We start from the raw sequence: 56586 nt of genomic DNA, 5'->3' as shown, positions 1-56586 counted from the left end.
GTGCGCAGGGCGTCGGCGTCGCGTTCGCAGGACAGCTCGAGCCGTTCCAGGTTCGCGGCGATCCGGTCCAGGTCGTCGCCGTCCTCGGCGGCGACCGTCATCGCCAGCAGGCGCCGGACGGGGGAATGTTCGAGGAGGAACTGTTCACCGCCTTCGACGGTGGCGAACCGTCCGGGTGCCACCTGTTCGAGTCCGAAGTCGACGTAGTAGTCGGCAGCCTCGGGCACGTTCGGCACGCCGACGGTGAGTGACTGCAGTCGGTGCAAGGCCATGGTGGTGCCCTTCTCTCAGGCGGCGACGCAGGTCTGCCGGAGCTGTCCTATGCCCTCGATGCGGGTGATGACCTCGTCTCCTGGCCTCAGATAGCGCTGGGGGGTGCGGGCGTGTCCGACTCCCGCGGGAGTGCCGGTGAAGATCAGGTCGCCCGGCAGCAACGGGCAGACCGCCGACAGCCTTTCGATCAACTCGGCGACCGGGAAGATCATCGACGAGGTGCGGGACTTCTGGACGCTCTCCCCGTTGACGAGGCATTCGATCGCCAGGTCGTCCGGATCCGCGAACTCGTCGGCCGTGACCAGTACCGGCCCGGTCGGCGCGAAGCCGGGGAAGGACTTGCCCAGGGAGAACTGCGGGACGGGGCCGACGGACTGCACCTCGCGCTCGGAGTAGTCCTGCCCCGCGGTCAGCCCGGCCACGTAGGACCAGGCGTCCCCGGCGGCCACGTGCTCCGCCCGGCGCCCCATCACCACCACAAGTTCGGCTTCCCAGTCGACGCGGCCGCTGGGCAGCCTCAGCTGCGTGTCCGGGCCGGTGAGGGCCGTGGCGAACTTGGTGAAGACCGACGGGGACTCAGGCGCCGCGAGGCCGGCCTCTTCGGCGTGGCAACGGTAGTTCAATCCGATCGCGAACACCTGCCGCGGCGTCGGCGAAACACCGCCGTCCGGCCCGGTCGCTCCGTGGGCGCCTGCAGGCTCCATCTTTGCAGCCCACGACCGGAACGCGTCCCACTCCTCGAACACCGCCAGCGGATCAGCCGAAAACCGACCAGCACTGGCCTGCTCGACATCGATCACCGCCGCTCCGGTCACCAGACACATCCGTCCGGATCGGGTCGTCGTCCTCATGGTGCGCTGCCTCCGGTGCTCTTGGTGCTGGACGTCTGGAGTCAACGCCCTCTCCGTCGATACGTCAATGAAATCTCGAGATTTTTATAAAATAACCAGGTGGGTTAGTATCTTCGACATGACCACGACCCGCCCCATGACCCGCGCCGAGGAGATCTACAAGCGGCTGCGCGCGGACATCCTCAACGGACGGCACGAGCCCGGTTCACGTCTGCGCGTGGAGGCCCTGAAGGACACCTACGGCGCCAGCAGCGGGGTACTACGGGAGGCGCTGCCCCGGCTGGTCGGCCAGGGACTGGCGACCTTCGCGCCGCAGCAAGGGTTCCGGGTCGTCACCGTCTCCCCGGAGCGCCTGCAGGAGCTGACCGAGGCCCGCGTATTCATCGAGACCCACGTGGTCCAGGAGTCCGTCGCCGCCGGCACCATCGAGTGGGAGTCCGATCTGCTGGCGGCACACCACCATCTCGCCCGCACTCCGTACTTCAGCGACGACGGAGCCCTCAGCGACCGCTGGCTGAACGCCCACGCCCGCTTCCACCGCGTCCTGCTGGAGGGATGTCCCAACCGGCAGCTGCGGGACATCGCCGCACAGCTGCGCGATGCCGCCGAGGTCTACCGCTGCTGGGCCCGCACACCGGCCGAGCACAGCCACCGCGATGTCGCCGCAGAACACAAGATGATCTGCGATCGCGCCATCGCCCGGGATGCACCAGGCGTCGTCGAGGCACTCAGCCAGCACATCAACATCACCTCGCAACTACTGCTCGACGATTACGAACAGCACGAGGAAAAGGGCAAGCAGGACCCCGGCCCCCCGTCTGGTTGGTGAAAGAAACACGCTGGTCAGCGAGCCTGCCTCGCGCCGTGGCCTCTGCGGCGGTCGTTCACCGCGCCCAGGCAGTCGGTGTCGTCCAAGAGGTCGCGCAGACAGGCTGCGCCGGGGGCCCTGGCAGCAAGGCACCGCCCGTCACGAGATCCCGCCCGCGACCAGGTAACGGACCGCGTTCGGCAGCTGCCGGTGACAGTAACCCTCGGCCGTCCGCCCCGCCCCTGAAACCAGGCCGACACCGGCAACAACGGCCGGACCTCCGCCCACTCCGCGTCCGTCATGTCCGACGGATACCAGCGAACCCGATCAGGACGATCGGCCACGTTGCCGTACACGTCCGCGCGGCAATCGCACGACACGGCGGGCGAGTTGAAGTCAACGGGCTCGAGCCGTACAACAACGACAACAGGGCCTCCGGAAACCGCTCGGAATGGGGTCGCGCCGGTGTTCGCCGGCACCGGCAACCCGAACCAGGTCCAGATCTGTTGCACCGGATGCCGGACCTGCGAGAGGCCGCAAGGCGGCGTGGCCGCCGATGCCGGCGCCAAGGTCGCCGACCTCGCCCGCTTCCTCGCCGTCGACCCGACGGCGGGGTACGCGACACCGGTCATGTGGCGTCCTGCTGCGCTCACTGCCCGATGACTGCGGAAGGTGCGGTGCCCGATGGTGGTCTCGTATCGGGTTCTGTGGAGGTGGTGAGGGGCCACCGCCGCCAGAAGACCGGGCTCTACTGCGATCGATGAGGTGGGCGGGCCATGGCGGCCGGGTTGACGATGCGGTCGAAGTCCTCGGCGCTGATGGAGCCGGAGTCCAGTGCGGCCTCACGCAGGGTGGTGCCCTCCTCGTCGGCCTTGTGCGCGATGGCCGATGCCTTGTCGTAGCCGATGACCGGGGAGAGGGCGGTGACCAGCATGAGGGACCGGTCGACATAGGAGTCGATCTGGTCGCGGTGGAGCTCGGCACCCTCGATGCAGTACTGGCGCAGGTTGGCGCAGGCGTCGGTGAGGATGGTGGCCGCGTGCAGGAAGTTGTTGATGATGACCGGGCGCATGGCGTTGAGCTCGAAGTTGCCCTGTGAGGCGGCGAAGGCGACGGCGGCGTCCTCGGAGAGGACCTGGAGGCAGACCATGACCATCGCCTCGCACTGGGTCGGATTGACCTTGCCCGGCATGATCGAGGATCCCGGCTCGTTGGCGGGAAGGATCAGTTCGCCCAGTCCGCAGCGGGGCCCTGAGGCCAGCCACCGGATGTCATTGGCGATCTTCATCAGCGGCACGGCGAGGGCACGCAGGCCGGAGGAGGCGCCGGCCATGGCATCCAGGCCGCCCTGGGCGGCGAACTTGTTCTCCGCGGTGCGGAAGGGATAGCCGGTCGCGGCGGCGATCTCGCCGGCGATCTGCTCGCCGAAGCCGGGTGGGGCGTTCAGCCCGGTGCCGACTGCGGTGCCGCCCGCGGCGAGCTCGTACAGGCCCTCGGCGGAGGCGGTGGTCCGGTCGACGGCTTGTGCCAGTTGGTGGGCGTAGCCGGACCACTCCTGTCCGACGGTGAGCGGGACCGCATCCTCCAGATGGGTGCGGCCGATCTTCACCACGTCGCGCCACTGCTCCGCCTTGTCCTCGATCGCCCGCTGAAGCGCCTGCACGCTGGGCAACAGATGCTCGTGGACCGCCTTGACCGCGGCGACGTGCATGGCGGTGGGGAAGGTGTCGTTGGAGGACTGCCCCATGTTGACGTGGTCGTTGGGGTGGATCGGGGACTTGCTGCCCAGCTCGCCGCCGACCAGCTGGATCGCTCGGTTGCTGATCACCTCGTTGGTGTTCATGTTGGACTGCGTCCCGGACCCGGTCTGCCACACATACAGCGGGAAGTGATCGTCGAGCTTGCCCGCGATGACCTCGTCAGCGACCTTTTCGATCAGGTCGGCCTTCCAGGCGGGCAGCCGCCCGGCCCGCCCGTTGAGGATCGCGGCCGCCTTCTTGACGTGGCCGTAGGCGTGGTAGACCGCCTTGGGCATCCGGTCGTCCCCGATGGAGAAGTGGATCAGGGACCGCTGTGTCTGGGCACCCCAGTACCGGTCCGCCGGTACGTCGATCGCGCCCATCGAGTCCGTCTCCCGCCGGGTTCCGGTCGCGTCCAGCCCCATGGGCACGTCGAGAACCTCCGGCGTGTCCTCGTGCTTGCCGGCGCCCGACTGCCGCGCGGTCATGCCGTCGCTCCCTTCCCGTAGCCGGGCTCCCACATGGCCTGGCGGACGGCCTGGCCGGGATCGGCCGGCGCGCTGGTGGCGACGCTGTCGCTGACCGCCGCTTCGACCACCGCCGCCGCGGTGATCGCGGAGGACTTGCGCAGGTTCTCCACAGGGGGCAGCAGAGAGGCGCCGGGTGCGCTGACGTCGACCTGGTCGGCCACCGCCCGGGCAGCTGCGAGCAACATCCCATCGGTCACCTTCGATGCGCCGGAAACGACCGTACCCAGGCCCAGACCGGGATACAGCAGCGCGTTGTTGGCCTGCGCGATCTCGTAGGTCACCCCGTCGTGCTCGACGGGCGGGACGGGGATTCCGACGGCGACCAGGGCCTTGCCCTTCGACCAGGCGATGACGTCGGCCGGCATGGCCTCGATGCGCGAGGTCGGGTTGGACAGCGGGAGGATGACCGGACGCTCGGTGCCCTCGGCCATGGCCTCGACGACCTCGCGGGTGAACGCCCCGTGCACGGTGGAGGTGCCCAGCAGGATCGTCGGCTTGACCTGCTTGACGGTTTCCAGCAGGGAGATCCCGCCGTCCTCCTCCGGCCAGTCGGCGACCTCCGACGGATCGCGTGCGTAGGGCTGCTGGAAGTCACGCAGGTCACTTGTGTCGCGGGTGAGCAGGCCCGGCTTGTCGATCAGCCAGACCTGGGCCTTGGCCTCCCGGCGGCTCGCACCGTCACGAACCATGGCATCGCGCAGCTGGTCGGCGATGCCCACCCCGGCGGTACCCGCGCCGAAGACCGCCACCCTCTGCTCTCGCATCGGCACGTCGCTGACCTTGATGGCCGACAGGACTGCGGCCAGGGTGATCGCACCGGTGCCCTGCATGTCGTCGTTGAAGATCCGGTAGCCGCCGTAGGTCTCCAGGATCCGCCGGGCGTTGCTGGGGCCGAAGTCCTCGAAGTGCAGCAGCGCACGCGGGAACATCGCCGAGACCGTCCGCAGGTACGTCTCGATGAACGCGTCGTAGTCGGCGCCCCGGACCCTGGGGTGCCGGTTGCCCAGGTACAGCGGGTCCTTCAGCAGCTCCTCGCGGTCCGTTCCCACATCCAGTGACACGGGGATGACGCGGGCCGGGTCGATGCCGGCTGCCGCGGAGTAGACCGCCAGCTTGCCGGCCGCGATCTGAATGCCGCCCACGCCCCAGTCGCCGATGCCCAGGATCTGCTCCGCGTCGCTGCACACGATCAGGTCCAGGTCCTCGGGTCCGAGTTGGAGCGTGGCGAAGGCCTTCTCGATGTCCTCGGGCCGGTCGATGGACAAGAAGACGCCACGCGGGCGGCGGTACTCATGGGAGTACTTCTCGATCGCCTCGCCCACCGTGGGGTCGTACACGACCGGCAACAACTCCACCAGGTGATCGGTGAGCACCTTGTAGTACAGAGTCTCGTTGCGGTCGTGCAGCTGCTCCAGATACACGTTCTTGGCCAGGTCACCGTCCTGGGCCTGTAGCTGCTGGTACGCGCGCTGCGCCTGCTGCTCCAGCGTCAGTACCGCGGACGGCAGGCGCCCGGTCAGGCCCAGCTCGTCCCGGTCCGCTTGCGTGAACCCCACGCCCCGGTTGCGGAGTGGATCAGTCAGGACGCCTGGAATGGCCGGAGTCCGCGCGGTGTGCTTGGTCATCATGCCCTCCCTGGGGGCGCGTGCATTCTGATTACCGCCCCGCGGGCCTGGACCGGGAGCGTCACCCAGGTCCGTCACTGCCGTACGCGAGGCACCTGTCCCCGCCGCTCGTCGCTGTCGAGCCGGTTCGCCGGATCACCCGGGACTGCCCACGGCCGGGACAATTGCGCGGGTAACCCCGCCGAGTCTGCTGACACACGCTTGACCTCAGGACCGTCGGGGATCCTTCAATGCCCACCACAAGGATCGCAGGGAGAGTTACCTGCACCGTGCCGTCCGAGCAGGGACGACGTCTACGGGCAGCTCAGGTCGCCATCGCGACGAACTGGGTGAAGGCGCACTGCGAAAGCCAAGCTCGGGGAATGTCCGGCTCGCGGCACCACGTGCGGAGGGTTGTGCTCGGCAGCCGGCCTCGTCCAGCCACTCAGTGTCCGCGGCGAGAAGAGCCTCGGCGTGGCCCATGAGCCAGTGTCCGATGTCACGGGGATCGGTTTCCAGGTGGAATCGGAGCCCGAGGATATGGGCTCCGACGGCGAACGCCTGGTGCGGGCATCGCGAGGTGGCGGGCGCCGACGGCCAGTGCGAAGCAGTCGTTGTACCAGTGCAGGAGGCGAACATCGCAGCATGTCGCACTCCTGGAAGACTGCTCCCTGCCTGCTTTGTGCAGGTCAGGGGCGGTCTGCACGCTACTTGGCGCGCGTCGGACCCGAAGACGCTCGTGGACGATGCCCGGTCCTCTGCAGCCGGCCGCCTTCGTACTCATCGCGCCCTGCGGGGTGGCGTGAAGACGTAGAGGTCGAGGATGTCGGGGCACGGGGCGACTCCAGGGCCACCCGCCCGTACCCAGCCGGCGACGTCCTCGGTGGCGGCCGCGTCGTTGACGAGTCCGAGCCAGACCGGGCGCGCACCGGCGGCACGTGCGGCCGCGGAAGGCTGGACGACGATCACATTCGCGTGCTCGCAGACGTCGAGGCAGTCGGAGACCCGTACCGGTACCTCCTCGGCAAGGCGCGCGAGTTGCCGGTCGTGATCCACACCTGTGACTTTCGGGGTTCCGCAGCAGCAGTCCCGGCACACGACGACGCGGCACGGTGCCGGCTCGGCGGACGTGAGCTCCGTGCCCATTGCTTCAGGGCGCTGTCGAGGCATCGCTCGTCACACTCCTCTTCGGGGGATCTTCGTCCCGGACGGCCGGGCGCAGAAAGCGGATCACGGGGTGGCCGGGGTCGTGGCCGACCTCGGCACGGACGCCGTAGACCTGCTCGATGAGGGTGGGCGTCAGGACCTCGGCCGGAGTGCCCTCCGCGACGGCGCGGCCCTCGCGCAGGACGAGCAGGCGGTCGCAGTACATCGCGGCGAGGTTGAGGTCGTGCAGGGCGATGACGGCGGTGACCCGCAGGCTCGCGACGAGTGCCAGCAGGTCGAGCTGGTGCTGGATGTCGAGGTGGTTGGTGGGTTCGTCGAGGAGGAGCTCGCGGGGTTCCTGGGCGAGCGCGCGGGCGATCTGGGTGCGCTGGCGTTCGCCGCCGGACAGGGTGTGCCAGGACTGGCCGGCCCGCTCGGTCAGTCCGGTGCGGGCCAGGGCTTCGGCGACGGCATCGGCGTCGGCTGCCGAGGCCGGCGCCCAGGCGCGGCGGTGCGGGATGCGGCCGAGGGCGACGACGTCGTGAACGGTCAGTTCGGTCTGGGTGTCGGCATGCTGCTCGACCGTGGCGATCCGGCGGGCGGTGGCGCGGCGGCCGAGATCGGCCAGGGGACGTCCGTCCAAGGTGACGACGCCGACGGTGGGGGCGAGGACTCCGGCCAACAGTCTCAACAGCGTCGACTTTCCTGAGCCGTTGGGGCCGAGGAGGCCGACGGTCTCGCCATGGCTCAGAGTGAGGGTGACGCCGTCGACGACGATATTGTCGCCGAGGCGTCGTACGACGCGGTCCGCGTGCAGGCTGGTCATGTCCTTCTCCGTCCGCGGTAGAGCACGGCCAGGAACGCCGGCACGCCGATGAGGGACGTCACCACGCCCACCGGGACCTCCTGGGGGTCGAGGACCGTACGGGCGAGGGTGTCCACCCACACCAGGAAGACGGCCCCGGTCAGCGCGGTGACCGGCAGCAGCCGGGCGTGTCCGGAGCCGGTGAGGACGCGGGTGGCGTGGGGCAGGACCAGGCCGACGAAGCCGATCGCGCCGGCGCAGCCGACCAGGACGGCCGTGAGCAGTGCGGTCACGGAGAGGAGGGCCAGGCGGGTACGGGCGACGTGGACTCCGAGTCCGGCGGCGGCCTCCTCACCGAAGGCGAACGCGTCGAGCGTACGGGCGTACCCGAGGCAGGCGACGAGGACCACGGCCAGGACGGCCGTGCAGAGCAGCACCTGTCCCCAGTCGGCCGCGGTGAGCGAGCCGAGCAGCCAGAACAGGACGCCCCGGGTGGTCTCGGCGTCCGCTGAGGTCAGGACGGTGAACGAGGTCAGCGCGGAGAACAGCTGCATGACCGCCACTCCTGACAGCACGACCCGGTCGGTGCCGCCGCCGAGGGTGTGGCTGAGCAGCAGCACCAGGGCGAAGGAGAGCAGCGCGCCGAGGAAGGCGCCTGCCGACAGGGAGATCACTCCGCCGCCGACGCCCAGCACGACCACGGCGACCGCTCCCGTGGACGCGCCGGAGGACACGCCGAGCACGAAGGGGTCGGCGAGCGGATTGCGCAGCAGGGACTGCATCACCGCCCCGCACACGGCGAGCCCGGCACCGCACACGGCGGCGAGCAGCGTGCGCGGCATCCGCAGGTTCCACACGATGCCGTCCCGCAGCGGCGCCAACGTGCTCTCGCCGAGGCCGAGATGGGCCGCGACGGACGCCCAGACGTCTGCCGTGGAGATGTCGGCGGGACCGATCGTCACAGCCACGGCGATCGACGCGAGCAGCGCGGCCAGTCCGCCACCGGTCACCAGCAGGGCACGCACGCTCACTTGGCGAGCCCGAAGTCGCGCAGACCGGCTGCGACCTTCTCGATCCCCTCGATGGTGCGGATGGACGGGTTCATCGCCTGTCCGCTCAGCAGGACGTACCACTTCTTCTTGACGGCGGTCAGGTTGCGGGTGGCGGCGTTGGTCTCCAGGAAGCGGATCTTGGCGGCGGCGGTCTCCGCGGTCTGCTGCCTGCGGGTCAGGTCGCCGATCACGATCACATCGGGGTCGCGGTCGGCGACCGTCTCCCAGCTGCTCTGGGGCCATTCGTCGTGGGTGTCGGCGAAGGCGTTCTTCGCGCCGACCGCACGGGTGATGGCGCCCGGTGCGCCGCAGCAGCCGGCGAGGTAGGGCGACCGGGAGTTGGCGAACCAGTACATGAGCGAGACGTCGGAGCCGTTGAGCCCGGCGGTGGCCGTGCCGACCCGCTTCTTCAGGGATGCGACCAGCTTCTCGCCCCGCGCCTCCACGCCGAACGCCCGTGCCAGGTCACGTATCTCGCCGTACACGACATCGAGCGTGAGCGGCTCGCTGCGTGATCCGTCGCCGCCGCTGTCGTTGTCCTTGCCCGAGCAGTCGGACGGCGAGACATACGTGGGCACGCCCAGCTTCTCGAACTGCGCGCGGGTGGCGACCCCGCCCTTGCCCAGGGTGGAGACGAACGAGGCGGTGACGAGGTCGGGTTCGGCGTCCAGGACCTTCTCGAAGGAGGGCGCGTTGTCGGCGAGGCGCGGCACGGAAGCGTTCGCCTTCTCCAGGCCCTTCATCACCGGGTCGGTCCACGTGGCCGTACCGGCAATGCGGTCGGCGAGGCCGAGGGAGAGCAGGATCTCGGTGCTGCCCTGGTTGAGGGACACGGCCCGCTTCGGCGCCGCTGTCAGGGTGACCTTCTGGCCGCAGTCGTCGAGGGTCACCGGGTACCCGGCGGCCGCGGTCTTCGCCGACTTCGCGCTGTCGGCACCGGAGGAGCCGCAGGCGGTGAGCAGCAGGGAGGACGTGAGGAGAAACACCGGAGTGCGGATGAGGGCGGGGGCGCGGAGCACGGGCATGCCTCTGGGGTCGGGGCTCGTACGCGGAGCCTGGCCTACGGACGTCCCTCCACGCCGAAGCGCGGAGGTGCCAGCAGGTCTTCGGACTCGGGTTCGTCCGGACGGGACGCCTTCCCGGTCTCCCAGTGGCGTTGCGTGCCCCGCCCGTCCCCCTCACCGCTGCGCGTCAGTTCCGGGTTCGCACCGGATTCCCTGGCCTCGGATGTGGCTCGACTGGCCCGCTGAGGCTATCAAGTCCGTCGTACGGTCACGTCGTGCGTGCGGTCATGCGAGCCATGCGGACTCCTTGTGACGGAGGCGCGGGGAGGCGTCCGAGTGGCCCGTGGCAGCCGGTGTGCCCGTGGTGCCGGGTACGGCCGAGTGCCCCAGGTGCCGGTGCACGAAGTGGATGGCCATCGCGCCCTCACCGGCCGCGGAGGCCACCCGCTTCACCGAGCCGCTGCGGACGTCCCCCACCGCGAAGACCCCGGGCAGGCTGGTCTCGAGGGTCATGCACGGGCGCCCGCGGCCGTGCCACACCTCGGGAGAGGTGCAGGCTTCCTGGGCCTCCGGCCCGGTGAGGACGAAGCCGCGGGAGTCGACGGCGACGGTGCCGGCGAGCCACTCGGTGTGAGGTTCGGCGCCGGTGAAGACGAACAGGCTCCGCGCCGCGAGGCGGCGGTGCACGCCCGTGCGGTTGTCGACCACGTCGAGCTCCTCCAGCACCTCCTGGCCGATGACCTCGGTGACCTCGGTGTGCAGCATGACCTCCACCCGCGGATGGCGCTCGACCTGGTCGATGAGGTAGCGGGACATGTTGGCCTCCAGGCTCGCTCCTCGGACCAGCAGGTGCACCTTCGGCGCGTACCCGGCGAGGAACAGCACCGCCTGGCCCGCCGAGTTGCCTCCGCCGACGACGGCCACCGGGTCGGCGCGGCACTGCTGGGCCTCGTAGACGGTCGCCGAGTAGTGCACGCTCGTTCCCTCCAGGCGTTCGATGCCGGGCACCCGGAGCCGGCGGTAACGGGCACCCATGGCCAGGACGACGGCGCGGGCGGCGATCTCGCTGCCGTCGGCGAACGCCACGACGTAGTGGTCGTCGTCCTTGCGGTGCAGACCGGTCGCCTCCAGTGGAAGGCTGATCCCGGCGCCGAATTTCTCGGCCTGGAGCACTGCGCGTTCGGTGAGTTCGGCGCCGGAGATGCCGGACGGGAAGCCGAGCAGGTTCTCGATGCGGGACGACGTGCCGGCCTGGCCTCCGGTGGCCATCGCCTCCGCCACCGTGGTGCTCAGACCTTCGGAGGCGGCGTACACCGCGGCAGCGAGGCCGGCAGGTCCGGAGCCCACGATGAGGACGTCGCCGTGTCGGCTTCCGGCGGGCAGGGACGGCAGGCCGATGAGCCGGGCCAGTTCCGCGTTGCTCGGGTTGCGCAACAAGGTGGTGTCCCGCCAGATGACGAGTGGTGTCTCCGCCGGACCGACGCCGAAGCGGCGCAGCAGTTCCTCGGCCTCCTCGTCGGTCTCCAGGTCGATCCAGCGGTGCGGCAGCCGGTTGCGGACGGCGAACTCGCGCAGCCGTCTGGTGTCGGGCGAGTAGCGAGAGCCGATGATGCGGAAGCCGGCGCCCTGTCCGACGAGCAGCGCGCGACGGCACAGACAGGCGCGCAGCACGAGGTCCCCGATGGTGGGGTCCTGGGACACCAGGTGGCGCAACTGGTCCAGGGAGAGGACGAGGACCTCGCCCGGCTCCCTGGCGACAGCGGTGTAGAAGGCCACTTGTCCGTGCAGCAGGCCGAGTTCGCCGATGAAGCGACCGGGGCCGTGCACGCGCAGCACGTGCTCCTCGGGAGTGCCGTAGTCCTCGAGGACGGCGACGGTACCGCTGAGGACGACGTAGAACGTCTCGCAGCGCTCCCCCTCCCGGATCAGCACGTCGTTCGCAGCCATGGTCCGGCGTTGCCCGTGCTCCGCCAGACGTGCTGTCTGGTCCTCCGTGAGGCGCGGATACGCGCCGTAGATGTCCGGGGTCTCCCAGAAGGCGGCCTCGTCCGCGTTCTCCGGCACCGGTTCTTCGCCCGGCGGCGACTGGTCGCCGGACATCAGACGAACGCCTCGTGGACGAAGCACCAGCGCCAGTCCACGCCGGGCTGGAAGGACTGCACGATCGGGTGGGCGACGGCGGCCGCGTGCTTGCGGGCGTGCTTGTTCGGCGAGGAGTCGCAACAGCCGACGTGCCCGCAGGTCAGGCAGAGCCTCAGGTGGACCCACGGGGAGCCGAGCCTCAGGCACTCCTGACACCCTTCCGGGGTCAGTGGCTGGACCGGCCGGACGAGCGCGAGGTGGGGGTCTGTGTGCAGGGTCATCGGGATCACCCTTTCCGGGCGGTGAGCGACTGTTCCACCCACTGACGCAGAGCGGGGGCGGGTGCCGCCCCCGCCTGCCGGGCGACCGTCTCGCCCCGGTCGAGGATCAGCAGTGTCGGTACGGCCTGGACCTCGAAACGCCGCGCCAGTCGCGGGCTCTTGTCGATGTCGACCTTGACGAGTTTGATGCGGCCGGCGAGATCGGTGGCGACCTTCTCGAGTGCGGGGCTGACCATGCGGCAGGGGCCGCACCAGGTGGCCCACAGGTCGACCACGACGGGGACGTCGGCCCGCTCGGCGACCTCGGTGAAGTCGTCGTCGCCCGCGTCCACCAGCCACGGCAGGGGCTGCTTGCAGTGACCGCACCTGGGGCGGCCCTCCGCGGCCACGGGCACCCGGTTGGTGCGCCCGCAGTGGGGACACCTGACGGTCGTCGCTTGCATCGTGCTCATGCCGCCCGCGCTCCCTTCGCGTCCTCGGGCTGGTCGTAGGTCACGACCAGTTCTCCGTGTTCGGCGTCGACGCGGACCGTCGCGCCGTCCTGGACGTCACCGCGCAGCAGGGCGCGGCCGATCATCGTCTCGACCTCGTGGGAGATGTAGCGGCGCAGCGGCCGGGCCCCGTACACCGGGTCGTAACCCTGATGGGCAATCACCTCGCGTGCGGCATCGGTGAGTTCGACGGTGATGCGGCGTTCGGCGAGGCGGCGGCGCAGCTCGTCGAACTGAAGCTCCACGATCCGCTCGATCTGCCGCTCGCCGAGCGGCTTGAACAGCACGATGTCGTCGACGCGGTTGAGGAACTCCGGGCGGAAGTGCCCCCGCAGCTCGCCCATCACCAGGGCGCGGGCGTCCGGCTTGATCTCGCCCTCGGCGGTGGCGCCGTCGAGGAGGTGCTCGGAGCCGATGTTGGACGTCATGATGATCACGGTGTTGCGGAAGTCGACGGTGCGGCCCTGGGAGTCGGTGATGCGGCCGTCGTCGAGGACCTGCAACAGGGTGTTGAAGACATCGGTGTGCGCCTTCTCGATCTCGTCGAACAGCACGACCGAGTACGGCTTGCGGCGTACGGCCTCGGTGAGCTGTCCGCCTTCCTCGTAGCCGATGTATCCGGGCGGTGCGCCCATGAGCCGGCTGACGGTGTGCCGCTCCTGGTACTCGCTCATGTCGAGGCGGACCATGTTCTCCTCGGAGTCGAACAGGGCCGCCGCGAGGGTCTTGGCCAGCTCGGTCTTCCCGACGCCGGTGGGCCCGAGGAAGATGAACGAGCCGATGGGGCGGCGCGGGTCACGGATGCCGGAGCGGGCGCGGATGATGGCGTCGGCGACGAGTTTCACGGCCTCGTCCTGGCCGATGACGCGCTCGCGCAGGATCTCGTCGAGGCGCAGCAGCTTCTCGCGTTCGCCCTCCTGGAGGCGGGCGACGGGGATGCCGGTCCAGGCGGCGACGATCTCGGCGATCTCCTCCTCGGTGACGACCTCGCGCAGCAGCCGGTTCTGCCCCTGTTTGGCGGCCAGTTGCTCCTCCTCTGCCTTCAGCCGGCGCTCCAGGTCCTGAAGGCGTCCGTAGCGGAGTTCGGCGGCGCGGTTGAGGTCGTAGGCGCGTTCGGCCTCCTCCGCCTCGTGGCGGACCTGCTCCAGTTCCTGGCGCAGCTCCTGCACGCGGCGGATGGCCTGCCGTTCGGCCTCCCACTGGGCGTGCTTGGCGTCGGCCTCGCCGCGCAGGTCGGCCAGTTCCCTGCGCAGTTCCTCCAGGCGGGTCCTGCTGGCGGCGTCGGTCTCCTTGGACAGGGCCGCCTCCTCGATCTCCAGACGGGTGACGCGGCGGGTGATCTCGTCGAGTTCGGCGGGCATCGAGTCGATCTCGGTACGCAGCCGGGCGCACGCCTCGTCGACGAGGTCGATGGCCTTGTCGGGCAGGAACCGGTCGGTGATGTAGCGGTGGCTGAGGGTGGCCGCGGAGACCAGTGCGGTGTCCTGGATCTTCACGCCGTGGAAGACCTCCAGGCGTTCGCGCAGTCCGCGCAGGATGGAGATGGTGTCCTCGACGCTCGGCTCGTCGACCAGCACCTGCTGGAAGCGGCGTTCGAGGGCGGCGTCCTTCTCGATGTGCTTGCGGTACTCGTCGAGGGTGGTGGCGCCGATCATGTGGAGTTCGCCGCGGGCGAGCATCGGCTTGAGCATGTTGCCCGCGTCCATGGCCCCTTCGGCGGCTCCCGCGCCGACGACGGTGTGGAGTTCGTCGACGAAGAGCAGGATGCGTCCCTGGGCGGCCTTCACCTCGGCCAGTACGGCCTTGAGGCGTTCCTCGAACTCGCCGCGGTACTTGGCGCCGGCGACCAGGGAGCCCATGTCGAGGGCGAACACCGTCTTGTCGCGCAGGCCCTCGGGGACGTCGCCGCGCACGATGCGCTGGGCCAGGCCCTCGACGATGGCGGTCTTGCCGACGCCGGGGTCGCCGATGAGGACGGGGTTGTTCTTGGTCTTGCGGCTGAGGATCTGGGTGACGCGGCGGATCTCCGCATCACGGCCGATGACCGGGTCCAGCCGCCCGGACCGGGCCTCGAGGACCAGGTCGCGGCCGTACTTCTCCAGAGCCTCGTAGGCCACTTCGGGGTTGGCGGAGGTGACCCGCTGGTTGCCGCGGACCTGGGTGAGCGCGCCCAGGAACGAATCCCGGGTCACGCCGTGCTCCTTGAGCAGGCGTCCGGCGGCGGTCGCCGGACCCTCCTCGGCCAGGGCGAGCAGGAGGTGCTCCACGGACACGTACTCGTCCTTGAGTCGTCTGGCCTCCCGCTCGGCGGCATCGAGCAGGCGGGACAGGCGCTGCGTGACGAAGACCTGGCCGGGTGCCGCGCCGGGACCGGTGACCTTCGGGCGACGGGAGAGTTCCTCACGCACGGCCGCGCGCAGTTCCTTCGGCTCGGTGCCGGCCTGGTGCAGCAACCGTGGGATCAGACCGTCCTCCTGATCGAGGAGCGCGAGCGCCCTGCTCGGCGGGGCCCTCGCGATGCTGGCGTACGTGGTGTTCCCCGCCTGGGAGACGCCCCGGCTGCCGGGCCGGCTCGCGGACTGGCTCGCGGACTGGCTCGCCGCCAACGGCCGCTACGCGGCCGCGGTGCTCCGCGACTACGCCGAACCGACCCGGGAGCACCACGCCGCCATGCGCAGGGCGCTGCTGGAGAGCAGGGAGGCACGTGCCACCTGGCAGGAGGCGTACGACCGGGCACGGCGGGAGCCGGTCCGCCCCAGGAGCCTGACGTCGCGCGAGGCGCAGGAGGCGCAGGAGGCACTCAAGGGGTTCGGCCGGGCAGCGATGCTCATGGAGGGCCACGCCCCGCGGGCCGACAGCCGTTCCGCCCCCGAGGCGAAGCGATTCGCCGAGGCTCTGGAGACGGACACCGCGAAGGCGGCAGCCGCCGTGCGCGAGCACCGGAACCCGGAGTGGGGACGCGTGGCGGAGGCCCTCCACGCGTGGGAGGAGGCCGCCGCCGACAAGGCGAGCCCGGTCGTGCGGCGCGAAGCGGAACTGCAGAAAAGGGCCTTGGAAGACCTCGCGACAGCCGTGAGCCGCACACCCCTGGAGCGGGACGTCGGCTCTGCTCGCGAGGAGCAGCGGATGCGGGCGACCCTGGCTGCGGCAGGCAGCGGATCAGGGCCCGCGCACCGGGGTGGGTGACGGCGCCGGCCGAGGAGCGCATGGCACGAAGCGCGTAGCGGACTGAGCGGTCGACGGGTCAGCGCAGGTCCGCGGCGTCCAGCAGCACCGCCACGGTGGGAGCGACCAGCCCGGCGGGTGTGTCGGCCTTGATTCCCGCGCGGGCGCTGACGCCGTCGAAGACCAGGATCAGCTGCCGGGCGAGCAGCTCGGGGTCGCTCGCGCCACCCCGTTCGGCCTCGGCGCGGAAGAAGGCGGTCAGGCCCTCCTTGACCCGGTGGGCCACCCGGCTCGCCGGGTGGTTCTGGTCCTTGAGCTCGATCTGCACGGCGAGGTACCGGCAGCCCTGGAAGTCCGGCGCACCCGCCTGGGACACCAGCCGGTCGAAGACGTGCATGATCCGCTCGCGGGGTGACCGGCCGTCGTCCGCCGGCGGCAGCAGCGTCGCCGCGTAGACGGCGGCGCGTTCCTCCAGGCTGGCCGCCAGCAGTTCGTCCTTGCTGTCGAACAGCTGGTACATGGAGCGCTTCGACACTCCCGCCGCCTTGCACAGCGCGTCGACGCCGATGCCGACACCGTCTCGGTACGTGAGGGTGGCCGCCGCCTCCAGCAGCCGCTGCCGGGAGTTTGACTTCGCGTCGGTGGTCATGGGGCGAGGGTAACGCGATTCCGGCCCATCAGAAACCGACCGGTTTACAGGCCCGCCCCAGCCTCCCGCAGGTCGGATTTACTGAAGATTGATTGAACAGTCCAGGCTGATAAACCTAGTGTCAGTAGATATGGAGACGGACGAGACCTCCCGGCTGGCCTCCGAACTGCGGCTCGCGGTCGGGCGGGTGACGCGGCGGCTGCGGCAGGCCCATGCCGTGGGGGACATCTCGCTCTCCGGGGTGTCCGTGCTCGCGCGCCTCGCGGCCGACGGCCCTGACTCCCCCAGCGCGCTCGCCGAGTTGGAGCGGGTCCGGCCGCAGGCCATGGCCAGCACCCTCGCCCAGCTCGGACAACGCGGCCTGGTGACCCGTTCCCCCGACGCCGCGGACGGGCGGCGGAGCATCGTGGCCGTCACCGAGGACGGGCGGGCCGTGCTCGCCGAGCGGCGCTCGGAGTCGGTGCAGCGGCTCGCGACGGTGCTCGACGAGCTCTCCGCCGCGGAACGGGCGGCCCTCGCCTCGGCCCTGCCCGTGCTCGGACGTCTGGCGGAACGGCTGTGAGCGCGCGTACGCCCTCCGGCGCGCGGCCCGGCTCGCCGCGCTCGGCCCGCCGCCAGGAGACTCCGCCGGGGCCCGGCTACAAGTGGGTCGCGCTGTCGAACACCACACTGGGCGTCCTGATCGCCACCATGGACGCCTCGATCGTGATCATCTCGCTGCCGGCGATCTTCCGCGGGATCGGCCTCGACCCGCTCGCGCCGGGCAACATCGGCTATCTGCTCTGGATGATCCTGGGGTACCTGCTGGTCTCCGCCGTGCTGGTCGTCGTACTCGGCCGGCTCGGCGACATGTTCGGGCGGGTGAAGATCTACAACCTCGGCTTCCTGATCTTCGCGTGCGCCTCGGTCGCGCTGTCGCTCGATCCGTTCCGGGCGGGGGCCGGCGCCCTGTGGCTGATCCTGTGGCGGATCGTGCAGGCGTTCGGCGGGTCCATGCTCACCGCCAACTCGGCCGCCATCCTCACCGACGCGTTCCCGGCCCGGCAGCGCGGCATGGCCCTCGGCATCAACCAGATCACCGCGTTGGCCGGGCAGTTCCTCGGTCTGCTCGCGGGCGGCCTGCTGGCCGTCGTCGACTGGCGTGCCGTGTTCTGGGTGAGCGTCCCGGTCAGCGTCACGGGGACCGTCTGGTCGTACCTGAGCCTGCGGGAGACCTCGACGGGCCGGCCCGGCCGGATCGACTGGCTGGGCAACCTCACCTTCGCGGTGGGCGCGGGCATCCTGCTGGCCGGCATCACCTACGGCATCCAGCCCTACGGCGACAGCGCCACCGGCTGGCGCAACCCGTGGGTGCTCGGCGGGCTGATCGGCGGTGTCCTGCTGCTGCTGGCGTTCTGCGTCGTCGAGACCCGGGTCGCCGAGCCCATGTTCGACCTGTCCCTGTTCCGGGTGCGGGCGTTCGCCGCGGGCAACCTGGCGGCCCTGCTGACCGCGATCGCCCGCGGTGGCCTCCAGTTCATGCTGATCATCTGGCTCCAGGGCATCTGGCTGCCCCTGCACGGCTACGACTTCGAGGAGACCCCGCTGTGGGCCGGCATCTTCATGCTGCCGCTCACCCTCGGCTTCCTCGTCGCGGGCCCGGTCTCCGGCTATCTGTCGGACCGGTTCGGGGCCCGGCTGTTCTCCACCGCGGGCCTCCTGGTCGTCGCCCTGTCCTTCCTGGGACTGCTGGCACTGCCCGTCGACTTCCGCTACGGGCCGTTCGCGGCGCTGCTGCTGCTCAACGGGCTCGGCCAGGGCATGTTCTCGGCGCCCAACACGTCCTCGATCATGGGCAGCGTGCCCGCCGAGTACCGGGGCGTCGCCTCGGGGATGCGCTCCACCTTCCAGAACTCCGGTACGGCGCTGTCCATCGGGGTGTTCTTCTCGCTGATGGTGTCCGGGCTGGCCGCCGCGCTGCCGGACACGCTGCGGAACGGGCTCACGGCGCACGGCGTGCCGGCCGCCTCCGCCGCGCACGCCGCGTCGCTGCCGCCGGTGAGCACGCTGTTCGCGACGTTCCTCGGCGACAACCCGATCCAGCACCTGCTGTCGTCCGAGGGCGCCCTCGACCACGTCTCGGCGGCCCAGCGGGCGGTCCTGACCGGGCACACCTTCTTCCCGCGGCTGGTCTCCGGCCCCTTCCACCACGGCCTGGGCATCGTCTTCGGCGTGGCCGCGGGCATGGCCCTGGCCTCCGCCGTGGCCTCCGCGCTGCGCGGCGGCCACCGGGCCGGCGGTGCGCTCCCGGCCCCCGCCGCGCGGGTCACCGTGCGTCCAAAGCGGTGAGGACCCGGTCCGGGGTCAGCGGCAGGGTGCGGATGCGGCTGCCGATGGCGTGGTGGACGGCGTTGCCGATGGCGGCGGGGGTGCCGACGATGCCGATCTCGCCGATGCCCTTGCTTCCCATGGGATTGAGGTGCGGGTCGTCCTCGTCGATCCAGTGCGCCTCGATGTCGGGGACGTCGGCGTGCGTGGGGACGTGGTAGGAGGCGAGGTCGGACTCCGCGAAGTCGCCGTACGCCGGGTCCAGCGTGCTGCCCTCGGTCAGGGCCATGCCCAGGCCCATCGTCATGGCGCCGACGAACTGGGAGCGCGCGGTACGGGGGTTGAGGATGTGGCCGGCCGCGTAGACGCCGAGGAGGCGGCGGACCCGGACCTCGCCGGTGACGGTGTCCACGGCGACCTCGGCGAAGTGGGCGCCGAACGCGTGGCGGGCGTAGGAGCTGTCGGCGTCGGCGCGTCCGCTGGTGTCCGCGCGGACGCCGAGCCCGCGCTCGGGCAGCGGGCCGGTGTGGTCGGCGAGCCGGTTCAGCAGCCGGGCGCAGGCCTCGTGCACGGCCCAGCCCCAGGACGAGGTCCCGGACGAGCCGCCGGCCACCGGCGCCTGGGGCAGATCGCTGTCGCCGATCTCGGTACGGACCCGGTCGAGGGGCGCGCCGAGGGCGTCGGCGGCTATCTGGGCGAGGACGGTCCGGGCGCCGGTGCCGATGTCGGAGGCGTTCACCCGGACGAGGAAGGTGCCGTCCGCCCTGGCCTCGGCGGTGGCCGTGCACGGGGAGACAAGGACCGGGTAGCTGGCGGCGGCCACGCCGGTGCCGATCAGCAGCGGGCCCTCGGCGCGCCGCACGTGGTGGTGCCAGTCGAAGCGGCGGGCGCCCTCGCGCAGGCACTCGACGAGGTGCCTGCTGCTGAAGGGCAGGCCGCCGGCGGGTTCGCGGTCGGGTTCGTTGCGGATCCGCAGCTCGATCGGGTCCATGCCCAGTTCGTCGGCGAGTTCGTCGATCGCCGACTCCAGGGCGTACATCCCGGTCGCCTCGCCCGGGGCGCGCATCCAGGACGGGCTGGGTACGTCCAGCGGGACGACGTGGTGGACGATGTCCAGGTTCGGCGTGGCGTACATGACGCCCGAGGTGGTGCCCGCCAGCTCGACGTACGACCTGACCGGTGAGGTGTGGGTGGTCACGTCGTGCAGGAGGGCGGTCAGTTGCCCGTCCGAGGTGGCGCCCAGCCGCAGCCGGTTGAGGGTCGGGGCGCGGTGGCCGACCGTCGTGGGCATCCCGCGGCGCGGCCAGGCCACGGTGACGGGCCGGCCGGTGTGGCGGGCGGCCATGGCGGCGAGGACCACGTCCGGGCGCGCGGAGCCCTTGGAGCCGAAGCCGCCGCCGACGTGCTCGGCGCGTACGGTGATCCGGTCGACGGGCACGGCGAACAACCCGGCCAGCACGCTGCGGACGTCGCTGGTGCCCTGGCTGGAGGTGTGGACGGTCAGCCGGCCGCGGTCCCACTGGGCGGTGCTGGCGTGGGGTTCCATCGGGTGGTTGTGCAGGGGCCCGGTGCGGTAGGTGACGTCCACCCGGACGGCGGACCGGGCGAAGGCGGACTCCGGCTCGCCGTGCCGGTGGCGGGCGGGCTGGCCGCCGTTGGCCTCGTCGGGTGCACGGGTGGCGGGGTGGCCGGGGACGAGCACCACGTCGTGGTCGGCGGTCTCGTAGGTGACCTGGACGGCGTCGGCGCCGGCCCGGGCCGCCTCGGGGGTCTCGGCGACGACCAGGGCGACGCACCAGCCGCGGTGCGGTACGTCGGGACCCTGGAGCAGGGCGAGGGTGGCGTCGTCGGGTTCGGCCAGGCGCGGGGCGTTCTCGTGGGTGAGGACGGTGAGCACGCCGGGGACGGCGCGGGCGGGTCCGCTGTCGACGGCGGTGATCCGGCCGCGGATCACGGCGGCGGGGACGGCCCGGGCGAACACGCGGCCGGACAGGGGGTGCTCGGCGGCGTAGCGGGCGGCGCCTGTGACCTTGGCGAGCCCTTCCCGGCGCTCGGCCGGGTCGCCGAGGGCGGTGCGGGCCATGGCTACCTCCGGGGTGGGAGCGGGGCGGGCGCCGGGGTGAGCCGGGCCAGCACGTCGAGGGCGAGGTTGCGGGCGAGGGGCAGTTTGTAGGCGTTGTCCGGCAGGGGGCGGGCGGCGGCGAGTTCCAGGTCGACGGCGCTCGCGAACACCGCCGGGGTGGCCGCCTCGCCCAGCAGGGCCGCCTCCGCGACCCGGGCCCGCCAGGGGCGGTGGGCGAGCGCGCCGAAGGCCAGGCCCACCTGGCCGACCTGCCCGTCGGCGACCCGGAGTACGACCGCGACGGAGGCGAGCGCGAAGGCGTACGACGCCCGGTCCCGGGCCTTGCGGTAGGCCGAGGGCACGCCGGCCGCGGCGGCGGGCAGCAGCACCCCGGTGATCAGCTCGCCGGGGCGGATCTCGGTGTCGCGCTCGGGGTGTTCCTCGGGCAGCCGGTGGAAGTCGGTCGCCTCGACGGTGCGGGCGCCCTCGGGGCCGTACAGCTCGATGCGGGCGCCCAGGGCGGCGAGGGCGACGGCCATGTCGGAGGGGTGGGTGGCGATGCAGTGCGGGGAGGTGCCGAGGACGGCGTGGTCGCGGTGGACGCCGTCCAGGGCGCCGCAGCCGCTGCCCGGCCGGCGTTTGTTGCAGGGCTTGCCGGGGTCCTGGAAGTAGCTGCAGCGGGTGCGCTGGAGGAGGTTGCCGCCGGTCGTGGCGACGTTGCGCAGCTGGCCGGAGGCGCCGGCGAGCAGCGCCTGGGACAGCACCGGGTAGCGGTCGCGGACCAGGGGGTGGGCGGCGAGGTCGCTGTTGCGGACGGTGGCGCCGACCCGCAGTGTCCCGTCGGGCAGTTCCGCCACCCCGTCCAGGGGGAGGCGGCTGACGTCGATGAGGGCGGTGGGCCGTTCGACGCCGAGTTTCATCAGGTCGACGAGGTTGGTGCCGCCGGCCAGGTAGCGGGCGCCGGGGCGGTCGATGAAGGCCTCGACGGCCTCCTCGGGGGTGCGGGCGCGGACGTAGTCGAAGGACCTCACGGGATCACGTCCCGCACCGCGTCGACGATCCGGGGGTAGGCCCCGCACCGGCACAGGTTGCCGCTGAGCCGCTCGCGGATCTCGGTCCGGTCCAGCGGGACCGGCCGCCCGGACGGCGCCGCCGGGTCGGTGACGTGCGAGGGGTGCCCGGCGGCGGCCTCGCTGAGCACGCCCAGGGCGGAGCAGAGCTGACCGGGGGTGCAGTAGCCGCACTGGAAGGCGTCGCGGTCGAGGAAGGCCCGTTGCAGCGGGTGCGGGGCCTCGCCGTCGGCGGACAGGCCTTCGACGGTGGTGATCTCGCTGCCGTCGAGGGACACGGCGAGCAGCAGGCAGCTGTTCACCCGGCGTCCGTCGGCCAGCACGGTGCAGGCGCCGCACTGGCCGTGGTCGCAGCCCTTCTTGGCGCCGGTCAGGTCCAGGTCCTCGCGGAGCACGTCCAGCAGGACGCGCCGGTGGTCGAGGAGCAGGGTGTGGGGTTTGCCGTTGACCCGGAGGGTGGTCTCGGAGCGCTGGATGTCACTGTCCATGGCGTGCCTGTCTTCCCGACGGGGTGTGCCGCCGCCTGGTCCAGGTATCCAGGTCACGCCGCCCCACACGTACCACCACCCCGCTTCGCGGCGGGTGACCCGGTGCGTCCGCCGGGTCACGCCGCCGCGGGTCCGGAGGGTCGGGCGGTGTATGCGGCGAGGACGCGGGTGTGGTCCCGGTTCGACTGGCCCACGCCGGAGCAGCTGTCGGCGGAGCCGCCGGTCCAGGGCCGGTCGCGGTCGGCGGACCAGAAGGTTGGCCGCGCCAGGTGGACTGCGGTGGCGGTGCCGTCGCAGTCCACCGGCGTCAAGGAGGTGCGCCCCGTATCGCGCGGCTCAGACGACCGGCGCCTGCGCGAACTGCGTCCGGTAGAGCTCCGCGTACCGTCCCTCCGCCGCCAGCAACGACTCGTGGGTTCCCCGCTCCACGATCCGCCCGGCCTCCACCACCAGGATCTGGTCGGCGGACCGCACCGTCGACAGCCGGTGCGCGATGACCACGGCCGTACGCCCTTCCAGTGCCTCGGTGAGCGCCTCCTGGACGGCCGCCTCCGAGGTGTTGTCGAGGTGGGCGGTGGCCTCGTCGAGGATGACGACGCGCTGGCGGGCCAGCAGCAGCCGGGCGATGGTCATGCGCTGGCGCTCACCGCCGGAGAGCCGGTAACCGCGCTCGCCGACCACCGTGTCCAGGCCGTCGGGCAGGGATCGTACGACCTCGTCCAGGCGGGCGCGGCCGAGGGCCTCCCACAGTTCGTCGTCGGTGGCCGCGGGCCGGGCGAGCAGCAGGTTGGCGCGGACCGTGTCGTGGAAGAGGTGGCCGTCCTGGGTGACCATGCCGAGGGTGGCGCGCAGCGAGTCCGCGGTCAGGTCGCGGACGTCCACGCCGCCGACGCGGACGGCGCCCCCGTCGACGTCGTACAGGCGGGGCAGCAGCTGGGCGATGGTGGACTTGCCGGCGCCGGAGGAACCCACGAGGGCGACGGTCTGGCCGGGTTCGGCGCGGAAGGAGACGCCGTGCAGGACGTCGGCGCCGCCGCGCGTGTCGAGGACCGCGACCTCTTCGAGTGACGCGAGGGAGACCTGGTCGGCGGCCGGGTAGGCGAACCGGACGTCGTCGAACTCGACGGCGACCGGGCCGTCGGGGACCTCACGGGCGTCCGGTTTCTCCTCGATCAGGGGCTTCAGATCGAGCACTTCGAAGACCCGCTCGAAGCTGACCAGCGCGCTCATCACCTCGACGCGGGCGCCGGCGAGCGCGGTGAGCGGGGCGTACAGGCGGGTCAGCAGCAGGGCGAGGGAGACGACGGCGCCCGCCTGAAGGGTGCCGCGCAGCGCGAACCAGCCGCCGAGGCCGTAGACCAGGGCGAGGGCCAGCGAGGAGACCAGGGTCAGCGCGGTCATGAACACCGACTGGGCGGTGGCGGTGCGCACCCCGATGTCCCGGACCCGGGCGGCGCGCGCCGTGAACTCGGCGGACTCCTCCTCGGGTCGGCCGAAGAGCTTGATCAGGGTGGCGCCCGGGGCGGAGAACCGCTCGGTCATCCGGGTGCCCATGTCGGCGTTGAGGGCGGCGGCCTCGCGCTGCATGCGGGCCATCCGGCCGCCCATCCGGCGGGCGGGCACCACGAACAGCGGCAGCAGCACCAGCGCGAGCAGGGTGATCTGCCAGGACAGGGTGAGCATGACCACGAGCGTGAGCACCAGGGTGACCAGGTTGCTGACCACTCCGGAGAGGGTGCCCGCGAAGGCGCGCTGGGCGCCGATCACGTCGTTGTTGAGCCGGCTGACCAGCGCTCCCGTGCGCGTGCGGGTGAAGAACGCGACGGGCATGCGCTGCACGTGATCGAAGACGGCCGTGCGCAGGTCGAGGATGAGTCCCTCCCCGAGCGTCGCCGAGAGCCGCCGTCCGAGCACCCCGAGCGCCGCCTCCGCGACCGCGGCGAGCGCGATCAGCAGCGACAGCCGTACGACCGTGCCGGCGTCGTGCCCCGACACGATCGCGTCGACGACATGACCGGCGAGCACGGGGGTCGCGACGGCGAGCAGGGCGGTCACCACCCCGAGCAGGACGAAACGGACTATGCCCGCGCGGTGCGGGCGGGCGAAGGCGGCGATGCGGCGCAGCGTGGCCCGGTCGAACGGACGCCGCTCCTGCTGGGCGGTCATCACGCTGTGCAGCTGCATCCAGGCGGTGGTCTCCATACTCATGGAGGAGAACGTAGAACCTCAAGGTTCGTTGAGGTCAAGGTGTGCTCGCCTGCCCCCCCGTACGGAGCAACCCCAGCCGCATCCCGGCCGTCATCCGGAGTCTCCTCTTCCGCCACCCGGCGTTGGGCCGGCGCGGAGAACCTCTCGGGGTGTGACAGCGGAAAGAATCCCCGGCTTCCGTGAGAGCCGTCTCCCCCGGCTCGTCCGCCGCGTCCCGGTGCGGCACGTCCTCACCCTGGTGCCGCTCGTGCTCGTCGCGGTCATCGCGGTGCAGCACTGGCCGGTCCTCGTCGAGGGCTTCGGCCGGCTGCGGTCCGCCTCCTGGCCATGGCTGCTGGCGGCCGCCGGCGCCACCTGTCTGACCTGGGTGGCCGCGGCCTTCACCCGGCAGGGCGCGGTGATCCAGCCGCTGCCGCGCTGGCGGCTGCTGGCGACCCAGCTCGCGGCCGGCTCGGCCAACCACCTGCTGCCGACGGGCCTCGGCTCGGGTGCGGTCAACCTGCGGTTCATGACCGTGTGCGGGGTGCCGCTCGCCACCTCCTCGGCCGCGCTCGCCCTGTACCTGCTCGCCGAGTCGGTGGCCCGGGTGGGTCTGATGGCCGCCCTCTTCTTCGCCTTCCCCGACGCGCTGCGGCTGGACGGCCTGCTTCCCGCCGGGGACGCCGGCCCGGTGCTGGCCGCCGTCTGCGCGCTGTCGGCCGCGGCCCTGGGCGTGCTGTTCGGCGCCCGACGGGTGCGCGGGCCGGTGTTCCGGTTCGTGCGCACCGCGCTGAGCGAGGCCAGGTCGGTGCACGCGCGTCCGTCGCGGGCGCTGGCGCTGTGGGGCGGCTCGCTGGCGTTCCCCGCGCTCCAGGCGGTGGGCCTGGTGGCGGTGGGGCAGGCGCTGGGTCTTCGGTTGCCGCCCGCGCACATGGCGCTGGCCTACCTGGCGGCCACGGTCGCGGTCGCGCTGATCCCCACGCCGGGCGGCCTGGGTTCGGTGGAGGCGGCGCTGATCGTGGCGCTGGTGGCGGCGGGCGGCCCGGTGGCGGTGGTCACGGCGGTGGTGCTGGCGTACCGGATCATCACCGTATGGGTGCCGTTGCTGCCGGGAGCGCTGACCCTGGGAGCGTTGGTGCGACTGAAGGTCATCTGACCGGCGGCTTTTCAACTGCCCCGCACCGAGGCCGGTCTGAGCCGGTGTCGGTGCGAACCTCTGTGCGGATGCGGCAGGATGAGCGGTTGCACTACCGAACGGAGGTAACCGGTGAACCGAGCGCTCACCGTCGACGACCTGGTCCTGGCCTCGATCGCGCTGGCCGCGGGTCTGTTGCTGGCGTTTCTCTCGCGCGGGCTGCTGCGCTGGCTGGCCAAGCACGCCAAGCGGACCCGCTGGAGCGGTGACGACGTCGTCGTGGACGCGCTGCGCACGGTGGTCCCGTGGGCGGCGCTCGCGGGCGGCGCGGCGGCCGCGGCGGCGGTGCTGCCGCTGACGAAGACGGTCCAGCACCACACGAACCAGTGCCTTCAGGTGCTGCTGATCTTCGCGGTGACGGTGTCCGCGGCGCGGGTGATCGCCGGGCTCGTGCAGTCGGTCACCCAGTCCCGCTCCGGGGTCGCGGGATCGGCCACGATCTTCGTGAACATCACCCGGGTGCTGGTCCTCGCGATCGGTTTCCTGGTGGTGTTGCAGACGCTGGGCATCTCCATAGCGCCGCTGCTCACCGCCCTGGGGGTGGGCGGTCTCGCGGTCGCGCTGGCGCTCCAGGACACCCTCGCCAACCTCTTCGCGGGCATCCACATCCTCGCCTCGAAGACCGTCCAGCCGGGTGACTACATCCAGCTGAGCAGCGGCGAGGAGGGGTACGTCGTGGACATCAACTGGCGTCAGACGACCGTCCGTCAGCTCTCCAACAACCTGGTGGTCATCCCCAACGGCCAGCTGGCGAAGACCAACATGACCAACTACACGCGCCCCGAGCAGCGGTTGACGATCCTGGTGCAGGTGGGCGTGGCCTACGACAGCGACCTCGACCACGTCGAGCGGATCACGCACGAGGTCATCGCGGAGACGATGACCGAGATCACCGGCGCGGTCCCGGAGCACGAACCGGCCATCCGCTTCCACACGTTCGGCGACTCGCGGATCGGTTTCACGGTGATCCTCGGGGTCGGCGAGTTCAGCGACCAGTTCCGGATCAAGCACGAGTTCATCAAGCGCCTGCACCGCCGCTACCGCGAGGAGGGCATCCGCATCCCGGCCCCGGCCCGCACGGTGGCGCTCCAGCAGGGGGCCGTGGTGATCCCGCAGCAGCGCGTCACGGACGGGATGCCGTCCGGCCTGCCGCACACCGACTAGCCCCCGACCAGCCCCCCCGCCCGGGTCGCCTCCCCTGCCGGGTCGCCCCCTCTGCCGAGGCGCCTAGAGCGTCGCCGAGTTGTCGTGGTGGTGGCCGCCGCGCAGGCTGTGCGGGGTGGCCGGGGCCGGGGTCACCGGGGTGACCGTCCAGTCCGGGTGACCGGGCATCCGCGGGGTCGTCGTGCCGTAGAGCCAGTCGCGCAGGAAACCGGACTGGTCCTGGACGGAGACCTCCGAGGCCACGGCGATGTAGTCCGCCGTCGAGGCCGAGCGGCGGCGGAAGCGCTCCAGGAAGGTGCGCTCGACGGCGTGGAAGACGTCCTCGCCGACCAGCTCGCGGAAGGCGTACAGGGTCAGGACGCCCCCGAGGTAGCGCTGGCTGTCGAAGAGGTCGACCGCGTTCGGGGCGGCCACCGGCCCCGAGTCGTGGCGCCACTGGTCGCCGCGGGCGTAGGTGTCCTTCATCCGGGCCTCCATGGTGGTGAGGCCCAGGGAGTCCGGCCAGCCGCGCTCGTAGCGGTAGAGCAGCCCGTAGAAGTCGGCGTGGCCCTCGTTCAGCCACAGGTCGGCCCAGGTGGCGGGCGAGACCAGGTTGCCGAAGTAGGAGTGGACCAGCTCGTGCATCATGTGCGAGCCGATCCGCGCCTCCTCCTGGAGCAGGAAGTTCGGCTTGTAGAGGGTGAGGGTCTGGGTCTCCAGGCCGGTGAAGTCGAAGGCGGCCGGGTCGTCGGAGTTGCAGGGCAGCAGGCCGTAGGTCTCGAACGGGAAGGCGACGCCGAGCCGGTCCTCCAGCCAGCCCACCTGGCCCGGGGTGAGGGCGAGCGCCGGTTCCAGGGCGGCGGCCCGAGCCGTGGGGACGACGTCCCGCAGCGGCAGGCCGTGCGGGCCCTGCCGGTCCCTGACCAGGTAGTCGCCGACGGTGATCTGGACGAGTTCGGTGGCGATCGGCGAGCGGGAGCGGTACGAGTAGGCCGTCCGGTCGCCGGGGAGGTCCTCGACGCAGGTGAGCAGGCCGTTCGCGACCCCGCGCACGCCGCTGGGGACGGTGATGCGGAAGGTGAAGTCCGCCTTGTCCGACGGGTGGTCGTTGCACGGGAAGACGGTGTGCGCGGAGTCCGGCTGCGGGCAGATCGCGAAGCCGTCGGGGGTGGGCACCCAGGCGGTGTGCGGGAGGGTCCGGCGCGGGTCGGCCGAGTAGGTCACGCACACCGTGACCTCGTCGCACTCGCGCAGCGGCCGGACCGGGGTGATCCGCAGCTTCTCGCCCACCAGCTCGAAGGCGGCGGCCCGGTTGTCGACGCGCACGGCGGATATGTCCAGGCCGAGAGCGTCCAGGGAGAGGCGGGACAGGTTCTCGGTGGTGCGCACGCGCAGGGTCGCGGTGCCGGCGACGAGGCGGGTCGTGGCGTCGTAGGCGAGGTCGAGGTCGTAGGCGCGGACGCGGTAGCCGTCGTTGCCGAGGGCCGGGAAGACGGGGTCGCCGAGGGTCTCGGGGCCCGGTGCCGGCACCTCGCCCCCGGCCCTCGCGGCGCCCCTCTTCTCCCCCGCGGAGAAGGGACGCGCGAGGGCCGGGGCCCCCGTGGCCAGGACGGTCGCCGTGCCGAGCAGGGCGACCGCCGGGGCCGTCACTCTGGTGCGATATCTCATCGTCGGCTTTCACTCGGGTTTCGCTGGGCGGACGGGTGGTCGGTCCGTCCGGCGGCCGGTGGTGGCGGCTCGTCTTGTTGACCACCGTGGTGACCGATTCGGTTGCCTGTCGTATGACAGTCGGATCTTCCGAGTCGCGGACCCCTGTCGAGACCGGGTCGGTCAAGAGATATCTTGATGTCGAGCAATGTTGCAGACGTGGAGCGGAGCACCCGGTGACTGACTCGACCATCATCTACACCTACACAGACGAGGCCCCGGCCCTGGCGACGCATTCGTTCCTGCCGGTGGTCCAGGCGTACGCCTCGCAGGCCGGTGTCGCCGTGGACACCCGCGACATCTCGCTGGCCGGGCGCATCATCGCGCACTTCCCGGAGTACCTGAACGAGGACCAGCGCATCCCGGACGCGCTGGCCGAGCTGGGCGACCTGGCGAAGACCCCCGAGGCCAACATCGTCAAGCTGCCGAACATCTCGGCGTCGATCCCGCAGCTGAAGGCCGCGGTCGCCGAGCTCCAGGGCAAGGGCTACGCGCTGCCGGACTACCCGGACGACCCGAAGACCGACGAGGAGCGCGAGATCCGCGCCCGCTACGACAAGGTCAAGGGTTCCGCCGTGAACCCGGTCCTGCGTGAGGGCAACTCGGACCGCCGCGCCCCCGCCTCGGTGAAGAACTACGCCAAGACCCACCCGCACCGCATGGGCGCCTGGACGCCCGAGTCCAAGACCGACGTGGCCACCATGGGCGAGAACGACTTCCGCTCCACCGAGAAGTCCGTGGTGATCTCCGAGGCCGGCACGCTGCGGATCGAGCTGGTCGCCGAGGACGGCACCACCACCGTCCTCAAGGACTCCGTACCGGTCCTGGAAGGCGAGGTCGTCGACGCCTCCGTGCTGCACGTCGCGCAGCTCAACGACTTCCTGGCCGCGCAGATCGCCCGCGCCAAGCAGGAGGGCGTGCTGTTCTCCGTGCATCTGAAGGCCACGATGATGAAGGTCTCCGACCCGATCATCTTCGGTCACGTGGTGCGCGCCTTCTTCCCGAAGACGTTCGCGAAGTACGGCCAGACCCTGAAGGCGGCCGGCCTGTCCCCGAACGACGGCCTGGGCGGCATCTACAAGGGCCTGGAGAACCTGCCGGAGGGCGCCGAGATCAAGGCCTCCTTCGACGCCGAGATCGCCGAGGGCCCGGCCCTCGCGATGGTCGACTCCGACAAGGGCATCACCAACCTGCACGTCCCCTCGGACGTCATCATCGACGCCTCGATGCCGGCCATGATCCGCACGTCCGGCCACATGTGGGGCCCGGACGGCCAGGAGGCCGACACCCTCGCGGTCATCCCGGACTCCTCCTACGCCGGTGTCTACCAGGCCGTGATCGAGGACTGCCGGGCCAACGGCGCCTTCGACCCGTCCACCATGGGCTCGGTCCCGAACGTGGGCCTGATGGCGCAGAAGGCCGAGGAGTACGGCTCCCACGACAAGACCTTCGAGATCGCCACCGCCGGCACGGTCCGCGTGGTCGACGCCGCCGGCAACGCCCTGATCGAGCAGCCGGTCGCCGCCGGTGACATCTTCCGCGCCTGCCAGACCAAGGACGCGCCGATCAAGGACTGGGTGAAGCTGGCCGTCACCCGCGCCCGCGCCACCGGCGACCCGGCCGTCTTCTGGCTGGACGAGGGCCGCGCCCACGACGCCAACCTGATCGCCAAGGTCGAGCAGTACCTGGCGGAGCACGACACCGAGGGCCTGGACATCCGTGTCCTGTCCCCGGTGGAGGCCACCAGGCTGTCGGTGGAGCGCATCCGCCGCGGCGAGAACACCATCTCCGTCACCGGCAACGTGCTGCGCGACTACCTGACCGACCTCTTCCCGATCCTGGAGCTGGGCACCAGCGCCAAGATGCTGTCGGTCGTCCCGCTGATGGCGGGCGGTGGCCTGTTCGAGACCGGTGCCGGCGGCTCCGCCCCCAAGCACGTCCAGCAGCTGGTCAAGGAGAACTACCTGCGCTGGGACTCGCTCGGCGAGTTCTTCGCCCTGGTGCCGTCCTTCGAGCAGTACGCCGAGTTCACCGGCAACGCCCGCGCCAAGGTGCTGGCCGACACCCTCGACCGGGCCACGGCGACCTTCCTCAACGAGGACAAGTCCCCGACCCGTCGCGTCGGCGGCATCGACAACCGCGGCAGCCACTTCTACCTGTCCCTGTACTGGGCGCAGGAGCTGGCGAAGCAGACCGAGGACGCGGAGCTCGCCAAGGCGTTCGCGCCGCTCGCCGAGACGCTCACCGCCAACGAGCGGAAGATCGTCGAGGAGCTGAACGCCGTCCAGGGCTCGTCCGTCGACATCGGCGGCTACTACCAGCCGGAGAAGGCCAAGGCGGACGCGGTCATGCGCCCGTCGGCGACCTGGAACGCGGCGCTCGCGGCGCTCTGAGCCGAAGCCGCCTCCTGAAGTTCTGAAGTCTCCGCCCCGGCAGGCACCCCGCCTGCCGGGGCGGAGCCCTGTCCGCGCCGCTGCGGCGTTGCCGTGGGTCGCCGACGTCCGCCACTGCGGCCGCAGGTGCCCCATCGCGTCGCCCGCCTCGGCGGTGCGCCGCTTCACCCGCGCCTGCCGGAACCCCGCACGCCGCTCACCCCGGCCGACGAGTCACCGCCGCCGGCCAGCGACGTGACCGCCGGGCGGTCCCTGACCGCCGCCGCGGCCGGCCGTGTGTATCTCGTTCGTGAAGTCTGCATGTCACGCGCTGCGGGTGTCTGGTCCGTCCGGATCCGCTGTGGTTCGCTCGGCGCATGACGGTGCTTGTGAGCCGACGCCACGTGGACTTCGTGCGTGTCACCACCATGGGGTGTCCCGCCGTGAGCTGACGCTCCGGCCCGGCCCCCGCCCCCGCCCTCCGTTCCGCCGACGCGTGCCCGTACGCGCACGCGGTCATGCCTTCCCGCACGAGGAGCAGCACCATGAGCCAGCCCATCGACTCCGTCACCGCCGGTCACACGCCCGCGGAGCAGCCCGCCGGGCCCGACACCTCGGCCTGGTCGTTCGAGACCCGGCAGATCCACGCCGGAGCCGTGCCCGACCCGACGACCGGCGCCCGCGCGACGCCGATCTACCAGACGACGTCGTTCGTCTTCCGGGACACCCAGCACGCCGCCGACCTGTTCGCGCTCGCCGAGCCCGGCAACATCTACACCCGGATCCACAACCCCACCCAGGACGTCTTCGAGCAGCGGATCGCCGCCCTGGAGGGCGGGGTCGCGGCGGTGGCGCTGGCCTCCGGGCAGGCCGCGGAGACCCTGGCGATCCTGACACTGGCGGGCGCGGGCGACCACATCGTCTCCAGCACGTCGCTCTACGGCGGCACGTACAACCTGTTCCGGCACACGCTGCCCAGGTTCGGCATCGAGGTGTCCTTCGTGGACGACCCGGACGACGCCGAGGCCTGGCGGGCCGCGATCCGCCCGAACACCAAGGCGCTGTTCGCGGAGACGCTGGGCAACCCGCGCGGCAACGTCCTCGACGTGCGGTCGGTCGCGGACGTGGCGCACGCGGCGGGGGTGCCGCTGATCGTGGACAACACGGTCCCGACGCCGTACCTGCTGCGGCCCCTGGAGCACGGCGCGGACATCGTGGTGCACTCCGCGACCAAGTTCCTCGGCGGGCACGGCACGGCGATCGCGGGTGTGGTCGTGGACGGCGGCACCTTCGACTTCGGCGCCCACGCCGACCGCTTCCCGGACTTCACCGAGCCCGACCCCAGCTACCACGGCCTGCGGTACTGGCCGGCGCTCGGACCGGGCGCGTTCGCGATCAAGCTGCGGGTGCAGCTGCTGCGCGATCTCGGCCCGGCGCTCTCCCCGCACTCGGCGTTCCTGCTGCTCCAGGGTGTGGAGACGCTCAGCCTGCGGCTGGAGCGGCACTCGGCCAACGCCCAGGCGCTCGCCGAGTGGCTGGAACAGCGCGACGAGGTCGCCGCCGTCCACTATCCGGGCCTGCCGTCCAGCCCCTGGTACAGGGCGGGGCGGACGTACCTGCCCAACGGCGCCGGCGCGATCGTCTCCTTCGAACTGCGGGACGGCATCGAGGCGGGCAAGCGGTTCGTGGACGCGGTCGAGCTGTTCAGTCACCTCGCCAACATCGGTGACGTGCGCAGCCTGATCATCCACCCGGCGTCCACCACCCACAGCCAGCTGGACGAGGCCCAGTTGACGGCGACCGGGACCGCACCGGGCCTGGTGCGGCTGTCGGTCGGCCTCGAGAACCTCGCCGACCTCAAGGCCGACCTGGAGGCCGGCTTCCGCGCCGCCAAGGACGCGGCGTCCTGAACGCCGTGCCCCGTCCCGCGGTTCCCCTTCCGCCGGCCTTCGGGGCCTGGCGGGAGGGGGATCCGCCCGGCCGGCGCCGGTGGCATGCCGCACGGCGCCCGCTGCCGCTGGAGGCCGGCGGTGAACTCCCCGGCGTGCGGCTGGCGTTCGAGACCTGGGGCCGGCTCGCGCCGGACGCCTCCAACGCGGTGCTCGTCCTGCACGCGCTCACCGGTGACAGCCACGTCGCCGGTCCCGCCGGACCGGGGCATCCCACGCCGGGCTGGTGGGACGGGCTGGTCGGGCCGGGACTGGCCCTGGACACCGACCGGTGGTTCGTGGTCGCCCCGAACGTGCTGGGCGGCTGCCAGGGCAGTACCGGACCGGCTTCCCCGCGAGCCGCAGGGCGCGGGCCGTGGGGCGGTGCCTTTCCCTTCCTGACCCAGCGTGACCAGGTCGCGGCGGAGGCCGGGCTCGCCGACGCGCTGGGCGTCGGGCGGTGGGCGCTGGTGGTCGGCGGCTCCATGGGCGGGATGCGGGCCGTGGAGTGGGCGGTGTCGTACCCGGAGCGGGTCGGCGCCCTGCTGCTGCTCGCCACGACGGCGGCGGCCGGTGCCGAGCAGATCGCCTGGACCAACGCCCAGCTCGGCGCGATCCGTGCCGACCCCGACTGGCACGGCGGCGACTACCACGGCACGGGCCGCGCCCCGCACGCGGGACTGGGACTGGCCCGCCGGATCGCCCAGGTCACCTACCGGAGCGAGGCCGAGCTCCAGGCCCGCTTCGGCCGCGCCCCGCAGGGCGCCGAGGACCCCTTCCACGGGGGCCGCTACCAGGTCGAGTCCTATCTCGACCACCACGCCGCCAAGCTGCTGCGGCGCTTCGACGCGGGCAGCTACGTGGTGCTCTCGGAGGCCATGAACGCCCACGACGTGGGCCGCGGGCGGGGCGGGGTGCGCGGGGCCCTCGCCCGGGTCACGGCCCGGACGCTGGTCGCGGGCGTGGACTCCGACCGGCTGTATCCCCCGGCCCAGCAGGCCGAGCTGGCGGCGCTGATCCCGTCCGCCGACCGGCTCCGGCTGATCGAGTCGCCGTACGGCCACGACGGGTTCCTGATCGAGACCGGGCAGGTGGGCGCGCTGGTACGGGAGTTGCTCGGCTGATTGGTCCCGCCGCCGTCGGTGTGGCACCTTGATCCTCCTCGCCGTCCGCACCGATGCCCGGAGCCGCCCGTGTCCCAGCCGTCGTACGAACTCCTGCCCGGCGCCGACGAGTCGCCCGTGCTCCTGCACGTGCCGCACTCGGCGCGGACGGTTCCGGCCGCGGTCAGGGCCGGGATCGAACTCGACGACACCGCGCTGGAGCGGGAGTTGGACCACATCACGGACGCGCACACGGCCGAGCTGGCGGAGGCGGCGGCCGCGCTGGCGGGCGTCACCCCCTGGCGGTTCGTCAACCGGCTGTCGCGGCTCGTCGTGGACCCGGAGCGGTTCCCCGACGAACGGGAGGAGATGCTCGCCGTCGGGATGGGGGCGGTGTACACGCGGACCACGCACCGGGAGGTGCTGCGGGCCGACGGGTTCGACCCCGAGCCGTTGGTCGCCCGGTACTTCCGGCCGTACGCCGCGGCGATGACGCGAGCGGTGGCCGGGCGGCTCGCCGCGACCGGCCGGGCAGTGGTGATCGACCTGCACTCCTACCCGAGCCTGGCGCTGCCCTACGAGCTGCACGGGGCGGGGCCGCGGCCACCGGTGTGCCTGGGGACGGATCGCTTCCACACGCCAAGGGAGCTGACGCGGGCGGCGCGCAGGGCGTTCGCGGGATGCGGGGAGACGGGGCTGGACAGTCCGTTCGGCGGGACCTACGTACCGCTGGAGTACTACGGGACGGATGCGCGGGTCGGCGCGCTGATGGTGGAGATCCGGCGGGACCTGTACATGACCGAGCCGGGCGGTCCGGCCGGTGCGGGTCTGGGGCGGCTCGCCACCGCGCTCGCCACGCTGGTGGACTCCCTCGGCCGCTGAGTCCGCGGCGGCCCGGCCGCGTTCACCCATCCGGCTGGAGCACTCCCGCAGGACACCGGGTTCGGGCCGTACGACCGTGGAGGCATGACCACGGAGACGACCGCGCCCACGCCCACGGAGACGACCGCCCGCACCTCGGCGGAACCCGCCCCGCCCGGTTGTCCCGGGGTGGCCGCGAGCGTCTGTCCCGAGGCGGCCGCGGCCGTCCGCGGGGCCGCGCCGCCGGTACGGGAGTGGCCCGCGCTGGAGCTGGCGGGGACGGAGTTCGACCCGGTCCTCGCCGCCCTGATGGCGGAGGGTCCCGTCACCCGGATCCGGCTGCCGTTCGGCGAGGGCTGGGCGTGGCTCGCCACCCGGTACGAGGACGTCAGGACCGTCACCAACGACCCGAGGTTCAGCCGCGCGGCGGTCACCCGACGGCAGGTGACCCGGCTCGCCCCGCACTTCGCACCGCGTCCCGGCTCGCTGGCCTGGGCCGACCAGCCCGACCACAACCGGCTGCGCAAGCCGGTCGCCGGCGCCTTCACGGTCTCCGCGATGAAGCGGCTGCGGCCCCGGGCCCAGCGGCTCCTCGACGAACTGGTCGACGGGGTGGTGCGGGACGGGCCGCCCGCCGATCTGGTCGCGCGGGTCCTGGAGCCGTTTCCGATCACCGTGGTCAGTGAGGTGATGGGGGTACCGGAGGCGGACCGGGAGCGGGTGCACGCCTGGACCCGGCGGATCATCTCCACCTCGGGCGGCGCCGAGGCCGCGGACGCGGCCAAGCAGGGGCTGTACGGGTGGATCACCGAGACGGTGCGCGCGCGCTCGAACAGCACCGGCGACGACGTGTACTCGCTGCTCGGGGCTGCCGTGGCGCGGGGCGAGATCGAGGCGGAGGAGGCCGTGGGACTGGCCGGCCCGCTGCAGATCGGCGGCGAGGCGGTGACCCACAACTGCGGCCAGATGCTGTTCCTGGTGCTCACCCGGCCGGAGCTGATGGCACGGTTGCGTGAGCGGCCGGCGGAGCGCGGGCCGGTCCTGGAGGAACTGCTGCGCTGGATCCCGCACCGCAGCACCGTGGGGCTGGCCCGGATCGCCCTGGAGGACGTCGAGCTGGCCGACGGCACCCGGATCGCGGCCGGCGATCCGGTGTACGTCTCCTACCTCGCCGCCAACCGCGACCCGGCCGTCTTCCCGGACCCGGACCGCATCGTCCCGGACCGCGAGCCCAACCCGCATCTCGCCTTCGGCCACGGCCCGCACCACTGCACGGGCGCGGTCCTCGCCCGGCTCCAGACCGAACTGCTGGTCGACACCCTGCTCGACCGGTTGCCGGGGCTGCGGCTCGCGGTGCCGGCCGAGGACGTGCGGTGGCGCCGCAGGACGATGATCCGCGGGCCGCGCACCCTGCCCGTCACCTGGTGACCTGGCCCGGACCCCTCAGGCCCGCAGCCACTCCGTGACGATCACTTCCCCGCCGGCCCGCAGCCGCAGCGCGAACGGTCCGGCGGGCGGGGTGTCGACGGCGAACCGCCCCATGCCGTCGGCCGTGAGCGGGTGCCCGGCCGCCGGGCCGCCGAGCACCTCGACGCGCGCGGGCTGCGGGGGCAGCACCTGGCCGAGCAGTCCTTCGCCGGTGAGCTCGACGTCCACGGTGAGTCCGCCCGCCCGGAAGGTCAGCATCCGGGGCGGGTCCTCGGCTCCTCTGACCGGGACGGCGTCGACGAGCGAGTCGAAGGTCAGCTCGGCGATCCGGGCGTCCAGATCGTGCAACGCATAGGCGTCCATGGCCGTTTGCAGCAGGCCGGCCGGGAGCGGGTCGAGCACGGCGGCCGCCTGGCGCAGCTCCTCCTCCAGGGCGTCCAGGTCGAACCCGGCGTCGCCGTGGCCCTCTTCGTCCGGGAACAGGTCGTTCACGCCGCACCCCTCGCGTCGAGCCGGGCCCGCAGCCGGCGCAGGCAGCGCTGGCGCAGCGGGCCGATGCTGCCCACCGCGATGCCCAGCGCCACGGACACCTCGACATAGCTGGGCGGCGGCGAGGCCATCAGGACGCGCAGCAACTGCCTGCACCGGTCGCCGAGTTCCTCCAGCTCCTGCCAGAGCAGGCGGATCCGCTCGGCCTCGGCCGCCCGTTCCTCGGCGTCGATCAGGGACTGCTCGGGCGTGCGGTCCTCGCTGATCCGGTCCAGGACCTGGGGGTCGTCGGTCGGCATCAGCCGGGTCAGCCCCCGGATCACCTTCAGGCATTCGTTGCGGGCCGTACTGGCCAGCCAGGAACCGGCCTTGTCGGGTTCCCGGATGCGGCCCAGGTGCTGGGCGAACCGGAACCACACCGTCTGGTACACCTCGTGCCCGTCGGCGTCGGAGAGCCGGTGCGCGCGCACCACGGACCACACCAGCGGGCTCAGCCCTTCCACGAGCGCCTTCCAGGCCGCCGCGTCACCGTCGACGGCGGACTGGACCAGCGCGCCGACCTCTGCTCGGTCCACGGTCCCACCCCTCGTGTACGGCAAGTCATCGTACGCCGTGGAGGGGAGTGTTCCGGAACTCAGGCCGAGGCGGCCAGGTGGACGACCGGAACCGGCTGCCAGGTGGCCGGGCGGAGCGCCGGGACCTGCGCCCCGCGCACCTCGGCGTACTCCGCGGCCGCCGCGAGCAGCCGGGCCCGCGCGGCGCGCGGGTCGGTCTCCTGGTGGGTGGTCATCCAGTCGGCGACGAGGCCGGCGACCACGGGGGTGGCGAACGATGTTCCACTCCACTGTGCGAATCCTTCGAACATCACTTGGTCGGGTTTGCCGGGGCCGGTCGTCCCGGTGTCGGTCAGCACGCCGGTGTGGCGCGGGTACTGGCAGGTGCAGGCGTAGGTGAAGCCGAACCGGCAGGCCTCGTAGGTGGTGTGCTGGTAGACGTACGGCACGGGCGCGTCGAAACCGGCCAGCGGGCCGGTGAGCAGCTCGCCGGGGGCGTAGACGTCGACCCAGTCGCCGTGGTTGGTGAAGCAGGCGCCGGACACGCCGTCGCTGCGCAGCGCGCCCACCGACAGGACGGTGTCCTCGTAGCCGGTGAGATCCGCGCAGGCGGCGGGCCAGAAGCAGGTCTCGCTGCCGTTGTTGCCGGCCGCGGCGACGAGCAGGGTGGGCTGGCCGCGCAGGGCCTCCATGAAGGCCTCGACGCCCAGCAGTCCGTCGGCGCTGCCGTTCGAGGTGCCGGCGGACAGGCTGATGATGTCCGGCCAGCCGTGCCGGTCGACCGCCTCGAAGAGCTTGCCGCCGAACTCGGACTCCAGGATGGCACCCACGTCGTTCATGGTGTTGGTGACGGTGATGTCCGTGTTGGGGGCGAGGGCGGCGATGAGGCCGGCGATGAACGTGCCGTGGCCGACGTACTGCTGGAGGACTCCTTCGGCGTCGGTCTCGGTGATCTGCGGGTCGCCCTGGGCGTGGGCGAGCAGCGGGTAGGAGCGGTAGTCGTGCACCAGGCCGGTGTCGATCACCAGGACGCGGACCGCGGTGTCCGGGTCGTGACCGCCCGGTGCGGCCCCCGGGTTGGGCGTCTGGGTGAGCAGGGCCGGCAGGGGTTCGCAGGGGTTGCAGGAGTTGGCGTTCGTGGTGGCGACCACGTGGTTGCGGCTGACCATCCGGCGTCCGGTGCGGTCCTCCGCCTCCCGCAGGGCGCGCAGCGCGTGACCGACCGCGTGGTCCGCCGTGTGGTCGCCGTGGTTCGGGTCACCGACCCGGATCCGGGTGACCCCGGTGCGGTTGCGCTCGGGGCCGGTCCTGCCGACGTGGTCGGCGACCAGTCCGGCGGTCGCGGTGAAGTGGGCGCGCACGGTGTCCTCGACGACCCGGGCCTCCGCCCCGTCGCGGGCGAGCACGACCCCCTTCTCGTACAGGAACTCGGCGGAGTCCTCCGGCCCCATCGCCAGTGGAACGTCCGGCATGGAGCGCTGGATGTGATCGAACTGCTCCTGGAACCGTTGCGGTGCCATGACTTGTCCTCCCCCGTGAAACGGCGTTCTCCAGTCAGAGTCGCCTTGCCGCCGATTGATACAGCGTCAAACCTGTGGGGCATGTCTGCCCACGCCACTACCATCCGAGGAGTGACTGCGCGAAGCGATGCGGTGACGGAACTGCTGCCGATGGTGTTCGCCGCCCCCGGCGAGGCCCTGGCACGGGCGGAACAGGTCCTCAGGTCCGGTCCGCCGCCGCTCGACGCGTCCGTGGCGCACCAGGTCATCGGCATCTGGCAACGGGACTTCGGGGACCTGGGGGTCGCCCTCGACCATCTGCGCCGGGCCCGTGACTTCGCGGCCCGCGCGGACTGCGCGGAGCGGGAGGCGGATGTCCTCGGCACCCTCGGGGTCGCGTTGGTGCATGCGGGGCGCACCCGGCAGGGGCTGGCCGCGATCGAGCGCGGGGTGGCCCGGAGCACCGGGCACACCCGGGCGAGGGTGCTGTACCGGCGGGCGTACGCGTGCTGGGTGCTGGGCCGGCACAAGGAGGCCCTGGAGGACGTACGAAGGGCGATTCCGGCGCTGCGGCAGGCCGACGACGTCATCTGGACCGCGCGGGCGCTGAGCGTGCGGGCCACGGTGCATCTGGCCCTGGGGGCGGTGGACCGGGCGGACGCGGACTTCACCGCGGCGGAGCTGCTGTGGGAGACGACGGGCCAGGAGCACGACAAGGCGGTCGCCGTGGAGAGCCGGGGCCTGGCCGCGTTCCGCTCCGGGGACGTCCCGGCGGCGCTGCGGCTGCTCGCCGAGGCCGAGGAGCGGTACACCGAGCTGGGCACCCCGCCGTTCATGCTGTACATCGCGCGCTGCGAGGTGCTGATGGCGGCGGGGCTGGCGCCGGAGGCGCTGGCCGAGGCGGACGCGGCGATCGCCACTCTGGACCGGCTCGGCGGGCAGTCCACCCGCAAGGCCGAGCTGCTGCTGGCCGCCGCCCGGGCCGCCCGGTCGGCCGGGGACGCGGGGACCGCGGTCGCCCGTGCGGCCGTCGCGGTGCGGCTGTTCTCGGGGCAGCGGCGCAGCTGGTGGGAGACGCATGCCCGGCTGGAGCTGATCGAGGCGCGGGTGGCGGGCGGGGCCGCGTCCGGACGGCTGGTGCAGGAGGCGGCGGGGGTCGCCGACCGGCTGGCGTCCTTCGGGGCGCCCGCGGCGCCGGAGGCCTCGCTCCTGGCGGGTCGGATCGCGCTGGCGCTGGGGTGGACGGCGGACGCGGAGCGGCATCTCTCGGTGGCCGCGCGCAGCAGGCACGCCGGTCCGCCGCTGGCCCGGATGACCGGCTGGGCGGCGCAGGCGCTGCGCGCGCGGGCGGCGGGCTCGGGCCGGGGGGTGCTGGAGGCGTGCCGACGGGGCCTGGCCGTCCTCGACGACCACCGGATGACGCTGGGCGCCTCGGAGCTGCGGGCCCGGGCCACCGCGCAGGGCGCGGAACTGGCCGCGCTGGCGCAGCAGGCGAGCCTCGCGCACGGCGGTCCGCGCCGGCTCCTCGAGTGGAGCGAACGCTGGCGGGCCACCGTCCTGTCCGCTCCCCCGACCCGGCCGCCCGCCGATCCGGCGCTGCTCAGTTCGCTGACCGCGTTCCGGGAGATCGCGTCGCGTGCGGAGCAGGCCCGCCGGGAGCGCCGCCCGGTGCCCGCGCTGGAGCGGGAACAGCGGCGCCTGGAACGGGAGATCCGCTCCCGCACCCACCACATCCGCGGTGCCGCCGCGGGTGAGGGCGCCCGGTTCGCCCCGGCCCGGCTGCTCGACCGGCTCGGCGACACCCTGCTGGTCGAACTCGCGGTCCTGGACGGCCGGGTGCAGGTGCTGCTGTGCGGCCGGGGCCGGGTACGGCGCTTCGCGGGGGGTTTGCTGGCGGAGGCGGTGGCCGAGGCGGAGCACGTCCAGGCGGGCCTGCGGCGGCTCGCGCATCCGGGGGCGGACGCGCGGCTGGCGGTGGTCGAGGCGTCCGGGCGGCGCCTGGAGGAGCTGTTGCTGGGCGCGGCGGCGGACCGGCTCGGCACCGGTCCCGTGGTGATCGTCCCGCCGGGCGCCCTGCACCGGGTGCCGTGGGCGCTGCTGCCCTGTCTGCGGGAGCGGGTGCTCAGTGTGTCGCCGTCGGCGGGGAGCTGGCTGCGGGCCCGGGATACCGAGCCGCCGCCGGGCGGCCGGCAGGTACTGGTCCGCGGGCCCGGCCTGGCCACCGGGGGCGCGGAGGTGCCGGAGGTGGCGAGCCGGTACCCGACGGCGAGGGTGCTGGAACAGGACGACGCCCAGGTGCCCCGGGTGCTGGCCGAGCTGGACGGGGCCGCCCTCGCGCACATCGCGGCGCACGGCACCTTCCGTGCGGACAGCCCGCTGTTCTCGTCCCTGCTGATGGCCGACGGCCCGCTGATCGTGCACGACTTCGAGCGCCTCGCCCGCAGCCCCTACCGGATCATCCTCTCCAGCTGCGACACGGCCCGCCTCGCCTCGGTCGGCGCCGACGAACTCCTGGGCCTGGTCACGGCGTTGCTGCCGCTGGGCACGGCCGGGGTGGTGGCGAGCAGCGCGCCCGTCAACGACGCGGCGGTGGTGCCCCTCATGCTGGCCCTGCACAAGGGCCTGGGCGCCGGGCTGTCGTTGGCGGAGGCGCTGTGCGACGCGCGGGCCGCGCTGCCGGCCGACGCTCTCCACCAGGCGACGGGGTGGGCGTTCGCGGCGTTCGGGGCGGCCTGAGGGGGTCAGGTCCCGGAGCGGCCCGCGCCGGCGACTTCCTCACGCCGAGCGCGCGTCCGGCTGCTCCAGCAGCCACGGCAGGTCCGTGCGGTCGCTCGCGCCGAGGCGGGTGTAGGCGCCGTAGAGGTGGTTGCCCACGGTCCGTACGGACAGGGTCAGCCGGTCGGCGATCTGCCGGTTGCTGAGGCCCGCGGCGGCGAGGGTGACGATCTGCCGCTGGCGCGCGGTGAGTTCACCGAGGACCAGGCCGGACAGGGCCGGGGTGCGGGCGCCCTGGCAGCGGCGGGCCAGGGCGAGGGCGCGGGTGCGGGACACGCGGGCCGCGCGCGGGTCGCGGTGGGCGCGGACGGCCTGGGCGTGCGCCTCCGCCGCGAACAGCAGCAGCCCGCGCTCCGCCAGGGCTTCGGCGACCCGGTCGAGGCCGGGCCCGTCGCCGCGGGCCAGGGCCTCCGCGTGCCGCGCGAGCACGCCGTGCAGCCGCCCCAGGGCCCGCTCGGGCTCCCCCAGCCGTACGGCGCCGTAGTGCGCGAGACCCCCGTCCCCGCGCACTACGGCGGCTTCCCCCGACTCGGCGGCGGCGCGGGCGAGTTCGGTACGGCAGGAGGCGTCGCCCGGTGCCCCGCGCAGCCCCTCCCTCGCCCACGCCGCCGCCTCTCGCAGCTCCCCCCGAAGCCACGAGTACCGGGCACGCACCGCCGCGTACCCGGCCGGTACGGGCAGGTCCCCCGCGGCCAGCCACTCCCCCACCGGGGCCGGCACCTCCCGTACGTCCAGCTGCTCGACGCGCTCCTCCAGCAGCTCCTGCTCCTCCTTCAGGGCCGGCCCACAGCGGTCGGCGCCGCGGGCCAGCCGGCGGGCCCGCAGCCGGCCCGCCGCGGCGCGCAGGGCGGGGCCGTGCAGGGGGTGGGCGAGGCGGACCGTGCCCCGCTCGTCGACGTGGATCAGGCCGGCCGTCTCCAGGCGTTCGAGGATCCCGACGTCGAGCCCGTCGTCGAGGTGGCGCGGCAACGGCTCGGCGAAGGCGAGGCGTTCGAGTGCGTCGCGCTCGCCCGCATCCCGGTGTTCCAGCAGGGGCCGGATCCGGTCCCGTACGGTCGCGGTGAGCGGCAGCAGGCCGCGCCAGGCCCATTCCCCGGTGTCCGGTACGCGGGTCAGCGCGCCGGACTCGCGCAGCGCGCCGAGCAGATCGCGCAGCAGCCGCAGATCGCCCCGGCACACCCGGTGCAGCCGGCGCACGGTGAGCGGCTCCAGCCCACCTCCGGCGAGCAGGTGGGCGGTCTCGTCGTACGGCAGCGGCTCCAGCGTGAGGTGGGTGAGGAGTTCGCCGGTCCACAGCCGGGCCACCGCGCCGCGCACCGGAGCCGGGTCGGCGGCGGCCACCAGCAGCCGGGTACGGCCGTGCACGGCCAGCTGGTGGACGACGGCGGCCGAGCTCTCGTCGAGGAGGTGGGCGTCGTCGACGACCAGCAACCGCACCCCGGACAGCCGGCGCACCGCGCCGGACAGCGAGACCCCGTCGGGGAGCAGGTGCGCGAACGCGGCGAACGGGAGGGTGCTGGTCTCGGGGGTGCCGGTCACCCGGACGCACTCCACGCCCCGTACGGCCTCGGTGATCAGCCGGGTCTTGCCGACGCCGTGCGGCCCGGTCACCACGACACCCTGCCGGCCGGCCACCGACGACCGCCTGACCAGCTCCAGTTCGTCCTCCCGGCCGGTGAAGGGCCAGGGCAGTTCGAGGGTTCGCGCGTCCTGTTCGTAACTCGTCACATGAGTACGAGTCGCGTTGCTCAGCTCTGATACAGGGGGACTTGAGTAGCCGCCGACTCAGGCGGCCGGTGGGGTGGCCCGGCACGCTGGGCGCATGAACCGACGCTACTGCTCGCTTCCGCGGCAGTCGGCCCCGGCGTTCGCGCCGGGACTGGCCGCCGAGCGGCTCGGTGCGCTCGCCGCCGGGCGGCGGATGTGGGTCAACGGCACGGTTCTGCACTACTGCTTCCTCGACGCCGACACCGACGCCTCGGTGATCCCGGTCCCGGGGACCGGGCGGACCCGACGGGTGCCGTGGGCGGGTGCCGAGGAGCAGCGGGACGTGCTGCGCGAGTGCTTCCGGGAGTGGCAGGACCTCGGTATCGGGGTGACGTTCACCGAGGTCGCCGACCGCTCGGAGGCGGAGCTGCGGATCGGCTTCCAGCAGGGTGACGGCTCCTGGTCGGTGATCGGCCGGGACGCGCTCTCGGTCGGTCAGGGCGAGCGCACCATGAACCTGGGCTGGGACCTGACGGAGCACGACGGCCGGTGGACGGCGCTGCACGAGATCGGGCACGCGCTCGGGATGCGGCACGAGCACCAGAGCCCGTTCGCGGGCGTCCACTGGGACGACGAGGCGGTCTACGCCGACCTCGCCGGACCGCCGAACCACTGGAGCCGGGACCGCACGGACCGCGACATCCTGCGCCGGCTGGACGCGGCCGAGGCCAACGGCTCGGTGTGGGACCCGCAGTCGGTGATGCAGTTCCCCTTCGGGCCGGGTCTGATCCTGGAGCCGGAGCAGTACCACAACGGGCTGTACCCGTCCGGCTCGCTGTCCCCGTCGGACAAGGAGTTCGCGCTCCGCTGGTACCCGCCCGCCGCGGCCCCGGCGGCGCTGGTGCCGTTCCGCTCGGCACCGCTCGGTCTCGGCCCCGGGGAGCAGGGGGACTTCGCGGTGGAGCCGCCGGAGACCCGCGTCTACAGCGTGGGCACCTTCGGGGAGAGCGACTGTGTCGTGGTGGTCTTCGAGGAGCGCGACGGGGAGCCGCGCTACCTCGCAGGCCACGACGACGGGGGCACCCCGCACAACGCCAGGATCAGGGTGCGGCTCGTCAGGGGCCGCCGCTATGTCGTCCGCGTACGTCTCCATTCGACGTGGGGGTCGGGAGAGACGGCGGCCATGTGCTGGTGAGCCGGCGCACGGCGGCGACGCGGAGGCCGGACCACGGTCCGGCGCCGGGGGGGAAGCGGTCGAGGCACGTAGCCTTCGGGGGAGGGATACGTGCCTCGGCCGGTCACAGACGGCGGTGCGGACGGCCGGGGAGCGCCCCGCCCCTCATCCGCCTGACTCCTGCTCCCGCTGCACGAACGGCTGGCCCCCCACCTCGCGGACCTCGCCCCGCTCTGGACGCACAACGACTGGCACGCCTCGGCATGAGCGACCGCACGACCGCCGTGCACGACCTGGCCACGGGGATCCAACGCAACACCGTGGAATGGCCCCCCGGCGTCACCCGCTCGCCCGCCAACGCCCGGCTGGCGTACGAGTACTGCGTACGGACCCCGGCGGCACCCCGCCGCTGAGCCGCTCCCGGCCGGCTCAGCGCCGGCGCCACTCCTCGGCCAGCAGTTCGTACGAGCGGACCCGGTCCGCGTGGTCGTGGGTGATCGTCGTGATGAGCAACTCGTCGGCGCCGGTGGCATCCTGGAGCTGGGCCAGCTGGTCGGCGACCCGGCCGGGCGAGCCGACGAACTGGGTGTCGAGGCGGTCCTGCACCAGTGCCCGGTCCTCGTCGCTCCAGCGGTGGGCGCGGGCCTCCTCGGGCGTCGGGAACGGGATGGCGCCCTCGGCGGTGCGGATGCTGCGCACCCACAGGCCGTAACCGGTGGCGAGTTCGCGGGCGGTCGCGTCGTCCTCGGCGACGACGACGTCGGCGGAGACGCTGACGTAGGGCTTGTCGAGGGTTTCGGAGGGCTCGAAGAAGGACCGGTAGCCGTCCACCGCCTCCAGGACCGTGGCCGGGCTGACGTGGTAGTTCGCCGCGAACCTGAGCCCTCTGGCGCCGGCCGTCCGAGCACTCTGCCCGCCGCTGCTGCCGAGGATCCACACGTCGACCCCGGCCCCCTCGCCCGGCACGACGTGCGCTTCGACGCCCTCCGGGGAGCGGTAGGTGCCGGCCAGCAGGGCGAGGACGTCGTCGATCTGCTCGGTGTAGTCCTGGGACTCGGCGCCGGGCAGCAGGAGGAGCTTGCGCTGGAGGGCGACGCGGGGTGAGCCGAGGAGGCGTTCGAAGGAGAAGCGGGGCGGGATCAGGAGGCCGTTCGGGGCGCGGCCGTCCACCACCGGGGTCGTCGTCGGGGCGGCCGCCTCCCGGCCCGGCGGGCGACCGCCGGAGCGGCCGAGGCCCAGGTCGAAGCGGCCGGGGTGCACCGCGTCGAGCAGCCCGAACTCCTCCACCGTGGACAGGGCGGTGCGGTGTCCGAGCTGGACGGCGCCGGAACCGAGCCGGATCGTGGTGGTCGCGGCGGCGGTGAGCGCGAGGACGACCGCGGGGGAGGTGCCGGCGACCCCGGGGTTGAGGTGGTGCTCGGCGAACCAGTAGCGGGCGTACCCGAGTTGTTCGGTCCGCCGGGCCAGGTCGACGGAGTTGCGCAGGGCGTCGGCGGCCGTCGAACCGGAGGAGATCGGCACGAGGTCGAGGACGCCGAGGCGGATGTCAGACACGGGTCGCCTCCTCGGCGGGCAGGACCGGGCCCCAGTCGAAGGGCGGGTCGGGGATGTCCTTGCGCAGGGTCGGCGCGACCGCCGACTGGAAGAGTTCGAGGGAGTCGCGGTGCTGGGTGTCGGTGAGGCCGCTCGCGTCCGCGTGCAGGTGGAGCACGGTGTGCCCGAACTGCTCGTGGTAGCGGTGCACCTTGTCGACGACCTGCTGTGGGCTGCCGATCAGGGCCGAGCTGCGCTCGACGAAGTCCTCCAGTGTCTCGAAGACCACCGGCAGCCCGGCCTTCTGGAAGAAGGCCAGGTTGGATTCGAAGATCGGGCGGTAGGCGGCGAGCGCCTCCTGGGAGGTGGGGGCGACGTAGGTGCCCGCCGAGCCGGCGCCGACGGCGATGTCCGCCGGGTCGTGGCCGTAGTGCTCCCAGCGTTCCCGGTAGTACCGGATCAACTCGGCGTAGGGCTCGATGGGGTGGGTGACGTTCGCGGAGAACAGCGGGTCGCCGTGGCGGGCGGCGAGGTCGACGCTCTCCTTGCTGGTGGCACTGCCGTGCCAGACCCGGACGGGTCGCTGGTAGGGGCGCGGCCAGACCTCGGCGTCCGTCAGCGGCGGCCGGAAACGCGTGTCCGCGGTGACCTTGTCCTGCCGCCAGATCCGCCGGAACACCTCGTAGCTCTCGGCGTTGCGGTCCCACTGGTCCTCGGGGGTGACGTGGAACAGGTCGCGCTGGGCGGATCCGTTGCCCTTGCCGATGATCAGGTCCAGGCGGCCCTCGGAGAGGTGGTCGAGGGTGGCGTAGTCCTCGTAGGCCCGGACCGGGTCCAGCAGGCTGAGCGTGGTGACGGCCGTGAAGAGCCGGATGCGGCGGGTGAGTGCGGCGACGTGGCTGAGCACGACGGTCGGGGAGGAGGAGAGGAACGGCCGCTCGTGCCGCTCCCCCACCCCGAAGCCGTCGAAGCCGAGTTGCTCGGCGAGCACGGCGTTGTCGAGGACCTCCCGGAACCGGTCGTGGGTCGGCTTCTGGATGCCGGTGACCGGGTCCGGGCGGTGCACGATCAGGGTGATCGCGAGGAACTTCACGACGCGGCCCGTTCGGTCCGCTTCCCGTCCGGGTGGGCGAGGCCGAGGTGGTCGCGCAGGGTGGTGCCCTCGTACTCGGTGCGGTACACGCCCTGTTCCTGGAGGAGCGGGACCACCGTGTCGGCGAAGGTGTCGAGGCCGCCGGGGGTGATGTGCGGGACCAGGATGAAGCCGTCGGAGACGTCCGCCTGCACGAAGTCGTTGATCGTGCGGGCGACCGTGGCCGGGGAGCCGACGAAGGTCTGCCGGTTGCCGGTGTTGATCACCAGGTCACGGATGGACCACTTGTTGGCCTCGGCCAGCTCCCGCCACTCACGGGCGATGGCGATCGGGTCGCGGTACATCCGGACCTGCGCGCGGCCCCGCGAGATGTGCTCCTCGCCCACCAGCGGGTCGACGTCGGGCAGCGGGCCCTCCGGGTCGTACGACGACAGGTCCCGGTTCCAGACGAACTCCAGGTGCTTGAGGGCCGTCGCCCCGCTGACCTGCTGGCGGCGCACATGGTGGGCGATCTCCTCCGCCTCCTCGTCGGTGTCGCCGAGGACGAAGCTGGCCGCGGGCAGGATCAGGAGTTCGTCGGGGCGGCGGCCGTACGTGGCGAGGCGGGACTTCACGTCGGTGTAGAAGGCCTGCCCGGCTTCGAGGGTGGCGTACCGGCTGAAGATCGCGTCGGCGCCGGACGCGGCGAACTCGCGGCCCTCGTCGGACTCGCCGGCCTGGAAGATCACCGGGCGGCCCTGCGGGGAGCGCGGCACGTTGAACTGGCCGTGGATGTCGAACTGCGGGCCCCGGTGGACGAAGGAGCCGGCCTTGGCGTCGCTGAGGAAGGCGCCGGTCGCCTGGTCGGCGAGGATCTCGTCGCCGCGCCAGGAGTCGAACAGCTCGTTCGCGGTGGCGAGGAACTCCTTGGCGCGGGAGTAGCGCTCCTCCTGGGGCAGGAAGCCGCCGCGGCGGAAGTTCTCGCCGGTGAAGGCGTCCCAGGAGGTGACCACGTTCCAGGCGGCCCGGCCGCCGGAGAGGTGGTCGAGGCTGGCGAACTGGCGCGCCACCTCGTAGGGCTCGTTGAAGGTGGAGTTGATGGTGCCGGTCAGGCCGAGGTGCTCGGTGACGGCGGCCAGCGCGGCGAGGATCGTGAAGGTGTCGGGGCGGCCGACGACGTCCAGGTCGTATATCTTGCCGCCCTGTTCGCGCAGGCGCAGGCCCTCGGCGAGGAACAGGAAGTCGAACCTGGCGCGTTCGGCGGTCCGCGCGAAGTGCGCGAAGGAGCTGAACTCGATGTGGCTGCCGGCGGCCGGGTCGCTCCACACCGTGGTGTTGTTGACGCCCGGGAAGTGGGCGGCCAGGTGGATCTGCTTCAGCGGCTTGCTCATGAGGGGGTGCGGTCCTTCCGGCTCAGGCGGTGGCGTCGGCGTAGCGGTTGGCGGGGCGGGCGAGCCCGAGCAGGCCGCGCAGGGTGTCGGCCTCGTAGGCGGTGCGGAAGCGGCCGCGGCGCTGGAGTTCGGGGACCAGGTCCTGGGTGATGCGCGGCAGGTCGTGGCCGAGGACGGCGGGCCGGAGCCGGAAGCCGCTGAGGCCCGCGGCGGCGAACTCCTCCAGGAGGTCAGCGAGTTCGGCCGCCGTACCGGTGAAGATCCGCGCGTCGCTGGTGTACGCGCCGCCGTCGAGGGCGTCGAGGCGGTCCTTGCGGGCCTCGGCCGCCGCCTGGTCGTCGTCGAGGAAGACCACGAGGTCGCCGAAGACGTGCACGGTGTCGCCGGCCCGGCCGGCGGCCTCCTGCTCGGCGCGGATCTCGGCGAGGACGGCGCGGGCGTCGGCGCTGTCGCGCGGGGTGACGTACCCGACGTCGGCCTGGCGGGCGATCAGCCGGTAGGGCACGGTCTGGTGGCCGAGGGCGGTGACCAGCGGCTGACCCTGGGGCGGGCGCGGGGTGATGGAGGGACCCTTGACGCTGAACTTCCCGCCCTCGAAGTCGATGTAGTGCAGCTTGTCCCGGTCGATGAAGCGGCCGGTGGCGGCGTCCCGGATCTCCGCGTCGTCCTCCCAGCTGTCCCAGAGCCTGCGCACCACCTCGACGTAGTCGGCCGCCTCGTCGAAGTGCTCGCTGAGCCGCTCCTGACCGGCCGGGGACCGCAGGTCCGCCAGGTCGATCGGCGGGAAGGTACGGCGGCCGAAGTGGTCCGCCTCGTGCGGGCGGGCGGAGATCTGCACCCGCAGCCCCGCGCGGCCGGTGCTGACGTAGTCCAGGGTGGCGATGGCCTTGGAGATGTGGAACGGCTCGGTGTGCGTGGCGATCACCGTCGGCACCAGGCCGATGTGCCGGCTGAGCGGCGCGATCCGGGAGGCGACGAGCACGGCGTCGAGGCGGCCGCGGACCTGGTCGGTGCGGCCGTCCGGCTCGCCGTAGTGCGAGGACTGCAGGCCCAGACCGTCCTCGATGGTGACGAAGTCGAGGAGACCGCGCTCGGCCTCGGCGACCAGGTCGGCCCAGTATCCGGCGGTGAACAGCTCTCGGGGGCGGGCGACCGGCTCGCGCCAGGAGGCGGGGTGCCAGCCGGTGCCGTCGAGGGCGACGGCGAGGTGCAGGTGGGAGGCGGGATTCGAGGACACAGTGGTGCCTTCCTGAGGTCCGTGAGAGGGCGCGCCGGACGGGAGGGGCGCGGCGGAGCAAAGTCAGGAGCAACAGAGCGCGCCGGCCACGCGCAGCAGGTCGATGTGCGGCCGGGCGTACAGGACGGTGCGGCGGCTGGGACTGGCGACACGTGTCATGTCCCGCACCTCCTCGTCCTGCTTCGCGTACATCTCGTCATGACTCACAACCGCCGGACGTCCGCGGATGTTCCCGGGCTGCGCACCAGCAGGGTGCGGCCGCGCAGGCGCTCGGTGAAGCCGATCGACTCGTAGAGCCGGATGGCGGTCGCGTTGTCGGGGGCCGCGTGCAGGAACGGGGTCTCGCCGCGCTCCCGGATGCCCGCGGCGACCGCGCGGACGAGGCGGGTGGCCAGGCCCCGGCCCCGGTGCTCCGGGTCGGTGCAGACGGCGCTGATCTCGGTCCAGCCGGGCAGCCGCAGCCTCTCCCCGGCCATGGCGATGAGCCGCCCCCGGTGCCGGATGCCGAGATAGCTGCCCATCTCTACGGTCCGGGTGCGGAACGGGCCGGGCTCGGTGCGCGCCACCAGGTCCAGCATCTCGGGCACGTCGGCGGGCCCGAGCCGTACCGCCTCCGGTGCGGGCTCGGCGCGCAGCGCGGTGTCCACGAACTGGACGCCCCGGCCGCCGCCGACCACCTCCCAGCCGGGCGGTGCCTGCTCGACCGGCTTGATCTTCACGGTCGTTCCGGGGCCGACGAGCGTGCGCAGGTCGGCCCAGGCGGCCGGGTCGGCGGCGTCGGCGAGGGCCGCGTAGGCGTAGACGTCGTCGGGGTAGCGGGCGGCAGCGCCGACCCTCTCGGCGAGGTGGGCGTGCGGGCCGGTGAGGGCGGACCAGACGGCGTTGTCGAGAGGGCCGGTGTCGGGTGCGAGGGGGGTTCCGCCTCCGCGGAAGTCGGTCTGGACGGTCACGGAGGCGGAATCCTTTCCCGGTAAGCCGGCGGGCGTGCTGGTGGTGCGGGCGGTCACGAGTTGTCGAGCGGCAGTCCGGGCGGGTTGACCTCGGACTTGGCCACGGCCTCGTTGGAGAGGTTGTAGGCCTTGAGCCACTGCGCGTACTGACCGTTCTTGATCAGGTAGTTGATGGCGTCCGCGAGGGGCTTGGCGAGGCCGCTGTCCTTCTTCGCGGTGGCCGCGATCAGGCCCTGGAGGCTGGCGCCGGCGCCGGAGAAGGTGCCCACGGTGCGGGTGGCGTTGGGCTTACCGGCGGTCTGCTTGTTGTGGTAGGCGAAGCCGGGGTTGGGGCCGAAGGAGGCGTCGATCTTTCCGCTGTCGAGCGCCAGGAAGGTGCTGTTGCTGTCCTGGAAGTGCTTGACGGTGACCTTCTTGCCCTCCTTGGCGAGCTTCGCCTGCCACTCCAGGAGGATCTTCTCCTGGTTGGTGCCGGAGCCGACGGCGATCGTCTTGCCGGCGAGGTTCTCGTAGTTGCCGTCGAAGTTCCAGGTGCTCTTCTTCGGCACGAGGAAGGCGAGGTTGTCCTGCCGGTAGGACGCGAACTCGTACTTCTTCTTGCGCTCCTCGGTGTCGGTGACGTTGGAGAAGGCCACGTCGACCTTGCCGCTGTCGATGCCGACGAAGAGGTTCTCCCAGGTGGAGTTCTGGACCTCGGACTTGAGTCCGAGGACCGCGGCGACCAGGCGGCCGAGGTCCGGCTCGGAGCCGGTCAGGGTCTTCTGGTCGCTGCCGGTGAAGGCCAGGGGCGGGAAGCCGGCGGGCAGGGCGCCGATGCCGATCTTCAGGGTGCCGCTCTTCCTGACGGCGGCGGGCAGTTCGGCGCTGAGGGACTTGACCTCGGAGACCTTGATGGCGGTCTGGGTGGCGGCGCCGTTGGAGACCTGCCCCACGACGACCTCGCCGGACTTGGCGTTGTCGGTGGTGGTGGCCGCGTCGCTGTCGCCCCCGCAGGCGGCGAGCCCGGTGGCGAGGGAGGCGACGGCGGTGGCCGCGGTGATGCCTCTGATCAGGCTGCGTCGGGTGAAGTGGGTAGACATGGCCGTTCCTTGTCGGTGCCGGTGATGAGGGTGAGGGCGTGGGGGGAGGTCTGTGGTGGGGCGGTTCAGAGGACCTTGCTGAGGAAGTCCCTGGTCCGCTCGTGCCGCGGCTCGTCGAGGACCTCGGAGGGCGGCCCCTGCTCGACGATCCTGCCGTCGTCGATGAAGACCACCCGGTCGGCGATCTCGCGGGCGAAGCCGATCTCGTGGGTGACGATGACGAGGGTGGTGCCGCTGGTGGCCAGGTCCTTGATGACGGAGAGGACCTCCCCGACCAGTTCGGGGTCGAGGGCGGAGGTGGGCTCGTCGAAGAGGATGACGCCGGGACGCAGGGCGAGGGCGCGGGCGATGGCGACGCGCTGCTGCTGGCCGCCGGACAGCTGCCGCGGGTAGGCGCCGACGCGTTCGCCGAGGCCGACGCGTTCGAGCAGTTCCTTGGCCAGCGCCTGGGCCTCGGGCTTGGTCAGTTTCCCGGTGGCGACGGGGGCGGCGGCCACGTTGTCCAGCACGGTCAGGTGCGGGAAGAGGTTGAAGTTCTGGAAGACGAAGCCGATCCGGCCGCGCTGGGCCAGGATGGCGCGCTCGCTCAGCTCCTTGAGTCGGTCGCCCTGCCGTTTCACCCCGATCAGCTCGTCGTTGATGCTGACGTAGCCGATCTCGGGCTTCTCCAGGTGGTTGATGACCCTGAGGAGCGTGGACTTGCCGGATCCGGACGGGCCGAGGATGACGGTGACCTCGCCGGGGCGGATGGTCAGGTCGACGCCGTCGAGGACGCGGTGGGCGCCGTACCACTTGTGGACGTCGTGGATCTCCAGGGCGGCGGGGGCCGTCTCCAGGGTGTCGGTGGTGGTCATACGGCGGCCTCCCGGCGGATGCGGGCGCGCAGGTCGGTGAGGCCGGCCCGCAGTTTCTGCAAGGGGGTCGGCGGCAGGGAGCGGGTGGCGCCCCGGGCGTAGTACCGCTCGACGTAGAACTGGATCACGGAGACGACGCTGGTGAGGATCAGGTACCAGACGGTGACCACCAGCAGCAGCGGCACGATGTCGCCGGGGTAGGTGGAGCCCATGCTCTGCGCGGTGCCGAAGAGGTCGAGCAGCGAGACGTAGAAGACCAGCGAGGTGCTCTTGATGAGGCCGATGAGCTGGTTGACGTAGTTCGGGATGATCGACCTGAGCGCCTGCGGGAAGACGATCCTCCGGAACTGGTAGCCCTTGGGCAGTCCGAGCGCGGCGGCCGCCTCGTGCTGGCCCTGGTCCACCGAGAGGATGCCGCCGCGGACCACCTCGGCCGCGTAGGCCGCCTCGTTGAGGCTGAGGCCGATGACGGCGATGGCCATGTCGGTGGCGAGCTTCGACTCGTCGAAGGAGAAGAAGGCCGGTCCGAAGGGGACGCCGACGCTCAACGTCTTGTACAGGGCGCTGAAGTTGTAGAGGAAGAGCAGGACGACGATGAGCGGTATGGAGCGCAGCGCCCACACGTAGGTCCAGCTGACCGCGCGCAGCACCGGGCTCTTCGAGAGCCGGGCCAGCGCGAGCAGGACGCCGCCGAGGAGGCCCAGCACCGCGCTGTAGGCGGTGACTTCGAGGGTGATGACCAGCCCGTCGAGGATGGTCGGCCGCAGGAACCAGTAGCCCCAGCGGTCCCACTGGTAGAAGGGGTTGGACACCAGTCCGTGGACGAACTGGGCGACCAGGACCAGGACGACGGCGGTGGCGATCCAGCGTCCTGGCCTGCGCAGTGGCAGAACGCGCTGTGCGGCGAGGGGTTTTGACGGTTCGTCGGCGGCGGACGGCGCCTCGGGGGCGAGGGTGGCGCCTGGGGGTTCACTCATGGCGGGCTCCGGCGGAGTCGGACACCCCGGATCCCACGGCCGGGCACGCGGCACCGGGCCGTGTTCGGGCACGGCACGGGCGCAGGGGGCGCGCGGGACACGGGGGCTGGGCGGACGGCGTCACACCGGACGGCCGGTGCTTTCGTCAGGAACGCTGAGGCGCGAAGCTGCGGGACTGGGCGGAAAGGCCTGGTCAGACCCGACAGCGGGCACAGCCCGGTGCGGTACACGCGCTACACAGGGCGCTGTTGACACGGAGCAGGTCGACGGCGCGGTCGGCGACGAGCGGGCTCGGGTACGGCTGTACGCAGCCCTGGGCGCGGCGCGGGGCCGTGCTGGAAGCTGCGTACATGTCCGTCACCTGTCACTTGGTGGCCCGTGGGCCGCGCGCTTACCGAACGTCGTCATTCGGTCGGGTCGTCACCTGGGGCACCCCACCGCGGTGCGAGGGTTGCCGGTCAGCTAGCCAGGGCTTGATGCTGACGCTCTTGACCGTTCTGGTCCGTAAGTTAGGCAGCCACCCGAACGAATGTCAACGCCTGTCCAGTTGGCGGGACGGTTCGGACCGCTCTCACCTGCGGGAAGCGTCCGCCGCATGCCCGGCCCAGTCCAGGATCTGGACGGCCGCGCCGGCGGCTTCCAGTCCCTGGCAACGGCCGTGGTGGCGACGGGCGATGCCGTCGAGGTCGAGGTGGGCGCCGAAGGCCGGGTGCGCGGCCAGCCGCCGGGCGTAGGCCCACAGCACCGGGTGGTCGGCGATGCGGTGCACGGCGGAGGCGTCCAGGTGGTTGCGGTGCACCGTGTCGAGCTGCACCAGGGTCACCCACAACTCGACGTCGGCTGCGGTCAGTCGACCGCCGACCAGGAACTCGACGCCCGTCAGCCGGTGTTCCAGCTCGCCCAGGGCGGCGAGCAGGGTCTCCAGCGCCCGCGGGTCGCCGCCCTCCCGCCCGGCGCGCTGCGCGGCCTGCTCGACGTCCTCGGTGCACAGCCGCTCGACGGCCTCGATCTCGGCCTCGGCACCGCACGGGTACAGGCGCGTGACACCGTCGCCGAAGTGGCGGTCGAGGTCGCGCAGGATGTCCCGGCTGTGGGTGGAGACGATCCGGCCCGACCAGTCGTCGCTCAGCACCGGCGCCAGGGCCGGCCCCGAGTAGCGGTGGGCGCTGGCCTCGTACAGCGGGCGCAGTACCGTGTGGCTGCCGTCGGGACCGTCCGGGACCGCGGGCAGGAAGGTGACCGGACAACAGCCGTCCAGGGCCAGCAGACTGTGGCCGACGGCGATGCGGAGGCCATCGGGACAGGCGGTGGCGAGGTGGAGCCGGTAGCGGCCCGGCACGGCGTAGTGACCGCTGCGCGCGTCCCGTCCGATGCGTCCCCGGAAGGCGGGGGCGGTGCGGACGGACGGCAGGGCGGTCAGCGGAGTGATGGACATGCGTCTCCCCGGGTACGGGCGCGCGGACGTACGCGCGGCGGAAGCGTTCATCGGGCGGTCAGGGCAACGGGCGGACGGCGGTGGTCGCGGCAAGGGGCCGGGCGGTCGGGGCGGGCTGCGGAGCGGGGGGTGGCGTCGGTCTGCGGAAGGCGGGGCGGAGCGGGCCGTGGAACGCGCGGGTGGGCCCGGTGCGGAGGGGGCGGGCGGTCGGACCCGGCCGTGGAAGGGGCGCCGTGCGGCTCGGGCCGCGGAGGGCGGCGCGGCGCGGTCAACCGGTGCCGCTGATGGCGCTGCACACCCGGAGCAGGTCGATGTGCAGCCGGGAGGTGAGCAGAGGGGAGACGAGCAGAGGGGTCGGCCAGGGCGTACGGCATTCCCGGCGCTCCCCGCCGGTGACCGTGCGCAGCCGATCCATCTTTCCCTACCTTTTCACTAGGATTCCCCTCTGGAGTGTCGATCGGCCTCCGCGCGGCGTCAAGAGGGCGTCCACGCCTGGGACACCGGCACCCCGGGACGCTCACTCGAATGGCACGCGCGAGTGGTCGGCTGCCGGAGCGGATGGTGGCGTGGAGGGACGAACCGCGTTCCCGAGGAGGCAGCCGCCATGACCCGTCCGTCCCGACCCGCGCGTATGCTCGCCGCGGCCCTGGCGGCGGGGTCCCTGCTCGCCGTCGCGGCCTGTTCGGGCGGGAGCGGCGACTCCGGAGCCGCGGCCGTCTCGCCCGCCGCCGAGCGCTCCGCCGCCTCACCGACGGCGACGGCCGCCCTCACCGGGCCCGGCGCGCAGGCGGCGTTGATCACACCGGCCGACATCGAGGACAACTGGCAGCTGGCCACGGACGCCGCGACCTGGCGCAACAGCATGCTGGTCGGCAAGGTCGACGTGGCCGGCTTCCTGACCGCGAAGACCGACGCCGCCGACTGCCAGCGGCTGCTCGACAGCCTCTACTCCGACAGCCTCCTCGGCCGTGCCACGGGCGCCTCCGGGCTGCGCGGCTTCACCTCGGAGACCGCCCGGATGCTGTACCAGGTCGGGGACTACGGCTCGGCGAACCTGAACGCCACGCTGGGCTGGCTGAAGACGCTGCCGCAGAAGTGCAACCAGTTCACGGCCACCGGCAAGGACGGCAGCAAGCGCACGATCCAGGTCGTGTCGGCACAGGTCCCGAACGTGGGCGACGACCGGGAGGCGCTGACGGTGACCGTGCAGGGCACCAGCGAGGGCCAGCCCGTCACCTACGTCACGGACGTCGCGGTGCTGCGGATCGGCGCCTCCGGGGCGGCCGTCACCAACGGCGCCCTCGACGCCGTCGACCACGACAGCACCGCGCTGGCCGTGCAGAACGGCGCCCAGCGCCTCAAGGACGTACTCTCCGGCAAGACCCCGGCACCGATGCCGAGCCAGTTCGACTAGGGCCCTTCTGATGGATCTCCGTGGGAGAAGGAGCGGCGTTCGGTGCGTGCGCTCGGCGTGCGGGGTGGCGGGCGTCGCGACGCCGCGGAGATCCATCAGTAGGGCCCGGGGGGCG

Annotated in this window: 49 protein-coding genes and 2 riboswitches (1 of these 51 only partly in view); of the genes, 15 read left to right on the top strand and 34 right to left on the bottom strand. The window is 72.4% G+C overall.

Features of this window, described 5'->3' with window-relative positions; translation table 11 throughout:
- Positions 1-272, bottom strand: the start of a protein-coding gene (locus AB0958_RS11155) for a VOC family protein (RefSeq protein WP_366890081.1). Its footprint begins 655 nt before the window's first position; 272 of the gene's 927 nt are visible here — the first part of the coding sequence; the start codon lies at positions 270-272; its stop codon lies beyond the left edge, outside the window.
- A gap of 15 nt (positions 273-287) precedes the next feature.
- Positions 288-1124 (bottom strand): fumarylacetoacetate hydrolase family protein, encoded by an 837-nt coding sequence (locus AB0958_RS11150; RefSeq protein WP_366890080.1) that lies wholly within the window; start codon positions 1122-1124, stop codon positions 288-290.
- 118 nt (positions 1125-1242) lie between these two features.
- Between AB0958_RS11150 and AB0958_RS11145 the strand changes: the two genes are divergently transcribed.
- On the top strand, positions 1243-1953 hold the full coding sequence (locus AB0958_RS11145) for a GntR family transcriptional regulator (RefSeq protein WP_358982913.1): 711 nt from the start codon (positions 1243-1245) through the stop codon (positions 1951-1953).
- Positions 1954-2680: 727 nt separating this feature from the next.
- Here the strand turns inward: AB0958_RS11145 and fumC are convergent.
- The 10 genes from fumC to clpB form a co-directional block, all read right to left on the bottom strand.
- Positions 2681-4159 (bottom strand): class II fumarate hydratase, encoded by a 1479-nt coding sequence (fumC, locus tag AB0958_RS11140; protein WP_366890079.1) that lies wholly within the window; start codon positions 4157-4159, stop codon positions 2681-2683.
- On the bottom strand, positions 4156-5829 hold the full coding sequence (locus AB0958_RS11135; protein WP_366890078.1) for an NAD-dependent malic enzyme: 1674 nt from the start codon (positions 5827-5829) through the stop codon (positions 4156-4158). The genes fumC and AB0958_RS11135 overlap by 4 nt, the downstream gene beginning before the upstream one ends.
- 756 nt (positions 5830-6585) lie before the next feature.
- Positions 6586-6951, bottom strand: coding sequence for a (2Fe-2S) ferredoxin domain-containing protein (locus tag AB0958_RS11130; protein WP_366890076.1), 366 nt, complete (start codon positions 6949-6951; stop codon positions 6586-6588).
- Between the two features lie 4 nt (positions 6952-6955).
- Positions 6956-7777: an ABC transporter ATP-binding protein gene (locus AB0958_RS11125; protein WP_366890075.1), complete on the bottom strand. Its 822-nt coding sequence runs from the start codon at positions 7775-7777 to the stop codon at positions 6956-6958.
- Positions 7774-8787: an iron chelate uptake ABC transporter family permease subunit gene (locus AB0958_RS11120; RefSeq protein WP_366890074.1), complete on the bottom strand. Its 1014-nt coding sequence runs from the start codon at positions 8785-8787 to the stop codon at positions 7774-7776. The genes AB0958_RS11125 and AB0958_RS11120 overlap by 4 nt, the downstream gene beginning before the upstream one ends.
- Complete coding sequence (locus AB0958_RS11115) at positions 8784-9833, bottom strand: ABC transporter substrate-binding protein (protein WP_366890073.1); 1050 nt, start codon at positions 9831-9833, stop codon at positions 8784-8786. Before AB0958_RS11115 ends, AB0958_RS11120 begins: the two co-directional genes overlap by 4 nt.
- 54 nt (positions 9834-9887) lie before the next feature.
- A riboswitch (cobalamin riboswitch) is annotated at positions 9888-10066 on the bottom strand.
- Between the two features lie 31 nt (positions 10067-10097).
- On the bottom strand, positions 10098-11912 hold the full coding sequence (locus AB0958_RS11110) for an FAD-dependent oxidoreductase (protein WP_366890072.1): 1815 nt from the start codon (positions 11910-11912) through the stop codon (positions 10098-10100).
- A complete protein-coding gene (locus tag AB0958_RS11105; protein WP_366890071.1) occupies positions 11912-12175 on the bottom strand; it encodes a UBP-type zinc finger domain-containing protein in 264 nt (87 codons plus the stop codon). The genes AB0958_RS11110 and AB0958_RS11105 overlap by 1 nt, the downstream gene beginning before the upstream one ends.
- Before the next feature lie 5 nt (positions 12176-12180).
- Complete coding sequence (gene trxA, locus AB0958_RS11100; protein ID WP_366890070.1) at positions 12181-12627, bottom strand: thioredoxin; 447 nt, start codon at positions 12625-12627, stop codon at positions 12181-12183.
- Positions 12624-15272 (bottom strand): ATP-dependent chaperone ClpB, encoded by a 2649-nt coding sequence (gene clpB, locus AB0958_RS11095; RefSeq protein WP_366890069.1) that lies wholly within the window; start codon positions 15270-15272, stop codon positions 12624-12626. The genes trxA and clpB overlap by 4 nt, the downstream gene beginning before the upstream one ends.
- Between clpB and AB0958_RS11090 the strand changes: the two genes are divergently transcribed.
- Positions 15196-15852 carry a hypothetical protein gene (locus AB0958_RS11090; protein WP_366890068.1) on the top strand — a complete coding sequence of 219 codons (657 nt, stop codon included), beginning with the start codon at positions 15196-15198 and terminating at the stop codon, positions 15850-15852. The two genes, clpB and AB0958_RS11090, sit on opposite strands and share 77 nt — an antisense overlap.
- A gap of 58 nt (positions 15853-15910) precedes the next feature.
- Here AB0958_RS11090 and AB0958_RS11085 read toward each other — a convergent pair whose 3' ends face one another.
- Positions 15911-16480 (bottom strand): TetR/AcrR family transcriptional regulator, encoded by a 570-nt coding sequence (locus tag AB0958_RS11085; protein WP_366890067.1) that lies wholly within the window; start codon positions 16478-16480, stop codon positions 15911-15913.
- Between the two features lie 130 nt (positions 16481-16610).
- Between AB0958_RS11085 and AB0958_RS11080 the strand changes: the two genes are divergently transcribed.
- On the top strand, positions 16611-17042 hold the full coding sequence (locus AB0958_RS11080; RefSeq protein ID WP_366890066.1) for a MarR family transcriptional regulator: 432 nt from the start codon (positions 16611-16613) through the stop codon (positions 17040-17042).
- Between the two features lie 92 nt (positions 17043-17134).
- Positions 17135-18808: an MFS transporter gene (locus AB0958_RS11075; protein WP_366890157.1), complete on the top strand. Its 1674-nt coding sequence runs from the start codon at positions 17135-17137 to the stop codon at positions 18806-18808.
- Here AB0958_RS11075 and AB0958_RS11070 read toward each other — a convergent pair.
- The 5 genes from AB0958_RS11070 to AB0958_RS11050 all read right to left on the bottom strand — a co-directional run bounded on the left by AB0958_RS11070 (position 18786) and on the right by AB0958_RS11050 (position 24609).
- The gene (locus AB0958_RS11070) at positions 18786-20870 is read right to left on the bottom strand and encodes a xanthine dehydrogenase family protein molybdopterin-binding subunit (protein ID WP_366890065.1); all 2085 of its coding nucleotides are present in this window, start codon (positions 20868-20870) and stop codon (positions 18786-18788) included. The genes AB0958_RS11075 and AB0958_RS11070 overlap by 23 nt on opposite strands.
- 2 nt (positions 20871-20872) lie before the next feature.
- Positions 20873-21880, bottom strand: a complete 1008-nt coding sequence (locus AB0958_RS11065) for a xanthine dehydrogenase family protein subunit M (RefSeq protein WP_366890064.1) — start codon at positions 21878-21880, stop codon at positions 20873-20875.
- The gene (locus AB0958_RS11060) at positions 21877-22407 is read right to left on the bottom strand and encodes a 2Fe-2S iron-sulfur cluster-binding protein (RefSeq protein WP_366890063.1); all 531 of its coding nucleotides are present in this window, start codon (positions 22405-22407) and stop codon (positions 21877-21879) included. The genes AB0958_RS11065 and AB0958_RS11060 overlap by 4 nt, the downstream gene beginning before the upstream one ends.
- 116 nt (positions 22408-22523) lie before the next feature.
- Positions 22524-22718 (bottom strand): hypothetical protein, encoded by a 195-nt coding sequence (locus AB0958_RS11055; protein WP_366890160.1) that lies wholly within the window; start codon positions 22716-22718, stop codon positions 22524-22526.
- Positions 22719-22743: 25 nt separating this feature from the next.
- Positions 22744-24609: an ABC transporter ATP-binding protein gene (locus AB0958_RS11050; RefSeq protein ID WP_366890156.1), complete on the bottom strand. Its 1866-nt coding sequence runs from the start codon at positions 24607-24609 to the stop codon at positions 22744-22746.
- 157 nt (positions 24610-24766) lie between these two features.
- On the opposite strand from AB0958_RS11050, the gene AB0958_RS11045 reads away from it, so the two are divergent.
- On the top strand, positions 24767-25750 hold the full coding sequence (locus AB0958_RS11045) for a lysylphosphatidylglycerol synthase transmembrane domain-containing protein (RefSeq protein WP_366890062.1): 984 nt from the start codon (positions 24767-24769) through the stop codon (positions 25748-25750).
- Between the two features lie 111 nt (positions 25751-25861).
- Positions 25862-26953 (top strand): mechanosensitive ion channel family protein, encoded by a 1092-nt coding sequence (locus AB0958_RS11040; protein WP_366890061.1) that lies wholly within the window; start codon positions 25862-25864, stop codon positions 26951-26953.
- A 63-nt stretch (positions 26954-27016) separates the two neighbouring features.
- On the opposite strand, the gene AB0958_RS11035 is transcribed toward AB0958_RS11040, so the two are convergent.
- A complete protein-coding gene (locus AB0958_RS11035) occupies positions 27017-28600 on the bottom strand; it encodes a M1 family metallopeptidase (protein ID WP_366890060.1) in 1584 nt (527 codons plus the stop codon).
- 215 nt (positions 28601-28815) lie between these two features.
- On the opposite strand from AB0958_RS11035, the gene AB0958_RS11030 reads away from it, so the two are divergent.
- From AB0958_RS11030 to AB0958_RS11010, 5 genes are all read left to right on the top strand, one after another.
- Positions 28816-31032, top strand: coding sequence for an NADP-dependent isocitrate dehydrogenase (locus AB0958_RS11030; RefSeq protein WP_366890059.1), 2217 nt, complete (start codon positions 28816-28818; stop codon positions 31030-31032).
- 524 nt (positions 31033-31556) lie between these two features.
- Positions 31557-32921, top strand: coding sequence for a bifunctional o-acetylhomoserine/o-acetylserine sulfhydrylase (locus AB0958_RS11025; RefSeq protein WP_366890058.1), 1365 nt, complete (start codon positions 31557-31559; stop codon positions 32919-32921).
- The gene (locus AB0958_RS11020) at positions 32918-34063 is read left to right on the top strand and encodes a homoserine O-acetyltransferase (RefSeq protein ID WP_366890155.1); all 1146 of its coding nucleotides are present in this window, start codon (positions 32918-32920) and stop codon (positions 34061-34063) included. The genes AB0958_RS11025 and AB0958_RS11020 overlap by 4 nt, the downstream gene beginning before the upstream one ends.
- Positions 34064-34132: 69 nt before the next feature.
- Positions 34133-34924: an N-formylglutamate amidohydrolase gene (locus AB0958_RS11015; protein ID WP_366890057.1), complete on the top strand. Its 792-nt coding sequence runs from the start codon at positions 34133-34135 to the stop codon at positions 34922-34924.
- Positions 34925-35008: 84 nt separating this feature from the next.
- Entirely contained in the window at positions 35009-36331 is a 1323-nt protein-coding gene (locus AB0958_RS11010; RefSeq protein WP_366890056.1) for a cytochrome P450, read from the top strand.
- A 15-nt stretch (positions 36332-36346) separates the two neighbouring features.
- Here AB0958_RS11010 and AB0958_RS11005 read toward each other — a convergent pair whose 3' ends face one another.
- The 3 genes from AB0958_RS11005 to AB0958_RS10995 are packed head-to-tail and all read right to left on the bottom strand — an operon-like array spanning position 36347 to position 38894.
- Positions 36347-36823, bottom strand: coding sequence for a hypothetical protein (locus AB0958_RS11005; RefSeq protein WP_366890055.1), 477 nt, complete (start codon positions 36821-36823; stop codon positions 36347-36349).
- Positions 36820-37458, bottom strand: coding sequence for a sigma-70 family RNA polymerase sigma factor (locus AB0958_RS11000; RefSeq protein WP_366890154.1), 639 nt, complete (start codon positions 37456-37458; stop codon positions 36820-36822). The genes AB0958_RS11005 and AB0958_RS11000 overlap by 4 nt, the downstream gene beginning before the upstream one ends.
- On the bottom strand, positions 37455-38894 hold the full coding sequence (locus AB0958_RS10995) for a S8/S53 family peptidase (protein ID WP_366890054.1): 1440 nt from the start codon (positions 38892-38894) through the stop codon (positions 37455-37457). Before AB0958_RS10995 ends, AB0958_RS11000 begins: the two co-directional genes overlap by 4 nt.
- 150 nt (positions 38895-39044) lie before the next feature.
- Between AB0958_RS10995 and AB0958_RS10990 the strand changes: the two genes are divergently transcribed.
- Positions 39045-41609 carry a CHAT domain-containing tetratricopeptide repeat protein gene (locus tag AB0958_RS10990; RefSeq protein ID WP_366890153.1) on the top strand — a complete coding sequence of 855 codons (2565 nt, stop codon included), beginning with the start codon at positions 39045-39047 and terminating at the stop codon, positions 41607-41609.
- A gap of 39 nt (positions 41610-41648) precedes the next feature.
- Here AB0958_RS10990 and AB0958_RS10985 read toward each other — a convergent pair whose 3' ends face one another.
- A complete protein-coding gene (locus AB0958_RS10985) occupies positions 41649-43376 on the bottom strand; it encodes a LuxR C-terminal-related transcriptional regulator (RefSeq protein WP_366890053.1) in 1728 nt (575 codons plus the stop codon).
- Between the two features lie 94 nt (positions 43377-43470).
- Here AB0958_RS10985 and AB0958_RS10980 point away from each other — a divergent pair, with 94 nt between their 5' ends.
- Positions 43471-44550, top strand: coding sequence for a M12 family metallopeptidase (locus tag AB0958_RS10980; protein ID WP_366890052.1), 1080 nt, complete (start codon positions 43471-43473; stop codon positions 44548-44550).
- 242 nt (positions 44551-44792) lie between these two features.
- A complete protein-coding gene (locus tag AB0958_RS10975) occupies positions 44793-44942 on the top strand; it encodes a hypothetical protein (RefSeq protein ID WP_366890051.1) in 150 nt (49 codons plus the stop codon).
- A 16-nt stretch (positions 44943-44958) separates the two neighbouring features.
- Here the strand turns inward: AB0958_RS10975 and AB0958_RS10970 are convergent, their stop codons facing one another.
- From AB0958_RS10970 to AB0958_RS10920, 11 genes are all read right to left on the bottom strand, one after another.
- Positions 44959-46083, bottom strand: coding sequence for an LLM class flavin-dependent oxidoreductase (locus AB0958_RS10970; RefSeq protein WP_366890049.1), 1125 nt, complete (start codon positions 46081-46083; stop codon positions 44959-44961).
- Positions 46076-47155 (bottom strand): LLM class flavin-dependent oxidoreductase, encoded by a 1080-nt coding sequence (locus tag AB0958_RS10965; RefSeq protein WP_366890048.1) that lies wholly within the window; start codon positions 47153-47155, stop codon positions 46076-46078. Before AB0958_RS10965 ends, AB0958_RS10970 begins: the two co-directional genes overlap by 8 nt.
- Positions 47152-48525, bottom strand: a complete 1374-nt coding sequence (locus AB0958_RS10960; protein ID WP_366890047.1) for an NtaA/DmoA family FMN-dependent monooxygenase — start codon at positions 48523-48525, stop codon at positions 47152-47154. Before AB0958_RS10960 ends, AB0958_RS10965 begins: the two co-directional genes overlap by 4 nt.
- A 22-nt stretch (positions 48526-48547) precedes the next feature.
- Entirely contained in the window at positions 48548-49762 is a 1215-nt protein-coding gene (locus AB0958_RS10955) for an LLM class flavin-dependent oxidoreductase (protein WP_366890046.1), read from the bottom strand.
- A gap of 63 nt (positions 49763-49825) precedes the next feature.
- Positions 49826-49921, bottom strand: a complete 96-nt coding sequence (locus AB0958_RS10950; RefSeq protein ID WP_366890045.1) for a putative leader peptide — start codon at positions 49919-49921, stop codon at positions 49826-49828.
- Positions 49922-49965: 44 nt separating this feature from the next.
- Positions 49966-50712: a GNAT family N-acetyltransferase gene (locus tag AB0958_RS10945; RefSeq protein WP_366890044.1), complete on the bottom strand. Its 747-nt coding sequence runs from the start codon at positions 50710-50712 to the stop codon at positions 49966-49968.
- A gap of 53 nt (positions 50713-50765) precedes the next feature.
- Entirely contained in the window at positions 50766-51791 is a 1026-nt protein-coding gene (locus AB0958_RS10940) for an ABC transporter substrate-binding protein (RefSeq protein ID WP_366890042.1), read from the bottom strand.
- A 65-nt stretch (positions 51792-51856) separates the two neighbouring features.
- A complete protein-coding gene (locus AB0958_RS10935) occupies positions 51857-52645 on the bottom strand; it encodes an amino acid ABC transporter ATP-binding protein (protein ID WP_366890041.1) in 789 nt (262 codons plus the stop codon).
- A complete protein-coding gene (locus AB0958_RS10930; protein ID WP_366890040.1) occupies positions 52642-53622 on the bottom strand; it encodes an amino acid ABC transporter permease in 981 nt (326 codons plus the stop codon). Before AB0958_RS10930 ends, AB0958_RS10935 begins: the two co-directional genes overlap by 4 nt.
- A gap of 382 nt (positions 53623-54004) precedes the next feature.
- Positions 54005-54116: riboswitch (SAM riboswitch) on the bottom strand.
- Positions 54117-54193: 77 nt separating this feature from the next.
- A complete protein-coding gene (locus AB0958_RS10925) occupies positions 54194-55057 on the bottom strand; it encodes a glutathione S-transferase C-terminal domain-containing protein (RefSeq protein ID WP_366890039.1) in 864 nt (287 codons plus the stop codon).
- Positions 55058-55325: 268 nt separating this feature from the next.
- A complete protein-coding gene (locus AB0958_RS10920; protein ID WP_366890038.1) occupies positions 55326-55472 on the bottom strand; it encodes a hypothetical protein in 147 nt (48 codons plus the stop codon).
- A gap of 189 nt (positions 55473-55661) precedes the next feature.
- Here AB0958_RS10920 and AB0958_RS10915 point away from each other — a divergent pair, with 189 nt between their 5' ends.
- Positions 55662-56471: a hypothetical protein gene (locus AB0958_RS10915; RefSeq protein WP_366890037.1), complete on the top strand. Its 810-nt coding sequence runs from the start codon at positions 55662-55664 to the stop codon at positions 56469-56471.
- Positions 56472-56586 lie beyond the last annotated feature (115 nt).

The organism is Streptomyces sp. NPDC006655, from assembly GCF_040703965.1.
Taxonomy (GTDB): Bacteria; Actinomycetota; Actinomycetes; order Streptomycetales; family Streptomycetaceae; genus Streptomyces.
Note: the sequence above shows the minus strand (reverse complement) of the source record. Positions and strands in the feature narration are given on the sequence as shown.

Excerpts from the sequence above, each read along its gene's own strand:
- AB0958_RS11150 (WP_366890080.1), bottom strand. The coding sequence starts at position 1,124 with ATGAGGACGACGACCCGATCCGGACGGATGTGTCTGGTGACCGGAGCG.
- AB0958_RS11145 (WP_358982913.1), top strand. The coding sequence starts at position 1,243 with ATGACCACGACCCGCCCCATGACCCGCGCCGAGGAGATCTACAAGCGG.
- fumC (WP_366890079.1), bottom strand. The coding sequence starts at position 4,159 with ATGACCGCGCGGCAGTCGGGCGCCGGCAAGCACGAGGACACGCCGGAG.
- AB0958_RS11135 (WP_366890078.1), bottom strand. The coding sequence starts at position 5,829 with ATGATGACCAAGCACACCGCGCGGACTCCGGCCATTCCAGGCGTCCTG.
- AB0958_RS11130 (WP_366890076.1), bottom strand. The coding sequence starts at position 6,951 with ATGGGCACGGAGCTCACGTCCGCCGAGCCGGCACCGTGCCGCGTCGTC.
- AB0958_RS11125 (WP_366890075.1), bottom strand. The coding sequence starts at position 7,777 with ATGACCAGCCTGCACGCGGACCGCGTCGTACGACGCCTCGGCGACAAT.
- AB0958_RS11115 (WP_366890073.1), bottom strand. The coding sequence starts at position 9,833 with ATGCCCGTGCTCCGCGCCCCCGCCCTCATCCGCACTCCGGTGTTTCTC.
- AB0958_RS11110 (WP_366890072.1), bottom strand. The coding sequence starts at position 11,912 with ATGTCCGGCGACCAGTCGCCGCCGGGCGAAGAACCGGTGCCGGAGAAC.
- AB0958_RS11105 (WP_366890071.1), bottom strand. The coding sequence starts at position 12,175 with ATGACCCTGCACACAGACCCCCACCTCGCGCTCGTCCGGCCGGTCCAG.
- trxA (WP_366890070.1), bottom strand. The coding sequence starts at position 12,627 with ATGAGCACGATGCAAGCGACGACCGTCAGGTGTCCCCACTGCGGGCGC.
- AB0958_RS11085 (WP_366890067.1), bottom strand. The coding sequence starts at position 16,480 with ATGACCACCGACGCGAAGTCAAACTCCCGGCAGCGGCTGCTGGAGGCG.
- AB0958_RS11080 (WP_366890066.1), top strand. The coding sequence starts at position 16,611 with ATGGAGACGGACGAGACCTCCCGGCTGGCCTCCGAACTGCGGCTCGCG.
- AB0958_RS11070 (WP_366890065.1), bottom strand. The coding sequence starts at position 20,870 with ATGGCCCGCACCGCCCTCGGCGACCCGGCCGAGCGCCGGGAAGGGCTC.
- AB0958_RS11060 (WP_366890063.1), bottom strand. The coding sequence starts at position 22,407 with ATGGACAGTGACATCCAGCGCTCCGAGACCACCCTCCGGGTCAACGGC.
- AB0958_RS11050 (WP_366890156.1), bottom strand. The coding sequence starts at position 24,609 with ATGGAGACCACCGCCTGGATGCAGCTGCACAGCGTGATGACCGCCCAG.
- AB0958_RS11035 (WP_366890060.1), bottom strand. The coding sequence starts at position 28,600 with ATGAGATATCGCACCAGAGTGACGGCCCCGGCGGTCGCCCTGCTCGGC.
- AB0958_RS11025 (WP_366890058.1), top strand. The coding sequence starts at position 31,557 with ATGAGCCAGCCCATCGACTCCGTCACCGCCGGTCACACGCCCGCGGAG.
- AB0958_RS11010 (WP_366890056.1), top strand. The coding sequence starts at position 35,009 with ATGACCACGGAGACGACCGCGCCCACGCCCACGGAGACGACCGCCCGC.
- AB0958_RS10995 (WP_366890054.1), bottom strand. The coding sequence starts at position 38,894 with ATGGCACCGCAACGGTTCCAGGAGCAGTTCGATCACATCCAGCGCTCC.
- AB0958_RS10990 (WP_366890153.1), top strand. The coding sequence starts at position 39,045 with ATGGTGTTCGCCGCCCCCGGCGAGGCCCTGGCACGGGCGGAACAGGTC.
- AB0958_RS10980 (WP_366890052.1), top strand. The coding sequence starts at position 43,471 with ATGAACCGACGCTACTGCTCGCTTCCGCGGCAGTCGGCCCCGGCGTTC.
- AB0958_RS10975 (WP_366890051.1), top strand. The coding sequence starts at position 44,793 with ATGAGCGACCGCACGACCGCCGTGCACGACCTGGCCACGGGGATCCAA.
- AB0958_RS10960 (WP_366890047.1), bottom strand. The coding sequence starts at position 48,525 with ATGAGCAAGCCGCTGAAGCAGATCCACCTGGCCGCCCACTTCCCGGGC.
- AB0958_RS10950 (WP_366890045.1), bottom strand. The coding sequence starts at position 49,921 with ATGACACGTGTCGCCAGTCCCAGCCGCCGCACCGTCCTGTACGCCCGG.
- AB0958_RS10940 (WP_366890042.1), bottom strand. The coding sequence starts at position 51,791 with ATGTCTACCCACTTCACCCGACGCAGCCTGATCAGAGGCATCACCGCG.
- AB0958_RS10935 (WP_366890041.1), bottom strand. The coding sequence starts at position 52,645 with ATGACCACCACCGACACCCTGGAGACGGCCCCCGCCGCCCTGGAGATC.
- AB0958_RS10930 (WP_366890040.1), bottom strand. The coding sequence starts at position 53,622 with ATGAGTGAACCCCCAGGCGCCACCCTCGCCCCCGAGGCGCCGTCCGCC.
- AB0958_RS10925 (WP_366890039.1), bottom strand. The coding sequence starts at position 55,057 with ATGTCCATCACTCCGCTGACCGCCCTGCCGTCCGTCCGCACCGCCCCC.
- AB0958_RS10920 (WP_366890038.1), bottom strand. The coding sequence starts at position 55,472 with ATGGATCGGCTGCGCACGGTCACCGGCGGGGAGCGCCGGGAATGCCGT.
- AB0958_RS10915 (WP_366890037.1), top strand. The coding sequence starts at position 55,662 with ATGACCCGTCCGTCCCGACCCGCGCGTATGCTCGCCGCGGCCCTGGCG.